The sequence below is a fragment of the Pseudomonas paraeruginosa genome, assembly GCF_003025345.2.
In the GTDB taxonomy this organism is placed as follows: Bacteria; Pseudomonadota; Gammaproteobacteria; order Pseudomonadales; family Pseudomonadaceae; genus Pseudomonas; species Pseudomonas paraeruginosa.
In genome coordinates this window covers 2,022,811-2,080,481 of the sequence record NZ_CP020560.1, presented here as the reverse complement: position 1 = coordinate 2,080,481, position 57,671 = coordinate 2,022,811, and the positions used below count along the sequence as shown (strand labels likewise).

Genomic DNA, 57,671 nt, shown 5'->3' with positions numbered 1-57,671 from the left:
TGGCCGGCGCCGAGCGGATCGAGGGCACCCTGTTCGGCAACGGCGAGCGGACCGGCAACGTCGACATCCTCAACCTGGCGATGAACCTCTACACCACCGGCGTCGACCCGGAACTGGACTTCTCCGACATCACCCGGGTCATGCGCGAGGTCGAATACTGCAACCAGTTGCCGATCCACCCGCGTCATCCCTATGCCGGCGAACTGGTGTTCACCGCTTTCTCCGGCTCGCACCAGGACGCCATCAAGAAAGGCTTCGCCGCGCGCCAGGAACGACCGGACGGCTTCTGGGAAGTGCCCTACCTGCCGATCGACCCGGCGGACCTGGGACGCAGCTACGAAGCGGTGATCCGGGTCAACAGCCAGTCCGGCAAGGGCGGCGTCTCCTACCTGCTGGAACAGAACGGCATCGTCCTGCCGCGCCGCCTGCAGATGGAATTCAGCCAGGTGGTGCAGCAGGTGGCCGACGCCACCGGCAAGGAAATCAGCAGCGAGATGATCCTCTCCTGCTTCGAAGAGGAATATCTCGACGAGCTGACCCCCTATGCCCTGCGCGCGCCTCGCCTGAACAGCCAGGGCGAGCAGACCAGGATCGACGCGGTGCTCGCCGGCCCCTACGGCGAGCAGCCGCTCGGCGGAACCGGCAACGGTCCGTTGGCCGCCCTGGTCGAGGCCTTCGCCGCGCGCGGCCTGAACTTCGACATCGCCGACTACCATGAGCACGCCATGCGCGGCGGCGCCGAGGCGGAAGCCTTCGCCTACGTCGAGATCCGCGTCGGCAACCGCCTGCTGTTCGGCGCCGGGCGCGACGGCAGCATCCTCACCGCGTCGCTGAAGGCACTGACCAGCGCGGTCAACCGGGCAACCCGCCTGGGCCTGCTGGCACCCCAGCAGCAACGCGCCTCCAACGGCTGACCATGAGCTGTGCAATGTCCCTCGAGGCGCTGGCCTGCGACCACCACGATGGCGAGGAGATCCTGCCGCACTGCCATGCGCAGGCGCAGCTGATCCACGCCATCTCGGGGGTGATGCTGGTCGGCGCCGCCCGCAGGAACTGGGTGGTGCCGGCCGGCCACGCCCTGTGGGTGCCGCCGAACACCGAACACCAGATCCGCATGTCCGGCAGCGTGCGCATGCGCACGCTGTTCATGCCCGCCGCCACCTGGCCGCGGGACGGTGAACAGTGCCAGGTGATCGCGGTCTCGCCGTTGCTGCGGGAACTGCTGGTGGCGGCCAGCGAGATGCACCTGGGCGACTCCAGCGCGCAGCGCCGGCGCTGCATCCACGAGCTGCTGCTGGTGGAACTGGACGCCGCGCAGACCATCGGCATCCACCTGGTCATGCCGCGCGACCCGCGCCTGCTGCGGTTGTGCAGCCAGGTCATCGGCACGCCGGCGGAAGAAACCCGCATGGAAGACTGGGCGCGACAGTTGAACATGAGCAGCCGGACCCTCGCCCGGCTGTTCCAGCGGGAGCTGGGGATGAGCTTCGGCGACTGGCGCACTCGCGCACGCATGGTCCTGAGCCTGCAACGCCTGAGCGCCGGCGCGTCGGTCCTCGAAGTAGCCCTGGAACACGGCTACCAGAGTCCGAGCGCCTTTTCCCAGACCTTCAAGCGCACCCTCGGCCACTCGCCCAGCCACTACCAGGCCCTGAGCGCCTGAACCGCGCCGGCCGTCCGCGGCCGGCACGCGCCAGGGAGGTTGTCGCTTTCGAGAGTGTCGTTGTCAGGATCGCGAGAGATGCGGGTAACGCGAATCCCTACCCTGCTCGAGTCTCCATCAGAATGACGACCCGCGATGCCCGTACCCACTTCCTACCCGCCACGCCCCCTGTTCGCGCTGGCCTGTGCCGTCCTGCTGCTGGTGGGCTGCTCGGCGGTGACCGAACACCCGGTCCCGTCCGTCCATCTGCCTCCCGCAGGCGCCTGGCAGGCGCTCGCCGCCGACACCAGCGCGCAGCCACCGCCCGACCAGTGGTGGCGCCTGTATCAGGATCCGCAGCTCGACCAGCTGGTGGGCCGCGCCCTGCGGCATAACCATGATCTCGAGGGCGCACTGGCCCACGTCGACGAGCTGCTCGCCCTGCTCGGCCAGGCCAGGGCCCAGCGCTGGCCCGGCACCAGCACCTCCTGGCAGACCTTCTACGGGCGCACCAGCGATGACCAGACCGAGGCCAAATCCACCGGAGAGCGGGCCCCGTCGCAGTGGAACCACGTACCGGCGTTCGCCCTCGACTACCAGATCGACCTGTGGGGCCAGGTACGCCATTCGATCCTCGCCGCCCAGGCCGGCGCCGAGGCCGCCCAGGCCGCCCACGACCAGTTGCGGGTGAACGTCGCCGCCGGCACCGCCCGCGCCTATGCCAGCGCCTGCGCCTATGCGGCACGCGCGGCGATCCAGCAACGCTCGGTGGAAACCGTGGAGCGCAGCCTGGACCTGACCCAGCGCCAACGCCGCTCCGGCCTGGTCACCGACCTGGAGGTGGAGCGGGTGCGCAGCCTGCTGGAGGAAACCCGCGCGCTGCTGCCGCGCCTGCTGGCCGAACGCCAGGCGGCGCTGGAAGAGCTGGGCGTGCTGATCGGCAGCGACCCGCAGCAATTGCCGGCCGCCGTCGGCGAATGCCGGCGCGTGCCACGACTCGCCCGGGAACTGCCGGTCGGCGACGGCTGGGCGTTGCTGCAGCGGCGTCCGGACATCCGCCAGGCCGAGCGCGAGCTCGAAGCCGCCAGCCACGAGGTCGGCGTGCGCCAGGCCGACTTCTACCCGAGTGTCTCGTTCGGCGCCTCGATCGCCGCCTCCAGCGATCGCCTGCACGACCTCGGCGACCACGAGGCGATCACCTATGCCATCGGCCCGCTGATCAGCTGGCGCTTCCCCAACATGCTGAGCACCAGGGTGCGCCTGGAGGGCGCCCGGGCGCACGAACGGCGGCAACTGGCACGCTTCCGCCAGCAGGCGCTGACCGCGCTCAAGGAAGTCCGCCAGAGCCTGGCTCGCTACAGCGGCGAGAGCAGCCGCCGCCAAGCGTTGCTCGGCGCCCTGGACAGCAGCCGCAAGGCGTACCGGCTGGCGCATCTCAACTACCAGGCCGGCGCCCTCGACTTCCTCGACGTGCTCGACAGCGAACGCGCGATGGTCCGCCTCGAGGCGGAAAAGGCCGAAGCCGACCGGCAACTGGTCGAGCGCCAGATCGATCTCTTTCATGCCCTGGGAGGGGGTTGGCAGGAACCGGCGGCGATGCCGGCCCGCTACGCCACCCGCTCCGCAACCGTCAGTGGAACACCCCGATGAACATAGCCGTCGACGAAAAACGCAACGCCCCCGCCGAAGAGCGGGCACACCCGGTCTCCCCGTGGAACCCGCGGAAAGGAAAAAGCGCCAGCGCCGCCTGATGTGGCTCGGCGGAGCACTCCTGGCCGTCGCCGCGGTCGGCTATGGCCTGTACTGGCTGAGCGTCGGCCGCTACCTGGAAGAAACCGACGACGCCTACGTACGCGCCGACTGGATCACCATCAGCGCGAAGGTTTCCGGCTACGTCGCCGAGGTCCTGGTGCAGGACAACCAGGCGGTCGCCGCCGGCGATCCGCTGGTGCGCATCCATGATCGCGACTACCAGGCGCGCCTGCTCCAGGCCAGGGCCCGGCAAGGCGAAAGCCGCGCCGCCGTCGCGGCACAGCAGGCCGCCCTGGTGACGCTGGACGCCCGGCTGAAGGAACAGCAGGCGCTGATCGACCAGGCCAGCGCCGACATCGAGAGCGCCAAGGCCGAACGTCACCGCGCGCAACTGGATTTCCAGCGCTACCGGGACCTGGTGGCGCAGCAGGCGGCCAGCAGCCAGCGCCTGGAAAGCGTCACCGCCGACTACGCGCGGGCACGCTCCGCGCTGAGCCGCGCCGAAGCCGCCGCGAGCCGCCAGCGCACGCGCATGGCGGTGCTCAAGGCCAGTCGCGAGCAGGCCGCGGCGCTGCTCGAACGGCAGAAGGCGCGCTCCGCCGAGGCCGATGCGAGCCTGGCGCTGGCCAGCAACGAACTGGAAGATACCCTGATCCGCGCGCCGATCGCCGGCGTGGTCGGCCAGCGCCGGGTGCGCCAGCGCCAGTACGTCACGCCCGGCCTGCCGCTGCTGGCCGTGGTGCCGGTGGAACAGTCCTACGTGGTGGCGAACTACAAGGAGACCCAGCTGCGCCGCATGCATCCCGGCCAGCCGGTGGAGATCCGCGTCGACAGCTTCCCCGATGCCGTCCTGCATGGCCGGGTCGACAGCTTCTCGCCCGGGTCGGGCGCGGTCTTCGCCCTGCTGCCGCCGGACAACGCCACCGGCAATTTCACCAAGATCGTGCAGCGCTTCCCGATCAAGGTCGTGCTCGACCCCGACGCCCGCCGGCAGGTGGCGATCCTGCCCGGCATGTCGGTGATCACCGAGGTCGACACCCGCCAGGAGAGCGAGGCCGCGCGGCATGGCCAATGAGCAGGAGAAGACTTCGCTGAAGGCCTGGGTGGCGGTCATCGGCGGCCTGTTCGGCTGCTTCATGGCCGGCATGAACGTCCATGTCACCAGCGCCGCGCTGCCGGAAATCGAGGGTTCCCTGGGCGCCACCTTCGAGGAGGGCTCCTGGATCTCCACCGCCTACCTGGTCGCGGAGATCGTCATGATCCCGCTCACCGCGTGGCTGGTGGAGGTCTTCTCGCTGCGCCGGGTGATGCTGGTGGGTTCCAGCGTATTCCTGGTCGCCTCGGTGGCCTGCTCCTTTTCGCCGAACCTCACCAGCATGATCATGATCCGGGTCGTCCAGGGCGCCGCCGGCGCCGTGCTGATCCCGCTCTCGTTCCAGTTGATCATCACCGAGCTACCGGCCTCGCGGGTGGCCATGGGGATGGCCCTGTTCAGCCTGTCCAACAGCGTCGCCCAGGCCGCCGGCCCCTCCATCGGCGGCTGGCTCACCGACGTCTACAGCTGGCGCTGGATCTTCTACCTGCAGCTGATCCCCGGCGTGCTCCTGATCGCCGCGATCGCCTGGGCCATCTCGCCGCAAGCCATGCAGCTGCAACGCCTGCGCCAGGGCGACTGGCTCGGCATCGCGAGCATGATCGTCGGCCTGGGAGCGATCCAGATCGTTCTCGAGGAAGGCGGTCGCAAGGACTGGTTCGGCTCCGACTTCATCGTCTGGACCCTGGTCCTGGGCGTAGCCGCCTTGCTCCTGTTCATCTACACCCAACTGTTCGGCCGACGCTCCTTCATCAACCTGCGCCTGCTGGCCGGCTACAACTTCGGCGTCGCCAGCGCGGCGATGTTCATCTTCGGCGGCGCGACCTTCGGCCTGGTATTCCTGGTGCCGAACTACCTGTCGCAACTGCACGGCTACAACGCCCGCGAGATCGGCGTCAGCCTGATCGCCTACGGCCTCGTGCAACTGCTGCTGGCGCCGGTGATGCCGCGCCTGATGCGCTGGCTGCCAGCCAAGCTGATGGTCGCCACGGGCTTCGCCATCATGGCCGCCGGCTGCTACATCGGCGCCTACCTGGACGCCGACAGCGCCGCCAACGTGATCATCCCGTCCACCGTGGTCCGCGGCATCGGCCAGCCCTTCATCATGGTCGCGCTGTCCGTGCTGGCGGTCTCCGGCCTGTCGAAGAGCGAGGCGGGCTCCGCCTCGGCGCTGTTCTCGATGCTGCGCAACCTGGGCGGCGCGGTCGGCACCGCGGTGCTGACCCAGGTCGTCTCGCAGCGCGAACGCTTCCACTCGGTCCGCATCGGGGAACAGGTGAATGCCTTCTCCCCGGGCCTGCAGGAGCGCCTCCAGGCCGATCTCGGCCAGGGCAGCGACTTCGCCATCAACGAATGGCTGCCGGCCCAGGCCGAGACCCTCGCCCGGCTGGGGGCACACATTCGCCACGAGTCGTTCCTGATGGCCTACGGCGACGCGTTCTACCTGTCGTTCATCGCACTGCTGGTCTGCGCGGCGGCGGCACTCGCCCTGCGTAGTGGGAAAAGCGCCGGATAGAAGGCGTATCCGCCACCCTGTTTTCAAGGAAAGACAAACAGAAGGAGTGATCTTCAGACAAGGAAGAAAAACAAATAAGAACGGCTTTATTCCATAGAGTCCGGGGGACTTCCATCCCTATACGACATCATTATTAAAAATGGTGTACGGACTCCCATTGCCTGGCGAAACATATATTTAATGTTTTGCCCGGCATTGTTCGTCCGCATATTCATGGTCTTGAAATTTTTTGAAAAACTTCTTGCCCATTCAACAAACACTCAACTAACTTCCCTCTCGCTCCGCTGCGTTCGAAAAGTGGAGCGCCCATCCAATCGATATATATCCGTGCAGCCGGAGGAGTTCGCTCGACCATTCGACGGGGAATAGCGAAAGGACCTCTCAGCCAACAAGAAGGGAAATCATCATGGAAAGTTTGAAGAACCTGTTGCAGCAAAAGAAAACCGAACTTGGTCTTCACCCGATCTTCTCAGAAATCGACTCCCTGGAAACCCTGCGAATTTTCATGGGAACGCATGTCTTCGCGGTCTGGGACTTCATGTCCCTGACCAAGCGCCTGCAGCAGGACCTGACCTGCACCAGCCTGCCCTGGCTGCCGCCCAGAGACCCGCAGGCGGCGCGCCTGATCAACGAGATCGTGCTCGGCGAAGAGTCCGACGAGAATCTTCAGGATGGCCACTTCAGCCACTTCGAACTCTATCTGCAGGCCATGCGCGAAGTGGGTGCAAGCACGGAAAAGATCGAAGCGTTCATAAACTATCTGGAACAGGGAAACAGCGTCGAAGAAGCCTTGAACCTGTGCAAGGCCGGACGTGCGGCCAGTCGTTTCGTCAAACAGACCATCCATACCGCGCTGAATGCTCGGACGCATTGTGTCGCCGCTTCTTTCATGCATGGGCGTGAAAGTGTAATACCGCACATGTTCCAGAAGATTCTCGATGACTGGAATATCTCCAGCGAACAGGCGCCGACCTTCCGTTATTACTTGCAGCGACATATCGAAGTCGATTCCGAGGATCACGGCCCAGCCGCCGAACAACTGCTCGAACGCCTGGTCAACGGCAACCAGCTGCACCAGCAGCAGGTCTACCAGTCCGCCATCGACGCGGTGGAAAGCCGGATCGCCCTCTGGGACGAATTGCGCGAAGCCATGCACGCCGAACTGACGGAGGCGCTGGCATGAACTTCCGCATCACCGACCTGGAAAACCTGCCCTGGGAAGTGGTGAGCAGCGAGCACGCCATCAGCCAGGCGATCTACCTGGACACCCTCGACCACCAGAAGCGTACCGGCATCCGTACCCGCCTGGTGCGCTTCCATCCGGGTGCCCGGACGCTCGACGTGTACACCCACGACTACCACGAGGAGGTGTACCTGATCGAAGGCGAGCAGACCGAGCACGGCCAGGCGCACCGTCCCGAAGCCACCTACGGCGAGGGCTGCCATTTCTACCGGGCGGCGAAGACCCTGCACGGGCCGTTCAGCTCGGAAAAAGGCTGTCTGCTGTTCGAAGTTCACTACTACTGATCGATCTATCGAAACGGATGACGATATGAACGCAGAAGACTATCAATCCTTCGCCGAATCCTGGGAGGGACGGGCCACGATCCGCACCCGCCCGCGGCGGATCGTCGAGAACGACGGCAAACTCATCTACCCGCTCAGCCGCCAGCCGCTGGTGCTGAGTGGCACCTTCCAGCGCGAATGCCCGCACCTGCAGGACTTCGCGCTGACCCAGAGCCTCTACAAGTTCATCAATGACGTGGTGATCTTCGAGACCGAGATCGTCGACAGGACCGCCCGCAGCATCGCCAAGGACCGTTTCCCGATCCGCTTCCCCTTCGCCTGCCGCTACGACGCCATGACCGTGGTGGTCGACGAGGACTACCACGCCCTGGTCGCCATGGATTACATGCAGCAGACAGTCGCCCTGACCGGCATCGAGCCGATCGCCCTGCCCCGCGAAATCGAGTTGAGCCGGGCCATCCCGGCGACGCTCGCGGCGGTGCCGGCGTCCCTGCACGGTGCCGTGGAGCTGATCTGCGTGTCCATCGCCGAGAACACCCTGACCAACGACGTCGCGGCCTTCGCCAAGGACGACAGCATCAAGCCCTCGGTCAAGGGGCTGATGGCCGACCACCTGGCCGACGAAGGACGCCACTCGGGCTTCTGGGCGCGACTGGCGCGCATCTACTGGAGCGCGGCCGGCGACAAGGAGCGCCAGGCGATCGCCGCGGCGATGCCGACTTTCCTCCGCGAGTACCTGACCAACGAGATCCAGAAGGATTTCGACTTCAGCCTGATCGACCACCTGGACGTCTCGCCCTCCGTGCGTTCCGCGCTGAAGGAGGAAGTTCTCGGCCTGGTCTATCCGATCAACCGCCAGCATCCCCTGCTCGGCAACATCCTGCGCTTTTTCCGCCACAGCGGAATGCTCGATAGCCCTTGCCTGCAGGACGCCCTTTCCGACTATCTGCCCTAGCGAGTGAGTGCAATGAAACGTCTGGAAATCCAACTACTGGGGCACAGTCGTGCCCTGCTGCGGCTAGCGGCCGAGCTGGAGGAGCACGGGCACTCGGTGACCCTCTCCGAGGTTGCGGCGGCAACGCCGGACCTGCTGATCGACGACGGCAGCCAGCCATCCGCCAGCGACTGCCCCGCCGCACGCCTGTCGCTGCGCTGGCGTGCGACGACTCAAGGCCTGCAACTGCTCTGCCTGGCCAGCGCACCCGGCGCCGCCAGCCGCTGCGTGGCCCGCGGCGGCACGACCGCCTCGGCGACCGGCAACGGCGCCGAGGAAACGCGGGAAGCCGTGGACACGCTGCTCGACCTGGTGCTCCCGGTCATCGGCCAGTACTCCCGCGACAGCGAGAGCCTGCTCCGCGAGGCTCCTTCCGCGTCCACGCCGGAGGATCTGCGCGACCTGTCCGAACTGGAGCGCCACGCTTTCGGCCACCGCCTCAACGAAACCCGCTGCCAGGCCCTGCTGGAGCAGGCCGGCGGCTCGTTCGTCGAACGTCTCTCGCAGAGCCTGTTGCGCCACGCCGAGCGCAGCGCCCTGCGCCATCGCGGCGCGAGCGTCAGCTATGCCGCCCTGCACGCCTACAGCCTGGCCATCCAGGAGCGCCTGGACAGCCTGCTGGAAGGCGCGGACACGGACAGCCCGCCGATCATCGGAATCTCGCTGGAAAAGGGGCTTGCGCTGTACGCCGGCATACTCGCCGTGCTCGGCTGCGGCGCGGTCTATCTGCCGCTCGACCCGAGCCACCCGCGCGAACGCCGCAGCGCCATCCTGAAAAGCGCGGGCGCCCGCCTGCTGCTGCACGACGGTTCGCCGAACACCTGCATCGACGAGCTGCCGGGGCTCGACATCAGCCGCCTGGAGTATCTCCACCACGGTGTCGATGGTCGTACCGGCACGGCGCTGGCGCCCTGCCAGCAGTTGCTGCGCCGGTCGCGGCCGGCGGAAGCGCCCTGCGTCGCGATCTACACCTCCGGCACCACCGGGCAACCCAAGGGCGTGCTCCTGGGCATCGGCAACCTCAGCCATTTCTGCGCCTGGTACGCCGCGCACGTCGAGGTCGACGAGGACGCGCGGGTCCTGCAGTTCTCCACGATCAGCTTCGATGCCTCGATGCTCGACCTGTTCCCGACCCTGATCCAGGGCGCCGAGCTGGTGGTTCCCGACGAAGACGACCGCCGCGATCCGCAAAGGCTCGCCAACCTGATCGGCGAACAGCGCGTCAGCCATGCGTTCCTCCCGCCGGCATTGCTGAGCATCATGCCGCTGGACACGCTCAAGGGCATGCGCCACCTGGTCACCGGCGGCGACGTCTGCGAACCGCACGTGATCGACGAGCTTGCCGGATACTGCGCGCTGCACAACATCTACGGACCGACCGAAACCACGGTGCTGGCGACCACCCGGCGCTTCCGCGCGGGCGACGACAACCGCAACCTCGGCGCGCCGATCGCCAACACGCGGATCCTGATCCTGGACGAACACGACGACCCGGTGCTCGACGGCGAGACCGGCGAACTGTACATCGTCGGCCCCGGCGTCGGCCTCGGCTACCTCAACGCGCCGGAGTTGACCGCCGAACGCTATCGCACGCTGGAGCTGCCCGGCGGCGAGCGCTGCCTGGCCTACCGCAGTGGCGACCTGTGCCGCTGGCAGGACGATGGCATCCGGATCGTCGGCCGGCGCGACAACCAGATCAAGATCCGCGGCTTCCGTGTCGAGCCCGAGGAGATCGAGAGTACCCTGCGCCAGGCCCAGCTGTTCCGCCAGGTCGCGGTGGTCATCGACGAACGCAAACGCATCCTCGCCTATCTCGCCCAACCGCTGGAGGCCGATGCCGACGGCGCCCGCGAGCGCCTGCGCGAGCACGCCCGCCAGCGGCTGCCCGACTACATGCAGCCCGGCGCCTGCGTCGTGCTCCCGCGGTTGCCGGCAACCGCCAACGGCAAGATCGATCGCAACGCCCTGCGCAACCTGCCGCCACCGCAAGTCGAACAGGCCAGGCGGCTGGCTCCGCGCACGGAAGAGGAACGGCGCCTGCTGGCGCTCTGGGGCGAGCTGCTGGAACTGGGCGAAAGCGAGATATCCATCGACGAGAGTTTCTTCAACCTCGGCGGCCATTCGATCCTGCTGTCACGCATGCTGCTCGGCCTGCGCCAGCGCTTCGGCAGGAGCGTGCCGATCAATCGCTTCGTCGAGTCGCCGACCATCCAGACCCTCGCCCACCTGCTGGCCGACGGCGACGGCGCCAGCGGCGTCGACCCGCAGGCGCTGCGCGACGCCGAGCGCCCGTTGCAACTGGACGTGCTGCCGCTGAACCGCATGGGCGATGTGCACAAGGTGGTACTGACCGGCGCCAACAGCTTCCTCGGCGTGCACCTGGTGGAAGCGCTGCTCGACTGGGGCGCCAGCGAGATCGCCTGCCTGGTCCGCGCGAAGGATGACGAGGCGGCCCGGCAGCGCTTCATCGCCGCGCTGGCGGACAACCGCCTGGAAGGTCTCGACCTGGAGCGGGTCAGGGTCTACGCCGCCGACATCACCCAGCCGCGCCTGGGCCTGTCGGAAGCGGTATACACGGATCTCGACCTGCGCTATGGCGCCATGATCCACAATGCCGCCAACGTCAACCATGTCCTCGACTACGCCGCGCTGGCAAGGGACAACGTCGAGCCGATCTTCGAGTGCCTGCGTTTCTGCGAAGGGCGCAGCAAGAAGATCCTCAATTTCGTATCCACCCTTTCGGCCTCGAGCAGCGTCGACGAGAACGGCCGCGTGCTCGAGCGTCCACCGGCGCACACCCCGCCGATCTATATCCGCAACGGCTACAACCTGACCAAGTGGGTGGCCGAGCGGATTCTCTGGAGCGCCAGCGAGCAGGGGGTGCAGGTCAACCTCTACCGTCCCGGCAACATCACTTTCAATACCCGCACCGGCGTCTGCCAGCCGCATCGCAACCGCCTGATGCTGATGCTCAAGGGTTCGCTGCAACTGCGCAAGGTTCCCGAGCTTTCACTCAACTTCGACCTGATGCCGGTGGATTTCCTCGCCCGCTTCATCGCCTTCCACGCCAGTCGCTGCCATCCGGCGCGGGCGGTATTCAACCTGCACAACCCGGAGCCACTGAGCTGGGAAGGCTACCTGGAGGCCTTCCGCGAGATCGGCCATCGCTTCGACATGGTCCCGGTGCCCCAGTGGCAGCAACTCCTCGGACAGATCGACCGGGACAACGCGCTGTTCGAAGTGCTCGGTTTCTACCTGGACGGTTTCGAGGAGGACATCGGCGATATCTCCCTCATCGAATACCGCAATGCCCTGTCGGGAATCCTCAACATGGGCGAGCGCTACCCGGCGAAAAGCAGTTCGCTGTTGCGCAAGGGCTGCGAATACCTGCGCGAGATCGACTTCATCTGAACCCAACCCCTGAACCAACCACAAGGAAGACAGCATGAAAACCTTCGAACCCGATACCCTGATCCGCAATCCGGTAGGCCATCCGGTCGTCGCGGCGGTCGACATCCCCGCGGCCGCCGCGGAAGTCTGGAACATCGTCGGCAACTTCGCCGGCTTCCCGGTCTTCATCCCCGCGCTGTCGCACATCGAGATGATCGGCAACGGCGTACGCTCCGTGCGCAAGAAGCTGTTCAAGGACGGCAACGTGGTCATCGAACAGCTCAACTCGCGCGACGACCAGGCCATGTACATGACCTGGTCGCTGCTCTATACCAGCCTGAACATCGGCAACCTGTGGGCTTCGATGACGGTGGAAAGCACCGCTCCGAAACGCTCCACGGCCACCTGGACGATCATCGGCGAACCCTTCCAGGGCGACGACCTGGAAGGGTTCCAGGCATTCCTGCAGGGCTTCGCCGACGGCGCCATGCAGAACGTCAAGGCGCTGTTCCCGGCCGCCTGAACCGGACCCGCCGCCGCCCACCGCGGCGGCGGGCCCTTACAGGGCACGCAGGTAAGCCACCAGGTCAGACTTCTCCTGGGCGTTCAGCTTGCGTGCCAGCACCAGGTTGAAGAATTCCACCGTGTCCTCCAGGGTCAGCAGGCGGTCGTCGTGCAGGTAGGGTGGCGAGTCCTTGATCCCGCGCAAGGGGAAGGTCTTGATCGGTCCATCGGCGGCAGCCATCACCCCGTTGACCAGCTTCGGATCGTAGAAGCGCTCCAGCTTCAGGTTGTGCATCAGATTGTCGGTGAAATATGGCGGCGCATGGCAACCGGCGCAGGCCGCCTTGCCGTAGAACAGCTTCTCGCCACGCAGCTCCTGCTCGCTGGCCCTGCGTGGGTCGAGGCGGCCCTCCACGTCCAGCTTCGGCGCCGGCGGGAAGTCCAGCAGCGCCTGGAATTCGCCCATGAAATGGACCTGGCTGCCGCGCTCCAGGACATTCACGCCCTTCTTGGTGGCGATCACCGGATCGCCGTCGAAATAGGCCGCCCGCTGTTCGAACTCGGTGAAGTCCTCGACGGTCTTCAGCGCCCGCTGCGAGCCGAACAGGCGCTGGATGTTGACCCCGCGCAATGTCGGCGTATCGATGCGATGGCGGAACGGCTGCGGACGCGCGTCGCCGGCCAGGTGGGTAGCGGCGTTGGTGTGGCCGTTGGCGTGGCAGTCGAAGCAGGCCACGCCGCGGCTCGGGTGTTCGCTGCGGCGATCGTCGGTGAGGTTGAACTGCTGCTGCGGGAAGGCCGTGAGCAGCAGGCGCAGGCCTTCCAGCTGCTTGGGATTGAGAATCCCGTTGAACAGTTCGAAGTAGTTGTCGATGGTCACCAGCCTGCCCCTGGATACATCGCCCAGGTCCGGCCGCGTGGTGAGGAACATCGGAGCCGGGAATTCGGGCAGGAAATGGTCCGGCAGGTCGAAGTCCAGGTCGAAGCGGGTAAGGTCGCGGTTTTCCTGGCGCTTGACCTCGTCGATGAGGAATTTCGGAAAGACCATCCCGCCTTCGGCGTGGTTGGGATGCGGCAGCGGCAGGAAGCCGCCGGGGAACAGGCCCTGCTTGCGGATTTCCTCCGGGGTCAGGCGGGCCAGCTCGTCCCAGTCGGTGCCGGCCGGCAGTTTCACCCGCACGCCTTCCTGCAGCGGCTTGCCACGGGTCATGCTGGCCTCCCTGGCCGGCCGGTCGCTGAGGTCGTAGCGCTGTTCGAGCAGGGTCTTGTGGGTCTGCTCGATCGACGGCTTGTTCGCCGTCATGCGCTTCATGATGGCGGCGAAATCCTCGTTTATCACCACCGGCATGTAGCTGGAGGTCTTGCTTGGCTGCTCCTCCGCGGCGGCGGAGACCGGCAACCCCAGGACGAGCGGCATGGCCCACAGGGCATGGCGCTTCCAGGCAGGCATATTCATCAGGCGTCCTCTCTCTCATGAGGAAACGCCGAGCCTCGTCTTCCCGACCCCACACCCCGGCAGCCCGCCGCGGCGAGCCGATCGACCTGCGACGCGTCCTGCGCCACGCGGGTTCCCGGCTGTTTCCAGTCAGTCCTGAAGGAAACTCAGGGTTTATCCATCGCCTTCAGGCCTAGCCGAGCGCAGCCGCGCCAGCAAATAGGCTCAGTCTATGAAAACCATTGGCAAACGCCTATGCATCGCTTCGCCAGCATGGTCGACGCCAGGCGCGCCGCCGGCTACGGGAAAAGAAGGGGATACCGGCCGGTTTGCGCATAGAACGCGGGGTTACCAAAAGCGCTTCGATTAGCGCGAATGAGTCCGGCCTCAATGAGCGAGGAAGGCGGCCACCTGCTCGGCCTCGAATGGCCAGTTCAGCTCGGCGCCGTTGTCGCACCGGCGCAGCACGGGGATCCGCAAGCCGTACTGCGCGACCCAGGTCTCGCTGTCGGCGATGTCCACCAGCTCGACCAGCAGGCCGTGCTCGACGAAGGGCATCAGCACCCCCTCCGCGACTTCACAGAGATGGCAACCGAGGGTTCCGAAGAGCTGGCATTCAGGGAGCATTGAACGAACCTGCAGGTATTCGCCGCGAATGGTAGCACCGGCGCTCAGGCGCCGGCGACCTGCAGCAGGCTTTCGGCCGCCTGTCGCGCTTCCTGCGCCTGTTCGCCGGGGCCGTGGATATGCGCCATCACCAGCGCGCCTTCCATCAGATATTGCAGTTGCCGCGCCAGCGGCGCCGGCTGTGCCACGCCCAGGCGCTCCAGCTGGCGCAGGAAATAGGCCTCGGTGAAGGCCTTCTGTTCGGCCGCCTGGCGGTGGATCGGGTGCGAGCGTTCGTGGAATTCGGCAGCGGCATGGATGAAGGCGCAGCCCCGAAAGGCTTCGTCCTGGAGGAACGCCTGCAGGCCGTCGAAGACCGCCAGGATCGCCGCGCGCGGCTCGAGCAGCGCCTCGGCCTCGAGCATGCGTTCGGCCATGCGCTGCCGGCGGACTTCCAGGGCGGCCATGATCAGTTCGTCCTTCGACCGGAAGTGCTTGTACAGGGTCATCTTCGCCACCCCGGACTCGGCCAGGATGCGGTCGATACCGGTGGCGTGGTAGCCCTCGCGATAGAACAGGTCGACGGCGGTGCTGAGCAGTTGCTCGCGTTTGCGGGATGTCATGGAAAGCCTCCTGAGCGGTCCATTATGCGCGAGCCTGCCGCCCCCTTGAACCGCTCTGCATCGCTCTCGCCTCGAATACCGGCAGGAAAAGGTGAAAAGGTGGCTTGAAATATACAGACCTGTCTGTCTAATATCCAGCAGACACCGCCCACACACTGGAACCCTCCGATGAAACTTTATGACCTGGATCTCTCCGGCAACGCCTACAAGGTCCGCCTTTTTCTCGCCCTGATCGGTCGCGAGGTGAGCCTGCTCACGGTCGACATCGCCAACCGCGAACACAAGACCCCGGCCTTCCTGCGCATGAATCCCCGTGGCCAGATCCCGGTGCTGGAGGATGGCGACCTGCAACTGGGCGACTCCCAGGCCATCCTGGTCTATCTGGCACGCCGCTACGCCAGCCCCGAGTGGTATCCGCTCGACCCCGCCAGCCAGGGCCGCATCGCCCACTGGCTCAGCTATGCGGCCAACGAGGTGCAGAACGGTCCGGCCAGCGCGCGCCTGATCGCCCGCTTCAACCTGCCCCTGGATGGGGAGCTGGCCCGGCGCCGGGGGCTGGAGGTGCTGCAACTGGTGGATCGCCACCTCTCCGGGCATCGCTGGCTGGCCCAGGGCGAGCTGCCGAGCATCGCCGACGTAGCGCTCTATCCCTACCTGGCGCTGGCCCCCGAAGGCGGCCTGGCGCTGGACGACTACCCGGCGCTGAACGCCTGGCTCGCGCGCATTCGCGCCCTGCCCGGCTACATTCCGATGCCCGGCCTGTAGACGACAGGAGGCCGCATGAACGAGGAGCGAGGCCCCTTTCATCCCGGCGAACTGGCGATCCAGCAACGCGCCGGGGTCCGCGAGCAGGTCGCCGGCTTCGGCAGCCGGGCGATTCGCGCCTTCATGCCGGAGCAGCACCGGGAATTCTTCGCTCAGCTGCCGATGTTGCTGGTCGGCAGTCTCGACTCCACCGGCCAGCCCAGCGCCTCGCTGCTCTGGGGCGATCCCGGCTTCGTCCATTCGCCGCAACCGACGCGCCTGCGCATCGACGGCCTGCCGGAAGCGGACGACCCGTTGGCGCCCCATCTCGAAGCCGGCGCTCGGCTCGGCATCCTCGGCCTGGAGCTGCCGACCCGTCGCCGCAACCGCATGAACGGCCGGGTCCTGGCGCGTGACGCAGAGGGCTTCACGGTTGGCGTCGAACAGTCCTTCGGCAACTGCCCGAAGTACATCCAGGCTCGTAGCTACCAGCCCGGCCCGAGAGCCCCGGGCCCCATGCTGGAAGGTAAAGGTCCCGACCCAGGCTGGCTGGCCCTGGTCGCGCGCAGCGACACGCTGTTCATCGCCAGCCAGCACGCCGATCCGCTGCGAGGCGGCGTCGACGTCTCCCATCGCGGCGGACCGCCGGGCTTTCTCCGGCTCGGCGCGGATGGCCGCCTGTGGTTGCCCGACTACGCCGGCAACCGCCTGTTCAATACCCTCGGCAACCTGCTCCAGGAGCCTCGCTGCGGCCTGCTGTTCATCGACTTCGACAACGGCGACCTGCTGCACCTGCACGCCGAGGCCGAGCTGTTCTGGCCGGGTTCGCAACCATCAATCCCCTGGCCCGCCGGCGCCGAGCGCCTGCTGGCGCTGCGCCCCGCGGCCTGGCGCTGGCGGCGCGGTCGCCTGCCGCTGGCGTTCGGCGAGCCCCAGCCATCCCCTTTTCTTCCTTCCGGTGAATATTGATGCCTTTCCTGTATCGCCTTGCCTCGTTGTTGATTGCCCTTCTCGTCCTGCCGGTGCAGGCGGCGGAAATGCGCGTCGCCCTGCTGCGCACCTCGGGAGTGGAGACCCTCGATGCGCTCACCGTCGACGGCGGCTCCTGGGTGCGCCGGGTACCGCTCAGCCATACGGCGGTTCTGATCGAGCACCACGCCGCCACCCTGCTCTTCGATACTGGCCTGGGGCGCGACATCGACGCCCAGTTCCGCACCGACATGCCCTGGTGGGCGGCGCCACTGTTCGCTTACCAGAAAGTCGTCCCGGCGCGCGACCAGTTGGACGCCGCCGGTATCCGCGTCGATCGCATCCTGCTGTCCCACGCGCACTGGGACCATGCCTCGGGCCTGGTCGACTTCCCCGAGGTACCGGTCTGGGCACCCTACGAGGAGATCGCCTTCAGCCGCATCGCCACCCCGCCGGCCGCCTTCCCCAGCCAGTTCCGCCATGGCGTGCGCTGGCGGCCTTACAGCTTCGATCCGACGCCGTTCATGGGCTTCGACAAAAGCCTCGACCTGTTTGGCGACGGCCGCCTGGTGCTGGTCCCCCTGCCCGGCCATACGCCCGGCTCGGTCGGTCTGTTCGTCACCCTCGACAGCGGGCGCCGGCTGTTCTTCAGCGGCGACACCAGTTGGCGACTCGAAGGCGTCGAAGGCCCGCGGCAGAAGTTCTTCGCCGGGCGCGCCCTGGTCGACCGCGACCCCGAGCGCACTCTCGCGCAGTTGGCGAAGATCCGCCTGCTGCTGCGCAGCGACCCGCGGCTGAGCGTGATTCCGGCGCACGACGCGCGGGTCCAGGCCGCCCTGGGCTATTTCCCGACCTGGCTGGAGTAGCCGCAAAGCCCGTCCTAGACAGGGTTCGTGCCAACCGCGGCGGACCCTCGACTAATGTCTAACAGTGGCGGCCTTCCCGTAGTGATTAAGTAGCCGGGCTGTCACAGGCCGACACGGTGTCACGCCGCCGTCATCGGCCTGCCCCAAGCGCTCGAGGAGACAATAACAATGAGCATGACCCCGATCGCCCGTGCCGTGGCTTTTGCCGCGCTGGGTTCCAGCGTTACCGTCCCATCCCTGGCCCATGCCGAGTTCATCAAGGACAGCAAGGCCAGCATCGAACTCCGCAATTTCTACTTCAACCGGGACTTCCGCCAGGAAGGCGCCAGCCAGTCCAAGGCCGAGGAATGGGCCCAGGGCTTCCTCCTGCGCTACGAGTCCGGCTATACCGAAGGCACCATCGGTTTCGGCGTCGACGCCATCGGCCTGCTGGGGGTGAAACTCGACTCCAGCCCTGACCGCAGCGGCACCGGCCTGCTCAAGCGCGACCGCGAGAGCGGCCGCGCCCAGGACGACTACGGCGAAGCCGGGATCACCGCCAAGTTGCGGGCGTCGAAGAGCACCCTGAAGATCGGCACCCTGACCCCCAAGCTGCCGGTGATCATGCCCAACGACAGCCGCCTGCTGCCGCAGACCTTCCAGGGCGGCGCGCTGAACTCCATGGAGATCGACGGCCTGACCCTGGATGCCGGGCGCCTGAAAAAGGTCAACCAGCGCGACTCCTCGGACAACGAGGACATGACCATCACCGGCGGCGGCAAGCGCAACATCGTGGTCCGTTCCGGGCTGACCTCGGACAAGTTCGACTTCGCCGGCGGCAGCTACAAGTGGACCGACAACCTCAGCACCAGCTACCACTTCGGCAAGCTCGACAACTTCTACAAGCAGCACTACCTGGGCCTGGTGCACACCCTGCCGATCGCCGACAAGCAGTCGCTGAAGTCCGATATCCGCTGGGCGCGCTCCACCGACGACGGCTCCAGCAACGTCGACAACAAGGCGCTCAACGCCATGTTCACCTACAGCCTGGGCTACCACGCCTTCGGCGTCGGCTACCAGAAGATGAGCGGCGACACCGGCTTCGCCTACATCAACGGCGCCGACCCCTACCTGGTGAACTTCATCCAGATCGGCGACTTCGCCAACAAGGACGAGAAATCCTGGCAGGCACGCTACGACTACAACTTCGCCGGCATCGGGATTCCCGGCCTGACCTTCATGACCCGCTACGTCAAGGGCGACAACATCGACCTGCTGACCACCTCGGGCGAAGGCAAGGAATGGGAGCGCGACATGGACATCGCCTACGTGTTCCAGAGCGGCCCGTTGAAGAACCTCGGGGTGAAGTGGCGTAACGCGACGATGCGCACCAACTACACCAACGACTACGACGAGAACCGCCTGATCGTCAGCTACACGCTGCCGCTCTGGTAACGGCGGGCCCGGGGGTTGGCCGCGCCGCGGTCATCCGCCCTGCGCCATAACGAAGAGGCCACCCCCGGGTGGCCTTTTTTCATGGCTACCGGAACGCCTCGTCCCGCGCCGCGCAGGGCGGTTAATGCCTCAGGTCCGGCGGAGCCGCTCCTCTCATTCGTGACTGACCGCACCGATCCTGTGGATCGACAGGTCCGCGCCGTAGTACTCCTCCTCCTGGCTCAGGCGGATACCCAGCAGCGCCTTCATCGCCCCATAGACCAGCAGGCCGCCGACGAACGCCACCGCTACCCCCAGCAGGCTGCCGATCGCCTGGCTGGCCAGGCTCACCCCGCCGAGCCCGCCCAGCGCGTGCTGGCCGAAGATCCCGCAGGCGATCCCGCCCCAGACTCCGCAGAGGCCATGCAGTGGCCAGACGCCGAGGACGTCGTCGATCTTCCAGCGCACCTGGGTCGCGGTGAACGCCCAGACGAACAGTCCGCCAGCTACCAGGCCGGTGGCCAGGGCGCCGATCGGATGCATCAGGTCGGAGCCGGCGCACACCGCCACCAGCCCGGCCAGCGGACCGTTGTGCAGGAAACCCGGGTCGTTGCGGCCGATCAGCAGCGAAGCCATGGTGCCGCCGACCATCGCCAGCAGCGAGTTGACCGCCACCAGCCCGCTGACACCGGCCAGGGTCTGGGCGCTCATCACGTTGAAGCCGAACCAGCCGATGATCAGGATCCACGAACCCAGCGCCAGGAACGGGATGCTCGACGGCGCCATCGCCACCAGCTTGCCGTCGCGATAGCGGCCGTTGCGGCTGCCCAGCAGCAGGACCGCCGCCAGCGCCAGCCAGCCGCCCACGGCATGGACTACCACGGAGCCGGCGAAATCGTGGAAAGCCGCGCCGAACTCGAGCTTCAGCCATTCCTGCAGGCCGAAATTGCCGTTCCAGATCAGGCCTTCGAAGAACGGATAGACGAAGGCCACGATCAGCGCCGTGGCGCACAGCTGCGGACCGAAACGGGCGCGCTCGGCGATGCCGCCGGAAATGATGGCCGGGATCGCCGCGGCGAAGGTCAGCAGGAAGAAGAACTTCACCAGCGCGTAACCGTTGTCCAGCGTCAGCGCCGCCGCCGGATGGAAGAACGTCACGCCGTAGGCGATCCAGTAACCGACGAAGAAATAGGCCAGCGCCGAAATGGCGAAGTCGGAGAGGATCTTCGACAGGGCGTTGACCTGGTTCTTCAGGCGCACGGTGCCGACCTCGAGGAAGGCGAAGCCGGCGTGCATCGCCAGCACCATCACCGCCCCGAGCAGGATGAACAGGGTATTGGAGCCGTGGATCAGGACTTGCACCGCGCTATTCAGGTTATCCATGGAGGGAGGCAGCCTTCAGGTGGAACGGAAGCACCACAAATGCCCATTGCCGTCTCGTCACGCACCATGACGAAGCAGAAACCCTCGTCGGATCCATCGAGGGTTGCCCGAGGCCGCTGTTCAGGTTTCCGCGGGAGGCATGGAAAAATTCGGTACTTTCCTTGGTTTTCATTGGGTTGGGCGTCCTGCCGGGGTACCCTCCGGCTTCGCCTGGCGCCCCCGGACGGGGCGCCCCAGCCGGGGACCGCACCAGGGGATTGCAAGCGCTGTACCAGCTCGCGCCCCGTCGCGAGGCATTGCCACGGGCGTCATCTCGCCGCAGCCGCGCCGACAACCCCGGCATGGCAGTCTTTAATGAAGGCAACGATGCGCGACGCCGGCGCCGGCGCCCACCCGGAAATCAGCGAGCGGTTGAACCTTCCGCCCCGCGCCTGGCTCGAAAAAACACACCCCATGACCTGAGGAGCTCGTCATGCCCCGCAAGACCACTGCAAACGCTGCAAAGGATGAACTGTTGGCCGAATTCCAGGCATTGGTCGCCGACACCGAGAAACTCCTGCAAAGCACCGCCGACGTGGCGGGCGATCAGGCGGAAGAGATTCGCGGCAAGATCCACGACAGCCTCAAGCGCGCCCGCGATACCCTGCGCGACACCAAGGACTCGCTGAAGGACAACGTCCGCGAGCGCAGTCAGGCCGCCGTCGATGCCACCGAGGTCTACGTCGGCGAACATCCGTGGCAGAGCATCGGCATCGCCGCCGGCGTCGGCTTCCTGCTCGGCCTGCTGGTCAGCCGGCGCTGAGCCATGAGCGAAGGAAAGGATCCGGCCGACGGCCGCCCCTCCCTGCGGCGCTTCGGCGCCGCCTTCCTCGGCCTGTTGCACGGCCATGTCGAGCTGTTCGGCATCGAGCTGCAGGAACAGAAGGCCAACACCCTGCGCCTGCTGCTGTTCGCCGGGCTGGCCCTGGTGTTCGCCCTGCTCCTGCTGGTCGGCCTGTCGCTGCTGGTGCTTATCCTGTTCTGGGACACCAACCGCCTCGCCGCGGCGCTCGGCCTGTGCCTGTTCTACGTGAGCGGCTCGCTGTTCTGCGGCTGGCGCCTGTACCAGTCGATCAACGACGAAAGCTCGCCGTTCAGCGCCACCCTGGAAGAACTGGCCAACGACCGCGAACGACTGCTGCCATGACGAGGAGACGCGCATGAGCCAACTACCGGTGAACGCGACGGGCCTGTCCCGTCGCGAATTGCGCAAGGCGGTGATTCGCCTGCGCCTGGAGATGCAGCGCCAGCAATTGCGTCGCGAAGGCCAGTTGCTGGTGCAGCCCTTCCGCCAGGCCCAGGGCCTCGGCCACAACCTCGGCCAGCAGTTGTTCGGCGGCGGCAACGCGGCGCTGTGGGGTGCCGGCGGAGCCGCCCTGCTCGGCCTGTTGCTGGGCAAGGGCGGACGCTGGCAGCGCCTGCTGCGCCTGGGCGTCACCCTGGCCCCGCTATTGCTCGGCCTGCGCAAGCAGAAAGGCCGTTGAGGGTCGCGCCGACCGGTAGCGGTCGGCGCCTTCCCACAGCCGCCCCACGCGACGATTGAGCTTGCCGGGGCAAACCGTTAGCGTGTCCGCATCGCCTCAGCGCATTCCTGGAATTCCCGATGGACTGGCAGACCCTGCTCACCCGCGAACGGCTCGGAAAGCCGGTACACAGCAACGATGAACTGGGCCGCAGCGCCTTCCACAAGGATCACGACCGGATCATCTTCTCCGGCGCGTTCCGTCGCCTGGGACGCAAGACCCAGGTCCACCCGGTCTCCAGCAACGACCATATCCATACCCGCCTGACCCACTCGCTGGAAGTCGCCTGCGTCGGCCGTTCGCTGGGCATGCGGGTCGGCGAGATCCTCCGCGACGAACTGCCCGAGTGGTGCGACCCCAGTGATCTCGGGGTGATCGTGCAGTCAGCCTGCCTGGCCCACGACATCGGCAACCCGCCGTTCGGCCATTCCGGCGAGGACGCCATCCGCAACTGGTTCCAGCAGGCCGCCGGACGCGGCTGGCTGGACGAGATGAGCGATGCCGAACGTTCCGACTTCCTCCATTTCGAGGGCAACGCCCAGGGTTTCCGGGTCCTCACCCAGCTCGAATACCACCAGTTCGACGGCGGCACCCGCTTGACCTACGCCACCCTCGGCACCTACCTGAAGTACCCCTGGACCTCGCGCCACGCCGAATCGCTGGGCTACAAGAAGCACAAGTTCGGCTGCTACCAGAGCGAGTTGCCGCTGCTCGAACAGATCACCCAGAAGCTCGGCATGCCGCAACTCGACGATGAACAATGGGCACGCCATCCGCTGGTCTACCTGATGGAGGCGGCGGACGACATCTGCTACGGCCTGATCGACCTCGAGGACGGCCTGGAGATGGAACTGCTGGAATACAGCGAGGTCGAGGCGCTGCTGCTCGGGCTGGTCGGCGACGACCTGCCCGACACCTATCGCCAGCTCGGCCCCCGGGATTCTCGGCGGCGCAAGCTGGCGATCCTTCGTGGCAAGGCCATCGAGCACCTGACCAACGCCGCCGCCCGCGCCTTCGTCGACCAGCAGCAGGCCCTGCTCGCCGGGCGCCTCGGCGGCGACCTGGTGGAGCACATGCACGGGCCGGCCAAGCTCTGCGTGCAGCGGGCCAAGGCCATCGCCCGGGAAAAGATCTTCCAGGACAAGCGCAAGACCCTTCACGAGATCGGCGCCTACACCACCCTGGAAATCCTCCTCAACGCCTTCTGCGGCGCGGCGCTGGAGCAATACGGCGGGCATACGCCGTCGTTCAAGAGCCGACGCATCCTCGACCTGCTCGGTCGCAACGCACCCGATCCGCAGTGGCCGTTGTACCGCGCCTTCCTCCAGGTGATCGACTTCATCGCCGGGATGACCGACAGCTACGCCACGGAAATGGCCCGGGAGATGACCGGACGCTCGAGCCCGGTCTGAGCCTCACACCACCGAAGCCGCCAGTTGCTCCTGGAGCTCCTCCTGCAACGCCTCGAGGGCCAGCCGGAGCTTCTCGGCGAGTCCCCGCAGGCGCTCATCGCCTTCGCCCTGGCGGCAGGCCTGCTCCAGCGCCACACAGGCCTCCAGCAGCACGCGCGCCTCGATCATCCGCGCGGCGCCCTTGATCCGGTGCGCGTGATCGGCGAGCCCGGCCCTGTCGGCCCCGTCGAGCAATGCCGCGAGCAGTTGCAGATCGTGCCGGTTGCTGTCGAGCAGGGTTTCCAGCAGTTCCCGGACCCGCTCCGCACGCCCGCCACCGAGCGCATGGAGGGTGCTGGCGTCGTAGAGCCCCTGGGCTGGCGCGGCGACCTGGGCGAAGGAAGCCGCGAGATAGTTGCGCAGCGTTTCCAGGCCAAGCGGCTTGAACAGGCAATCGTCCATGCCCGCTTCGCGACAGCGCTGCACTTCGTCCGGCTCGGCGTCGGCGGTGTAGCCGAGGATCAGGATCGGCGCCCGACGTTCGCGCCGCTCCTGCTCGCGGACGTCGCGCGCCAACTGGTAGCCGTTCAGGCGCGGCATGTTGCAGTCGGTGATCAGCACGTCGAAATGATCGTCGCTCCACAATTCCAGCGCCACCTGCCCATCCTCCGCCTCTTCCACCCGGTGGCCGAGGAACTCCAGCTGCTGGCGCAGCAGTACCCGGTTGGGCGGATAGTCGTCGGCGATGAGGACATGCAAGCGGCGCGGCGGCTCGCTGGAAAGAATCAGCGACTCGTGGCCGGGTTCCGGCGTTTTCGCTCCGCACCGGCGCAACAGCAGGTCCAGCGAGACCAGCGTCCCCTTTCCCGGCTCGCTGTGCATCTCGATGTCGCCCCCCATCAGGTCCACCAGCTTGCGGCAGATCGCCAGGCCGAGGCCGGTCCCGCCCTGTACCGTGCGCCCCTTGGCCACCTGGATGAAAGGCTGGAACAGGCGCGCCTGGTCGGCCGGCGCGATGCCGATGCCGGTGTCCTCGACCGCCAGCCGGACGACCGCCCGCCCCTCGTCCAGGTTCTTCTCCTGGAGACGGATCGTCACCTGTCCCTGCTCGGTGAACTTGATCGCGTTGCTCACCAGGTTCGACAGCACCTGCTTGAAGCGCAAGGGGTCGATCAGCACGTCACATCCGGGGGTGTCGCCCAGTTCCACGCCAAGCCGCAGCCCCTTCTGCCTGGCCAGGCCTTCGAACATGCGGCGCACCGACTCCACCACTTCGCGCAGGCGAACCCGTTCGGGCGTGAGGATCAGGTGGCCCGACTCGATCTTGGCGACGTCGAGAATATCGCCGATCAGCAACTGCAGGGAACCGGCCGCCTCGTAGGCGACTTCCAGCGAGGCGCGCTCGGGTTGCCCGGGCGCCAGGCGCTGCAATACCAGCTCGAGGATGCCGATGACCGCGTTCATCGGCGTACGGATCTCGTGGCTCATGGTCGCCAGGAACACGCTCTTGGCCCGGTTCGCCTCGTCCGCCTGGCGCATCGCTTCGCGCAACTGGCGAGCCAGGCGTTCGCGCTCGGTGATGTCGATCCAGCCGTTCATCAGGCCGAGCACCCGTCCCTGGCGGTCCCGGTAGGGCGTGACCCAGTGGTGGATTTCCAGCAGCTGGCCACCGATGCGCACGGTCATGTCGGTGAAACTCGCCGTCCCGCCCCGCGCCACCGCCAGGCATTGCCGGTGCATGAGCCGGGCCTTGCCGCCCTCGACCCAGTCGGAATCGGTCAGCAGGGTGCCGCGCGCCTGCTCGCGGGTCATGCGCAGGCTGTCCAGGTAATTCCGGTTGCAGGCCAGCAGCCGTCCGTCGAGCGTGCGGATGCTCACCGGATAGGGAATCCCGTCGACCAGCGCCTGCTTCAGTGCCAGGCGATCGCTAAGATCGGCCTCGGTGCGCTGCCAGCGCCTGAGCCTGAGCTGCAGCACGGTATTCCAGGCCAGGCAGGCGACGCTGGCCAGGCAGGCCACCAGCAGGCCGAGCATCAGGCTGGACGGGGTTGGCGAACGCAAGCCGTCGACGGGGAGGCGTGCCGGGGTTTCGGCGGATAACTGCCATGCCCGCGAAACCGAAGCGGCGCCGAGCGCGCGCCCCGGTTCGGGGACGGGAGGAACGGTAGCGGAAACCGCCGGTGGGTATCCGGGACTTTCCGCCTTCGACGGTAGGACATGTCCCGCCATGAAGACGAACACGAGAAACAGGCTCAGGCACGCGGCGCGCTTGTGGAACTTCATTCGCCCCGGCCCTTATATGAGCGCATTGCGTTTGGCGAACTCGATAAGATCCACCAGAGAACCGGCGTTCAACTTCAACAACAGGCGCGCCTTGTAAGTACTGACCGTCTTGTTGCTGATGAACATCTGCTCGGATATCTGCTTGTTCGAATAGCCCTGGCTCAGATACTGCAATACCGATACTTCCCGATCGGACAGACGTCCGAGCAACTCCACGTCGTCCGAATAGGCGCCCTGCTGCACCGGGCGCATGGCCGAACTGGGGAAGTAGCTGTAGCCCGAGGCCACCGCGTTGACCGCCGTTACCAGCTCGGCCAGCCCGCCCTGCTTGCAGACGAAGCCCGCGGCCCCCGCCTGCATGCTGCGCAAGGCGAACAGCGAGGCGCTCTGGCCGGTGAGGACGAGGATCTTCACCGGCAGGCCCAGGACCGTCAGGCGGCTGATGACCTCCAGGCCGTCCAGCCGGGGGATACCGATGTCGAGGATGACCAGATCCGGTTTCAACTCGCGCCCCAGGCTGATGGCGTCAACGCCATTGTCGGTATCGCCGACGATCTGGTGTCCCTCGGCTTCCAGCAACATCTTCATGGCCATGCGAATCACGGGATGATCGTCGACTATCAGAATACGGCTCATTGTCTGATTTCCTTGCCAATTAAAAATTCAGAAAAAATCCTCCTGAGCAAGATATAGACAGGAGCCATATTGTCGAGATATCCGATGGCGACTTATATACTTTAAGGAATATTCTCACGGGAACTTAATTTATTTCTTACGGCCAATTCAAAACAACATATATTGCCAAGCAGTTAGCCTAGTTATCCAACAAGAACATGAGCGCTTATATACATGCTCTCCCGGATCGTTATCTGCCAGGGCCTGTTGAATAGTTCGTCAGAGCGTCGGATTAATGCTATCCGTCTGCCCGCGCGGTGTCGGATAGGCGGGAACGGGAAAAAGGCAGGAGGGCGGCGGTCGGAAGTCCGGCCGCTGAGCGCGGGTACGGGGGAGGAAGACGCTGCCGCCACCCGCGACGGGATGGCGGCGTGGTCGCTTAGGGCTTCGGCAGCACCGACTGCTCGGGATACCAGGCATCCACCAGCGCGCCGACCTCGACGCTGGCCAGTTCCGGTTGCTGCTTCAACCAGGCCTCGATCAGGGCCCGCTGCTCTTCATTGACCGAGCCACGGCGCGCCAGGCAGACGAAACCGAATTCGTCACAGCCGCCATAGGTCAGTTCGTTGGCTTCGATCGCCTGATCGATGAAGCGCAACATGAAAGCGTTCACCGCATCGGCATCCACGCCTTCCTTGTAGTGGAAGTTCAATTCGAAACCCAGCTCCTGGAATTCATCGACGCACAATTTCTTGCGCAGGCGGCGGGAACGATTAGTAGCCATGGCGGCATCTCCTGGATTGACGCTCCATTGGCGGAGCCTCGCATTACAGACAGTAGCCGACGCCGCTGGAACCGCGGGCGAACCCCGGCAAGCTCCGCGCGGCGCGGCCGGATTGCCGGCGCACTCTACCAGTTCCGACCATTCGGCGATATGACGGCGAACGCCGCGAAACTCCAGCGCATCGTTATCCGCCTTGCGGCATAATGAGCAAGACGGCCTCTTCGCGTGATGCCCGTCTCTTTTTTCAGGTTCGCTTCGTTTTTCATCTTCATTTCATTTTCTACCCTCCGTCTTCAAGGGTTCTTCATTAATGTTCAAGTCGCTGCGTACTCTTGCCTTCGCCACGCTCCTGCCTTTCGCCCTTCCCACCCTCGCCCAGGTCAACGCCAGCCTGCCGGCCAACGTGCAGAAAGCCCTGCAGACCAACAAGCTGACCGGCAACGACCTGTCGCTGGTGCTGATTCCGCTCGACGGCCCGGGCAATCCCACCTACTACAACGCCGACGTCTCGGTGAACCCGGCCTCGACCATGAAGCTGTTCACCACCTATGCCGCCCTGGAAATGCTCGGCCCGACCTACCAGTGGAAGACCGAGTTCTACACCGACGGCCAGCTGAAGAACGGGGTGCTCAACGGCAACCTCTACCTCAAGGGCGGCGGCGACCCGAAACTGAACATGGAGAAGCTCTGGCTGCTGATGCGCGACCTGCGCGCCAATGGCGTGACCAAGGTCACCGGCGACCTGGTGCTCGACCGCGGCTACTTCAACATCCCCCAGCTGCCGGTATTCAACGACGACGGCGGCGACGACACCAAGCCGTTCCTGGTCGGCCCGGATTCGCTGCTGGTCAACCTTAAGAGCGTGCGCATGGTGGTGCGTACCGACGGCAACAAGGTCAGCGTGCAGATGGACCCGCCTCTGGCCAACGTACGCATCGACAACCAGGTGAAGATGACCGGCGCCGCCACCTGCCCGGCCTGGCCGAAGCTGCGTTTCAGCCCGGTGACCCAGTTCGACGGCACCACCCTGCTGGCCACCGGGCAGATTCCCCAGGGCTGCAGCGCGCAGACCTACATGTCGCTGCTCGACCATCCCGGCTACACCGCCGGCGCGGTGCGCGGCATCTGGCAGGAACTGGGCGGCAGCATCCTCGGCAAGGATCGCCAGGGTAGCGTGCCGCGCAACGCCACGCTGATCGCCAAGGCCTTCTCGCCAGACCTGGTGGAGATCATTCGCGACATCAACAAGTACAGCAACAACACCATGGCCCGGCAGCTGTTCCTTTCCATCGGCGCGCAGTTCCGCAACAGCGCCGATGGCGACGACGCCCAGGCCGCGCAGCGGGTGGTGCGGCAGTGGCTGGCGCGCAAGGGCATCACCGCGCCGCGCCTGGTGATGGAGAACGGCTCCGGGCTGTCGCGCCAGGAACGGGTCAGCGCGCGCGAAATGGCGGCCATGCTGCAGGCCGCCTGGCACAGCCCCTACGCGGCGGAATTCATTTCCTCGCTGCCGCTGGCCGGCCTCGACGGCACCATGCGCAAGCGCCTGCGGCGCACCGCTCTGGTCGGCGAGGCGCACGTGAAGACCGGCACCCTCAATACGGTACGCGCCCTCGCCGGCTTCAGCCGCGACGCCAGCGGGCACAACTGGGTGGTGGTGGCGATCCTCAACAGCCCGCGCCCGTGGGGCGCCTCGGCGATCCTCGACCAGGTGCTGCTGAGCCTGCACGCGCGGAAATAAGGCACAGTACGAAAAAAGGCCGCCAGCGGTTTCCCGCTGGCGGCCTTTTTCATGAATACCGCTCGCCTCAGCGAACGGTGATTCTCCAGGCCCGATGGATCTTCGGATTCCGCGCGAAATCCGGATCGAGGGTTTCGCCCGTGATCTCCTCGACCGCATAGCGGGCCTGCACGCTCTCGTCCAGTTCGAACTTGCGGAAGTTGTTGGAGAAATACAGCACCCCACCCGGCGCCAGCCGCGCCATGGCCAGGTCGAGCAGCTCGACCTGGTCGCGCTGCACGTCGAACACGCCTTCCATGCGCTTGGAGTTGGAGAAGGTCGGCGGGTCGATGAAGATCAGTTCGTACTGGCCATCGTCCTCCCGCAGCCATTCCATCACGTCGCTGTGCACCAGGCGCTGCCTGTCGGAGAACCCGTTGAGCGACAGGTTGCGCCGCGCCCAGTCCAGGTAGGTCTTCGACAGGTCGACGCTGGTGGTGCTGCGCGCGCCACCCCGGGCCGCATGCACGGTGGCCGTGGCGGTGTAGCAGAACAGGTTGAGGAAGCGCTTGCCGGCCGCTTCCTTCTGGATACGCAGGCGCATCGGCCGGTGGTCGAGGAACAGGCCGGTGTCCAGATAGTCGGTCAGATTCACCAGCAGGCGCACGCCGCCCTCGCCGACCTCGAGGAACTTGCCCTCGCTGCTCTGCCGTTCGTACTGCTTCTTGCCGGCCTGGCGCTCGCGGCGCTTGACCACCACCCGCTCCTGGGCCACGCTCAGCGCCTGCGGGATCGCCGCCAGGGCATCGAACAGGCGCGCCTGGGCCTTGGCCGGATCGACCGACTTGGGCGCGGCATACTCCTGCACATGCACCCAGTCGCCGTAGATATCCACCGCCAGCGCGTACTCCGGCATGTCGGCATCGTACAGGCGATAGCACTCGACCTTGTCGCGGCGCGCCCACTTGCCCAGTTGCCGGAGGTTCTTCTGCAGGCGGTTGGCGAACATCTGCCCGCCCTCGCTCAGCCGCGCCGGCTCGCTCGGCGCCCGCGCCTGGCCATCGTCATTGCGCTCGCCGCGCTCGCCGGTGACGAACTGGCGCGGCTCGACCTGGATCATCAGCAGCTTGCAGGCCAGCGCGCCGTTCCAGAACGCGTACTGCTTGTGGCTACGGATACCCATGCGCTTGCCCAGCTCCGGCGCCCCGGTGAATACCCCTGCGCTCCAGCCGATGCAACTCTGGCGCAGGCGCTCGCCGAGGTTCTGGTAGAGATAGAGCAGGCTGGCTTCGTCGCCGAGGCGCTCGCCATAGGGCGGGTTGCAGATCACCAGGCCGGCCTGGCCCTTGTCCGGGCGCGGCTCGAAAGTCGCCAGTTCGCCCTGGTAGATCTTCACCCAGTCGGCCACCCCGGCACGCTCGATATTGTTGCGCGCCGGCTGGATCAGGCGCGGGTCGGCCTCGTAGCCGCGAATCCACAACGGCGCCCTGGCCAGGCCGGCCGCCGCGCGCTGCTGCGCTTCCTCGTGGAGCTTGCGCCACAGCGCCGGCACATGCCCCAGCCAGTTGCTGAAGCCCCAGCGCTCGCGCCTGAGGTTCGGCGCGATGTCGGCGGCCATCAGCGCCGCCTCGACCAGGAAGGTGCCGACGCCGCACATCGGGTCGGCCAGGGCGCCACCTTCGGCGGCGATCTTCGGCCAGCCGGCACGGATCAGGACGGCCGCCGCCAGGTTCTCCTTCAGCGGCGCGGCGCCCTGCTGCAACCGGTAGCCGCGCTGGTGCAGGCTGTGCCCGGAGAGATCGAGGGAAAGCGTCGCCTGGCCACGATCCAGGTGCAGGTGCACGCGCACGTCGGGGTTGACCTTGTCTACCGAAGGCCGCCGGCCGGAACGCTCGCGCAGGTTGTCGACGATCGCGTCCTTGACCTTCAACGCACCGAAGTGAGTGTTGTCGATTCCCGAGCCCTTGCCGCTGAACTCCACCGCGAGGGTGCCGCCGGCATCCAGGTGGTCTTCCCAGTTCACCGCGTGGACCGCCAGGTACATGGACTCGGCGTTCTCCACCGGGAACCGCGCCAGCACCAGCAACACCCGGTTGGCCAGGCGCGACCACAGGCACAGGCGATAGGCCACTTCCAGGCTGCCCTGCCCGCGCACCGCCGACACCTGCGCGCGCGCCTCGCTCAGGCCGAGTTCCTGCGCCTCTTCCAGGAGCAGGCTCTCGAGACCCTTGGGGCAAGTCAGAAACAATTCGTAAACATCAGCCATATCGCCTTCCCGGGCCGCAGCCCTTGTCAGTGGAAGCACCCTCATGGGCACTTCTTCGGCACCTGGGTGCCATGCTTCGATTGCCGGGCGACCCCGGCGTTGCTCGCTGCGACCCCGAGTCGCAGTCTGGGCGACCCTTCGTCGGAATGCGAGGAAATCTCAATTGGTAGGGAAGCAACTTGTTATAAGGAGCAACCCCGCGCCCCTGCGGCGTTAGCGCCGGAATCCAGGCGTCATGACCCTGCAACATATGGCCCTATCGACGAAAGCGTTAAGTCTTTATGACAAATCGGTCATTCACACGCCTGAACGCTTTGGTTAGAACTCCAGTTAATCCGCCACCGCAACGGTGTCGGGCGAGGGTCGTCACGCCGGCAACGACCCCTTTCGGCGAAAGCTTCGCCAGGCCTCCCCTGGGGGCCAACGGGACATAACAGTCAACAAGTGAGGGCAACACCCTATGAGAAGACTTAAGCGTGATCCGTTGGAAAGAGCCTTCTTGCGTGGTTATCAGAACGGCATAACCGGTAAATCTCGTGATCTTTGTCCGTTCACCCATCCTACGACGCGGCAGTCCTGGCTCAACGGCTGGCGCGAGGGCCGCGGCGACAACTGGGACGGTCTCACTGGCACGGCCGGCTTACAGCGTCTCAATCAACTCCAGCACGTGTAAGCGACAACACGGATAGCACCGATTTCCCCAAGGCACGCCCCATCCGGGCGGCGGGCGCAAGCCCAAGGGCTCCGCAAGGAGCCCTTTTCAATTCCGCCGCGGCAATGCGGCGATGGCGTCGACCGCCTCGCGGATCAGCGCCGGCCCCTTGTAGATGAAACCCGAATAGATCTGCACCAGGCTCGCCCCGGCGGCGATCTTCTCCGCCGCGTGCGCACCCTCGGTGATGCCGCCGGCGGCGATGATCGGCAGGCGTCCGCCCAGTTCGCCGGCCAGTACCTTCACCGTATGCGTGCTTTTTTCCCGCACCGGCGCGCCGGACAGGCCTCCCGCCTCGTCACCATGCGGCAGGCCTTCCACGCCCTCGCGGCCGAGGGTGGTGTTGGTCGCGATCACCGCGTCCATCCCCGCCTCGACCAGCGCCGCGGCGACCAGCGCGGTTTCCTCGTCGCTCATGTCCGGGGCGATCTTGATCGCCAGCGGTACCCGCCGGCCATGCCGCAGCGCCAGGTCTTCCTGGCGCTGGCGCAGGGCCTCCAGCAACTGCTTGAGCGAGTCGCCGAATTGCAGGCTGCGCAGCCCGGGGGTGTTCGGCGAGCTGACGTTGACGGTGACGTAGCTGGCGTCGGCGTAGACCTTGTCCAGGCAGGTCAGGTAGTCGTCCACCGCACGCTCCACCGGGGTATCGAAGTTCTTGCCGATGTTGATTCCCAGCACGCCGCGATACTTCGCCGCGCGCACCCGCGCCAGCAGATGGTCGACGCCGTGGTTGTTGAAACCCATGCGGTTGATGATCGCGCTGGCCTGCGGCAGGCGGAACAGGCGCGGCTTGGGATTGCCCGGCTGCGGACGCGGAGTGACGGTGCCGATCTCGATGAAACCGAAACCGAGCTGGCCGAAGCCGTCGATGGCGTCGCCGTTCTTGTCCAGGCCCGCAGCCAGCCCCACCGGGTTGGGAAACTCCAGGCCCAGCACAGATACCGGCAGGCTCGCCGGCCTGGGCGCCAGCAGGCGGTTCAGGCCCAGGCGACCGCCGGCCCCGATCAGGTCGATGGACAGCTCGTGGGAGGTTTCCGGGGACAGTTTGAACAGCAGCTGGCGGGCCAGGGTGTACATGGTCGGGCATCGGTCGGCAGAATGAAGGGTGCCGATTATAGCCGTCGAGCGCCCGCTCAGGCGAGGCGTTGCAGCGCCAGCAAGCGGCCATCCTCGCTGAAATCCAGGCGGAACGTGCCGTGCACGCCATCGTGGCCGATGAACGGCCGCAGGTGATGGGCCGGCAGGTTGACCCGGCGGCCGTCGCGACTGCGCAGCAGGACCCGATTGGCCCTTCCGCCGTAGATGGCCCGCAGGCGTTCGCCGGACAGGGCGATATCCATGATGAGACTGGGCATGGAGGCCCTCGCTTGAATGAACCCCGCTAGCTTGCCACAAACCACGCGGTTGAATTCCACGCCCGAACCTGTGCTTCAATGGACGGACCGTCGCCATCCCCCTTCCGCGTCTTTCCGCGTCGGTAGCCGAGCCCGAGGAGCCCACCGCCGATCATGAGTTCCAACTCGCGTAGCCACAGCACCTTCACCGGCCGCCTGTCCGCGCTCGCCAGTCGCCTGCGCCTGGGCGCCGCGCGCAGCGACACCCGCGAGCTACGCGAACGGGCCGCCGCCCTCGACCTGCCCTTCCAGGCCTTGCGGCGTCCGGAACCGAGCATCTGGTGGCAGGCGGGGCCGCCCCTGCACACCCTGGCCGAGCTGCCGCGCGGCGCGCTGTCCGGCCCGGTCCAGGAAGACAAGGCGGAGGCCCACGCGATCCTCCGGCGCCTCGTGCGGGTCCGCCAGAGCACCCTGGAAGCGCTCGACCTGAAGACCGTCGAGGGCGTGTGCAGCCGCGAGATCCTCGTCGAGACGCCCTGCCCGCGCCTGGAAGACCTGGCCGCCGCCGACGTCTGCCGCGGCGTGCGGATCATCAGCTACAAGGATTTCGTCAAGGCCATGAGCCTGGCCCTGCCGCGCTTCACCAGCGGCGAACGCATCCGCCTGCGCCAGGCTGCCTGGCACGGCGAACGCCTGTTCTGGGCTGGCGAGCGGCAGGCCTGCGCCTTCGCCGCGGCGATCGTCTATGCCCGGCGTCGCGAGCTGGAGCTGAAGCTGCCGGCACAACTGGAGCGCTACGACCTGGAGCCCGGCGCGCTGGACGAACTGGAGCAGCGCTACCACATGCTGCGGATCCCGGCCCAGGCCTGGTCCGAGCCGACCTTCATGAGCCTGCTGCTGGACACCGGCCTGCCCTATGCGCGGCTCGCCCTGTTCACCCCGGAAACCCCGGAATGCCTGCTGCTGCCGCGCGGCGACGAACGCGCGGACTCCTTCGGCGAGGGGCTGCGGGCAGCCGGCGCGGCAGACGTGGTGAAGTATCTGAAACAACTGTAGGCAGCCGGCCAGGGCTGGCCAGCAGGCGCCCCGCCGTGCATCCTCGTGCGGACCCACACAGGAGCGTCCGCATGACCCTATCCCGCCTCAGCCTCTGCCTCGCCCTCGCTTGCGGCCCCGCGCTGGCCAGCCAGGCGCCGGTCTACGGCGAACGCCTGGAAGGCTTCGACTACGCCTACCCGGTGCGCTACCTCGACTTCACCTCCCAGGGCCAACCGCTGAGCATGGCCTATCTCGACGTCGCGCCGAAGCGGCCCAACGGCCGCACCATCGTGCTCATGCACGGCAAGAACTTCTGCGCCGGCACCTGGGAACGCACCATCGACGTACTCGCCGATGCCGGCTACCGGGTGATCGCCGCCGATCAGGTCGGTTTCTGCAAGTCGAGCAAGCCGGCCCATTACCAGTACAGCTTCCAGCAACTGGCGGCCAACACCCGGGGCCTGCTGGAACATCTCGGCATCACCCGGGCCAGCGTGATCGGCCACTCCATGGGCGGCATGCTCGCTACCCGCTACGCCCTGCTCTATCCGCGACAGGTCGAGCGGCTGGTACTGGTCAACCCCATCGGCCTGGAGGACTGGAAAGCTCTGGGCGTGCCCTGGCGCAGCGTCGACGACTGGTACAGGCGCGACCTGCAGACCAGCGCCGAAGGCATTCGCCAATACCAGCAGGCCACCTATTACGCCGGGGAGTGGCGCCCCGAGTTCGAGCGCTGGGTGCAGATGCAGGCCGGCATGTACCGCGGCAAGGGGCGCGAGGCGGTGGCCTGGAACTCGGCGCTGACCTACGACATGATCTTCACCCAGCCGGTGGTCTACGAGCTGGATCGGTTGCAGGTGCCGACCCTGCTGCTGATCGGCGAAAAGGACAACACCGCCATCGGCAAGGACGCCGCGCCGGCGGAGCTGAAGGCCAGGCTGGGCAACTACGCGCAGCTCGGCAAGGAAGCCGCGCGACGGATTCCCCGGGCGACCCTGGTGGAGTTCCCCGACCTCGGCCATACCCCGCAGATCCAGGCGCCGCAACGCTTCCACCAGGCGCTGCTGAAAGGCCTGGAAGACCAGCCCTGAGGCTCTCCCGGCGGCGCCACCTCGCTGGTTTCCGGCCCCCTCGCCTATCCTTGTCCGGCGTCAATACCGGCGCCCGCCCGCGGCGCTTCACTGGAGGCGCCGCGCGGGCCAGACCGCCGGCGCCCTCATCCACATGGAGGTTCATCGTGTTCCGTCGCCATTCCCGTTCGCTGTTCGCCAGCCTGCTGCTGGCCGGCGCCCTGCCCGTCCACGCCGAACTGCCCCGCGCGCCCGGCTATATCGATGACAGCGACTACCCGGCCGCCGCCCGCCAGCGCATCCTGCCAGCGATGTTCGAGCAGGAACTGGGCAGCCTGCGCTACCTTGCCAAGCCGGACGATCCGCTGATCACCCAGGCCGAGAGCAGCGACTTCCAGCGCACCAGCGACTATCGCGAGACGCGCGCCTACCTGGAGAAACTGGTGGCCGCCTCCTCCGGCCGCCTCGCCCTGCGCGAGCTGCCCGAACCCAGCGCCGAAGGCCACCCCATGCTGCTGGTGACCGCCTCCAGCGAGTCCGACAAGTCCCCTGCCGGCCTGCGACGCTCCGCCAAGCCGACCCTGCTGGTGCAGGCCGGGATCCACCCCGGCGAAGCCAATGGCAAGGATGCGATGTTCATGCTGCTGCGCGACATGAGCGCCGCCGACCGTCCGCTCGCCGGCCTGCTGGAAAGGATCAACCTGCTGTTCATCCCGGTGGTCAACGTCGATGGCGACCTGCGCCGCAGCGCCTACGGGCGGATCAACCAGAACGGCCCGCAGCAGACCGGCTGGCGGGTCAATGGCCGCAACCTCAACCTCAATCGCGACTTCACCAAGCTCGACAGCGCGGAGATCCGCAACGTCGCCTGGGTGTTCAACCAGTACGAGCTGAGCTTCTTCGCCGACACCCACTCCACCGACGGCGCCATGTATCCCTACGACAGTTCCTACTGCCACAACGGCAACGGCTGGTCGCCGGCGAGCAGCGCCTGGATGGACAAGGTCATGCGCACGCCGGTGTACCGGGCACTGGAAAGCCAGGGGCACGTGGTCCACGAATGCATCAGCCTGAACGACAACCAGGATCCGACCAAGGGCTACTATCCGTACCGCACCGACCTCGCGCGCTTCTCCAACCAGTACGGCGACATCCGCAACGTGCCGTCGATCCTCATAGAGCAGCACGCGTTGCATCCGTACAAGACCCAGGTGCTGGGCAACTACGTGATGCTCAAGGCCATGTTCGAGGTGATCGGCGAGCAGGCCGCCAGTCTGCGCCAGGCCATCGCCAAGGACCGCGAGCGCCTGCTGCGGCAGAAAGACGTGATCCTTACCTGGAAGCCCGGCAAGGCCGCCGAGACGCCGTTCGTGGTCGGCGCCTACCGCTACGAGCAATCGCCGATCACCGGGGCCCGGACCATCGTCTGGAGCAACCGGCCGAAGACGCTGAGGGTACCGGTGACCGACAACGGCGTGCCCGACCTGGTGGTGCCCAGGCCCAAGCGCTTCATCGTGCCCGCGCAATGGCACGAGGTGATCGCCCGGATCAAGGCCCATGGCATCCGCTACACCACCCTGGAGCAACCGACCGAGGTCGCGGTGACCCTCTATCGCATGGACGACATCAAGCTGGCCGACGGCTTCGAGCCGGATCGCGCCCAGGGCAAGCGGATCCCCGGCTACGAAGGCCACCTGCTGGTCAGCGCCACGCCGAAGCCGTTCCAGCGCCTGCAGACCTTCCCCGCCGGCTCGCTGGCGATAGACACCGACCAGCCGCTCGGGGTTCTGGCGATCGACCTGCTGCAACCGCAGAGTCCGGATTCGTTCTGGTCCTGGGGCTTCTTCAACGCGACCCTGGTGGCCGCCGAGGAACCGGAGGAATACGTGATGGAGCCGATGGCGCGCAAGATGCTGGCCGAAGACCCGGCGTTGAAGGCCGCCTTCGACAAGCGCCTGCGCGAGGACAAGGCCTTCGCCGCCGACCCGCAGGCGCGCCTGCAGTGGTTCTACCAGCGCACGCCGTTCCATGACGTCAACGCCTTCGTCTATCCGGTGGGGCTGGTGTTCTAGACCAGTTCCGGCCGGGTGGCGGACAGCCTCCGGCGGCGCTTCTCCAACCCGCCTCGGCGCCCCGTGCCGAACGGGCCCTGGCCGGCTTGCCGGCCCCCACTGCCCTGGCCACGGGGTGTCCGCCCGATGGCGTCGGGCAGGCATTCACGGCGGATAACCCTTCGGGTTGTTCGCCCTGCCGGCAACGTCCCGCCTCGGCGCAACCCGCCGCACGGGCTCGAACCGACGTACCGGGACATACCCGCGACACGCTGGCCCAACCCTCTTCCGTACGGGAGAGGTTTGGAGCGAGGGTGGGTCAGCGCAGGCGGAGCTGTTTCAGGCTTCCTCGTTCGACGCGGATGCTTTTTCATTCGAGGCGGGTGTTTTCCTCGCCTTGCGTTGCCGCTTGCGCCTGGGCTTCACCGGCTCGTCCTCCGGCGGCGCCAACTCCCGCTTGCGTACCTTTTCCAGGATTTCCTGGTGCTGCTCGCGCCAGGTCGGCATGTCCAGCCCCTGCAACTCGAGCAGTTCGGGATTGCGCTCCACCAGATAGACCGCCGCCTCCTGCGCGGCCTCGGCGACCCTCCAGGCGGCCGAGTGGGTTTCGATCTCGCCCTCGTAGGCGATCCAGTCGCTGAACTCCGGGAAGGTCCCGCAAACCTTCTCGAAGTCCTGGTCGTGCATGCGCTGCTGGCCGCTCTCGATATTCTCCAGGCGCTTGGGATCCATGCCGACGATCTCGGCGAACTGCGGCCGGTTCAGGCCCATCAGCGTGCGCAGGCCGAACATGCGCTCGCCGGCGCGGAACAGGCAACGCTTCCTCACTACATAGTCCATGCAGATGCTTCCCCTTCGTTGTTCCCCAATGGTGCTCAGTCGCCCTTGCCGCTGGCGGGCGTCCCGTTCTTTTTCCTTCGTCGTCGCGCGGGCTTCGTCGACGGCTCCTCCGGCGCCGCCTGCGCGGCCTGTTCCGCCGCGCGCAAGGCGTCGCGCACCTGCTGGTGGCGCTCGCGCCAGGCGTCCATGTCGATGCCGTGCCGCTCCAGCAGCGCCGGGTTGCGCTCCACCAGGTAGACCGCGGCTTCCTGCGCCGAGTCGGCGATCTTCCAGGCGATCGACTGCGGCTCGATCGGGCCCTCGTAGGCGATCCAGCGGCTGAATTCCTCGAAGGTCCCGCAGACCTTCTCGAAATCCTCGTCGTGCATGCGCTGCAGGCCGTTCTCGATGTTCTCCAGGCGCTTGGCCTTCATTCCCACCAGCGCGGCGAACCTGGGGCGGCTCAAGCCCATCAGTTCGCGCAGGCCGCGCAGACGCTCCCCAGCAGTGAACAAACGTCGATTCTTTACCATTTGTAGTCCACGTCTGATGGTTCCTAACGGACATTGATTCACTAACTGTTAGTAGATCAATATGAGGCCACGCCCTCTAGAACGAGGGTTCCCCTCAACATCGGACCATGGTGCAGGACGCCTGATGAAAGTGGAAGAACTCCCCCAAGAGGGTTTCGACGAGTGCCCCCGCTATATAACCCTGATGCGCTTCGCCTTCCTCACCGGCCTCAGCGACCGGCCGGATCTGCTCTACGCCTGGATAGAGAGCGGCGACCTGCCGATGCGGACCTTCGGCACGCAACGCCTGGTGGACATGCAGAAACTGCAGAAACGCATCCAGGACGCCAAAAAAGGGGCCGATTCAACCAGGTGAATCGGCCCTTTCTGAAAGACGCTACCGCCGCCAGCCCCATCAGCGATTGAGCATGAAGGTCTCGTACTCCAGGTCGTCCAGCGCGGTGGTCAGGCGATACAGCCCGACCAGCACGCAAACCAGCAGCGACAGGGTGAAGCCATAGCCGAAGAAGCTCGGTCCGAGCAGCAGGCTGACGAAGGTCAGGGCGCCGTTGACGATCACGAACAGCACGCAAAGCTCCAGGACGATGCGCCGCTTGTCGAGATAGAAAAAGACGTTGAGCAGCGCCATGAACACCACCTGGATGCTCACTCCGATCAGGTCTATGTAGAACAGCGGCAGGTAGTAGCGGGAGATGCCCAGCCAGGCCAGCAGCTGCGGGGCCAGGAGGAACAGCAGCACCACCGCCAGGCCCTGCACCTTGCAGATCTCCAGCAGGCCCTGGCGGATGGAGAGGATCATCTGCTCCTTTAGCAGGCCGATGTGCTGCAGCGTCTCGCCACCGCGGATGGCCTCGTAGACCCGCTCGTACCATTCGGCGAAGTCGGTTTCGATGCGCACCAGGAACACCGCCATGCCGGGGATGATCGACAGGTAGGCGAGAAAGATCGGCAGGTCGTAGAGGATCGAGGCGCGCAGCGGACCGATCACCACGTCGGAAGTGGCGGGGTTGAACCAGAAGATGAACTTGTCGATCCAGATTCCCAGGTTGTAGCAGAAGCCGGTCACCAGCAGGCTGACGAAGACCTGCCGGCGGTCGAGGAAGTCGAAGGCCACCATGCGCCTGGCCGGATATTCGCGGAGGATGTCGTAGAGGAAGATGAACAGCAGGCTGGCATGGCCGATCAGCAGGGCCAGCAGCAAACCGTCCATCTGCATGAAGCGCAGCAGATAGGAGCAGGCGACCATCAGCGCGTAGCCGATGAACATCACCACCAGGATACGCTTGTAGGCCTTCATCCCCGACAGGAAGATGATCACCAGCCACAAGTCGCAAAGCACCACGAAGTTGGCCATCACCAACAGGCGGTAGGCGAACGGCTGGTCGAACAGGGTGCCCAGCAGTACCGCCGAGAGCAGCCCCGCCGCCACCGTCACCAGCAACAGCACGCCCACCAGGTTGGGCAGGATCGCCTCGTGCTTGCGTTCGAACAGCCGGTCGGAAATGAACCGGGTGAAGAACAGTTGCAGGCCGCCGGTAAAGATCAGCGACAGCGCCATCAGATAGGTCACCGTGATCAGGAACTGCCGGATCAATACGTCCGGCACCACCACGCCGAGGCTGAGCACGCCGATCAGCATCACGCTGATGATCGACAGTACCCAGGGGCCGGAGCTGATCAGCCCGGCGTAGAGATAGGCGCGCAGGGTCGCCGTGTAGGAGTCGCGGGAAAGGATCTTCCTCAGCTCGAAGCCGATACCGGCCATGTCATGCAGTCTCCGTGGCTTCGCGGTACAGCCCGCGATAACGTCCGAGCATCAGCGCCTCGGTGTAGTAGCGCTCGACCCGCTGCTGGCCGACCGCCTGGGCGGCCCGCCAGCGCTGCGGATTGCGCAGCAGGGCGAGGATCGCCCGCGAGGTGGCCTGCGGGTCGGCGATCGCCACCACTTCCCCCGCCGGCCCCAGGGCGCGGTCCTCGACACCGGCGCCCTCGATCAGTTCGCGGCAGGAACCGACGTCGCTGCTCACCACCGGCACTCCGGCCGCCCAGGCCTCGAGGATCACCAGCGGCTGGGCCTCGCTGATCGAAGTCAGGACCATCAGGCCGAGCTGCGGCAGAATCTCGTCGATGCGCCGGAAACCGAGGAACTTCACCTTGTCCTGCAGGCCGAGGCTGGCCACCAGGCTGCGGCATTCGCTGGCGTAGTCGGGATCCTCCTCTTCCGGGCCGACGATCCAGCCCTCCGCCTCCGGCATCGCGCTGACCACGCCGCGCATGGCGCGGATGAAGGTTTTCACATCCTTGATCGGCACCACCCGGCCAACCAGCCCGACCACCGGCGGGATTCCCGGCGGTCGCCGCTCCAGGGCGCCGGCCCAGGCGTCGAGGGCGATGCCATTGGGGATCACACGGGTGCGCAATGGGTCGGCGCCATCGAGTACCTGGCGCTGGCGGTTGCCTTCGTAGAGGGCGATGATCGGGTCCGCCGAACGATAGGTGAGCAGGCCGACCCGCTCGAAGAAACGAATCCACAGGCGCCGGATGTAGCTGACCTCGGCGTCCAGGCCGGTGCTCAGTTGCTCGTCGGGGTTCTCCGCGATCCAGCTGGCCTGGGCCAGGTCGATCTTGCGCTCCTTGGTATAGATGCCATGTTCGCTGAGCAGGTAGCGGCACCCCCAGAGGCGCTGCAGGATGCTGCCCAGCAGGCCGGCGTAGCCGGTGGAGATCGAATGCAGCATGCGTGCCCGCGGCATCCGCCGCGCCGCCTCGGCGAGCATGAACACCGGCGACTGCATCGAGCGCAGGGTCCAGAAGTAGTTGACGAAGGAGGGGTCGGTGCAATAGCGCTCGTAGCCTTCCGTGATCACCTCCCAACTGGCCTTGCCGTGGAGGAAGTCCTCGCGCTCGATGCGGCCTTCGGCAAGCAGGTCGAGCAGCGCGCCGCCCTCCTCCCCGGTGGGCGTCTCGGGATAGTGGAAGAACCGGTGCAGGTCGCGCAGGGCCTGCGCGATGTCGGCGTCGGCGCGGCGCGCTCGCGGGTCCGACGAGGTCCAGGCGGTCTCCAGGAAATGCTCCTCGATATGCACCACGTTGCTCGGAATAGCGTAGTGGCGCTTGCCGTAGGCTTCCTTCTGACCGCCGATGAAGAACACCGAGAAGGTCAGCTCGGGGAGGCCGAGGATCAACTGGTTGACCCAGCTGGAGACGCCACCGCGCACATAGGGCCAGGTGCCCTCCAGTAACAGGCAGATATCGGCGACGGGAGCCATCGGAGTGGTGTGTTCGGTCATGTCCAGTATCTCGCGAGGGCCGCGAACGGCGGCCGCTGCAACATGTCTTCGGGCATCTCGGCGAGGAGCCGGGGAATGTCCCCGTAGCGCCGCTGGAAGAACGCGATCTCGGCACGGAACGAGGCCAGCTGGGCGGCTTCGATGCCGGCCTGCTCGGCAGCCTGGAGGGCCTCCGCAGCGGCGTCCAGGCGGCCCTGCTCGAGGGCGATGCGTCCGGCCAGCAGGTGCAGGTCGGCCGAAGGGCTGCCGCGCAGCGCCTGGTCGGCATGCTCCCGGGCCTGTTCGAGGACGTGCTCGAGCACGCTGCCCTGGGCCAGGCCCAGGTAGGCCAGTTCCCAGTACCAGCGCGCCAGAGTGCCATGCAGCGCGCCGCGCCGCGCCGGACTGGCGCCGGCCAGGTTGCCCAGGGCGCTCTCGATACGCTGGTTGATCCGGCTTTCCTTCTGGTCGAGCATCGAGTAGGCCAGCAGACGGACGTCGTCCGCCGGGTCGCGCAGGGCCAGCTTGAGGATCGGGATCGCCTCCCTGCCGGGCATCCGCCGGGTGGCGAAGATCGCCGTGAGGCGCTGGTTCGGGTCCGGTGCGTGGCGCAGCACATCCTGCAGGCCGCCGTCGCTGAACATCATGTCCAGGCGCTTCTCCTTGGGCCGGAACGGCAGCTCGGGCACGCCCATCGCCTGCCAGGCCTGCTCGTCGCGCTTGCGCGGCAGGTACAGCGCCGGAAATACCGCCGCGGCCACGCCGATGGCGCCGATCAGCGGCACGAAGAACGCCAGGCTGAAGATGAACAGCGGACTCCACGGTAGCGGGAACTTGTAGCGCCGCGGCAGCAGCAGCCAGACCCCGCCGCACAGCAGCAGGCTGCCGAGGCCGTGGGCGCCCAGGTAGAGCGGCAGCGCCTGGGCGACCGGCAGGCCGGCGAAGACACTGGCCCAACTGCCCAGCTCGAACAGGAAGGCGCCGCTAAATAGCCACTTGCTGATCATTCAGGCCGCACTCGTTGTAGAGGAAATGCCCCAGCGCCTGGCGCTCGTTGCCGGCATCCAGCTCGTAGCCATGGATGCGCACGCCGAGCGACTCCAGTTCGCTGGCCTGGCCGAAACGCTCGGCGAAGAGAATCCGCAGGCGCTGCAGGTAGCCCTGGGACCCTTCGGTGGAAGTCAGCGGCAGCAGCACCAGCAACACGCGCCGTCCCTCGGCGTTGCGCAGCCGCAGTTGCACGTCGAGGCCACGCTGGCTGCTCTCCAGCAGGCGCTGCACCTCCTCTCCGTAGCGCTCGTCGGTCAACTCGAAGGCGTACAGGCAGGCCGGCAGCGAATGGTCGCAAGCGTCCAGCAAGGAGCGCTTGAGATACTGGGAAAAGCGCTGGGCGTCGACATCAGCCAGTCGCAGCGCGCGAGGATCGCTCTGCAGCAGGTCGGCCACATGGCCGGCGAGGATCGCCAGCAGGCTGAAGGTGCGATCGTTGAAGACGAAGAACGGCATCTGCGCCACCGCCAGCAGGGCGAGAACGCGACCTTCGGTGTCGATCAGCGGCACGCACGCCTGCAGCGCGCTATGCGCGCGCTGCTCGCCACGCTCCAGCAGGTCCTGGCGCACGCTGACCAGCTCGCCACGCTCCAGGCAGGTGCGCACCAGCAGGTCGTCGCCATCCAGCGCCGGCATCTCGCCCAGGGTCGCCAGCGGCCGAGGGTCGGCAGCGCGGTCCTGGCGCACCCGGTACAGACCGGCGATGCGCAGCGAGCCGTACTGGGCGAGCAGCGCGAGAACCGTTTCCGCCAGGGCCACCAGCGGTTCCTCGTCGTCCGGCAGCTCGCGCAGCGACTGGCGCAGGCCGAGCAGCGAACTGCGCAGGCTCTGGTCATTGCCGGCGACCCGCTGCTCCAGGCGGTCGTGGGAGATCCGCAGGATATGGTGGGCGCGGGTGAACTCGTCGAGGCGCAGCTGACGATACTCGTTGGCCAGTTCCAGGCGTTCCAGGCGACGCTCCCAGATATCGCGGAATTCGCCGACCAGCATGGCGCAGAGCAGCACGCCGACGATGAATGCCGCCGGTACCTGGGCATAGGCCTCCAGCCCCCGGGCGCGGAAGGCGAACAGCGCGGCGACCAGCAGCGCCGCGCTGGCCAGCCCACGGACGAACCCGTAGCGCATGCCCAGCAGCAACGGCGCGAGAATCACCCAGGGGAAGCTGGCCTGCACCAGCAACGGATCGCTCGGCTCGAACCACCAGCCCAGGCCCAGGGCGAGCGCAGTGATGAGCACGGTCTCGATCCAGGAGACGCTGCCACTGGCGCGTGGCGCGAGGGTGAAATCCTTGTGCGCGGACATGGACGTCACTCGAGCCGCAGGTCGCCGACCAGCTCGCGCAGGACTTTCTGCGCCGCCCCCGACAGGCTTTCGCGGGACCAGCCGGCACGCGCCCCGCTGGTGCTCCAGAGCACCCGTCCGGAAGCCGGTTCCAGCACCTGCAGGCTGACACCCACCGCCGGCTCGCCGTCCAGGCCGTTCTTGTACTGCCACTCCTCGACGCTGCCGGTGACCACATAGGCCAGCTTCTGTTGGCGCGCCCAGTCCAGCGCGCGCTGCTGACGCTCGCGGTCATCGACCAGTTGCAGATCGTCTTGCGGCTGTGCCGGGTACAGGCGCGGCCGCACGCCCTCCTCGGCCAGCACGCTGAGCAGGATCTGCTCGGCGCGTTCGCCGGCCTGCGGCGCCTGGGAATAGTTGAGCAGCGGCGCCAGGCCCCACTGCGCGCCGCGCGCCAGCGGCGTGGCGCTTTCGCTGGTGAAGCTGGAGCAGCCCGCCATGAACAGGGCGACGACCACGAAGGTCAGGCAGCGGATGGATTGCATGTTGTGTTCCTCCTGTTGAATTCCATGCCTGGCCGCATTCAGCGGCCGAAACGCGTGCTGTAGGTCACCCCGAGCGTGCCGCCGGCTTCGCCGTCGCCGCCCTGCGGAGCCGACTGGTAGCCGAAGGTGAACGCCAGTTCGTCATCGCCCAGCAGTTCCACGCCGACACCGAGGTTGAGGCCGTAATTGAACTCCTTCTCGGTCCACTGCCAGCCAGCCAGGGTGTCGACGATCCAGGTGTATTGCGGACGGCTGCGGTTCAGCGCGCCAGGAAAGCCACGGCGCCAGGTGCTGCCGAAGTAGAGCTGGCCGTAGCGGTCCTGCAGCAGGTCCTGGCTGCGTGCGCCGTCGAGCACCAGGGCCCCGCCATGGGAAGCCAGCAGGTCGTCCGGCAGGCGGTTCTCCAGGCGATTGCGCTGGTAGTCGATGCCGCTGCGCAGTTGCCAGGCCGGGCCGTCGAAGAACAGCGTGTGGGCCCACTCCAGCGACAAGGCCTCGCCATTGCCGAGGTCGTCGCCCTGGCGGGTGGAGAAGCGGTTGTGCGCCAGCGACCAGCTCAACTGGTCGCGCCCGCTGAGGTTGTGGCGGCCGCCGAGCCGCAGGCTGTCGCGCATGCCGAGGGCACGCATCAGGCCGGTCTCGTCGGTCTCGCGGTGCCAGTCGAGGCCCGCTTCGAGTTCGTCGCGCGAGCTCAGCCGCCAGTTGCGCAGCAGCCCCAGGCCGTGGCGATCCTCGTCGTCGCGCCAGCTGCCGTCGAACACCGCCGCGGCGAAGCCGTCGGCCAGTTCGCGCTGCAGTGTCAGCCTGGCGTTGCGTTCGCTACCGAGGACCGAGCTGTCCAGCGCGTCGCCGTGATAGCGGCCGCTAGCCAGTTCGAGATCGGCATGCCAGTCATCGCCGAGATGGCGCGCCGCGCGCAGCGTCGGCCCCTTGAAATCGAGACCGCCGAAGTCGCGGCTGTTCCAACCCAGTTGCAGGCCCTGGGGGGTGCGTTCGAGGATTTCCGCCGCCTGCCGCCGCAGCTGCTCGCGGTTGTCCCGCGACTGGCCATCGCCCAGCGCGCCCAGGGCCTCGCCCAGCGCTTCGCCACCATGGCCGAGACGCATCAGGGCTTCGACCCGCTGCGCCGGATCCAGCTCGCCGCGCGCCAGCAGGCGCTGCAAGGCCGCGCGGCTCTGGCTGCGCAGCGCGGCCTGGATCTCTTCGTGGCGGCCGATCTTCAGGCCGCGCTCGCGCGCCCAGGCCAGCCAGCCATCCTTGAGCGCGTCCTGGTTGGTCGCGGCGAGCTGGTCGAGAAACTGTTCGAACCAGAGCTGCAGCATCGCCGGCTCGCCATTCCAGGCCCGCCGCGCTTCTTCCTGGGCCAGCAGCGGGCCCTGGGCCACGGCGAGCAGGCGCAGGTAGGCGGCGAAGCTGTCGGGCGTGGCCCTGACCGTCCCGCGCTCGATCCGCCCGAGCAGGTATCGGCGCAGGCGCAGGGCCCTGTCCCGGTAACCACTGGCGTCCAGCGCGTCGGCGTAGGCCGCCTGCGCCAGCCAGTCGTTGGGATTGGACTTGAGATACAGGCGGAACCAGGCCAGCGCCTGGTCGTTGCGTTCGAGCAGCAGGTTGGCGCTGGCGAACGGCAGCCACAGCGTGCTGTCCCGCCGCGCCAGCCCTCGCCACTGCGTCAGCAGCGGCGCCAGGGCGTCGCGGCGGCCACGCTCGACGTAGAACCAGAGCAGGCGTTCGCGCACCAGATTCTCGCCGGGGAAGCGCGCCAGGGCTTGCCTGTACAGGCGCTCGGCGTCTTCGCCGCGTCCTTCCTGTTCCGCCAGGCGCGCCCTGGCCACCCAGTAGTAGGGACTGCCCTGCGCCTGGGGCACGCCCTCGGCCTCGGCCAGGAGGCTCCTGAGGGTCGGCCAGTCGTGCAGGTTCTCCGCCAGTTGCAGGGCGCTGGCCAGGCGCCGCGGATCGCGGCTGCGCTGCCAACTGCCGATGAGGATTCGCAGGGCCTTCTTCGGGTCGCTGTCGCGGTACAGGGTGATCAGCTGGTCTTCGTCGCTGCTGTTCAGGCGGATCCCCAGCGCCAGCATGCGTTCGTAGGCGGCGCGAGCATCGTCGTCCCGCTCCAGGGCCCAGGCCAGCGCCGCGCGCAGGCGCCAGAACTCCGCCTCGCGGATGGCATGCTCATCCGCAGCGTCGAGGACCTTCCAGGCCTGCCGTGGATCGAACAGGTTCCAATGGGTTTCCGCCCATTGCATGCGCTCCTTGATGGACAGCGGGAAATGCCTGGCCATCCGCGCCCAGACCTCGGTCTCCTCCTGCAATTGCTGGGTGTGCTCGAGGATCTGCTGCAGGCGCTGCCAGGCCAGGCGCTGCTTCGGATAGCGCTCGAGGTAGGTGCGCAGCCATGCCTCGCCCTCCTCCGGGGTGCCGCGGGTTTCATGGCTGTAGACCAGCGTGTCGAGTTCCTCGTCGCTCATCTGGCGCTGCGCGCCGATCGGCGTGAGCAGTTCGATGGCACTGTCGAAGTCGAACATCTGCAGCGACAGGCGCCAGGCATGCTCGCGCAAGGCCGGATCGTCGTTGCCGGCCAGCAGTTGCATCCAGAATCCCAGCGCCTCCCGGGTATTGCCGGTCCACTCGCCGAGCCGGGCGAGATCGGCCAGCAGCGTCCGCTCGTCCGGGCGCAGGGCCAGCAGTTCCTGGCCGATCGTCCAGGCCCGCTCGATGCGCCCGGAAGCCATGTTCAGGCGCAGGTCGGCCGCCACCGCGTCACTGTCGCCGGGACGCAAGGTACGCCAGCGTTCGACGAAGCGTTCGGCCAGGTCATAGCGCTGGTTGCCTTCCGCGGCGCGCACCCCCTCGGCGAGCCAGGCCAGGCTGCGCGTATCGTCCGGCAGTTCGCCGAGGTGTTCGGCCAGCAGCAGCGCCGCCTGCTCGCCCCGCTCGCCGGCGAGCAGGCCGGCGAAGGCCTGCCGCAGATAGTCCAGGCGCCTCGCCGGGTCAGCCTCCGTCTCGGCCAGTTGTCGGTAGATATCCGCCGCCCGCCCCGGCTGGGCAGAAGCCAGGAACCAGCGCGCCGCCTCGTCCAGCCAGCGTTGCCGGTGCCGCGGGTCGCGACCGGCCAGTTCGGCGAACGCCGCTGCCGCCAGCGCCGGGGCATCCAGGGCCAGGGCGTGACGGGCGAATCGTTCGAGCATGGCGTTGTTCAGCGATGCGTGATCGATCTTGCGCAGTCGCTCCACCAGCGCCAGCGTCTGCGCCTCGTCCAGGCCCTCGGGCTTGGCCAGGGCGGTGAGGATGTCCAGCTCGGTCTCGTAGAACGGCGCCGCCAGGCGATCCTTGCCACGCAAGCCGGCCAGGTGGTGACGTGCCCGCTCGAAGTCGCCGAGCTTGATCAGCAGGTCGACCAGGGTCAGGCGCAGCGCATCGTTCTCCGGATGCGCCTTGAGCAGCAGCTCGGCGTAGTTCACCGAGACCGCGTCCGGTTCGCCGTCTCCGCTGGGCATGAACACTTCCTCGCTGTTGAAGGTCAGCCACAGCACCAGGACCACCGCCAGGGCGATGAACAGCAGCGCCCAGGGATTCAGCAGGCGCGCCCGCGGCTGCTTCCTAGCGGCAGACGAGTTGGCCATCGCGCACCTGCTCCATCGGCAACTCGAACATCCACAGGCCCCTGCCGGCCTTGCCCGGGTAGGCCGTGCCGGCCACGCTCAGCCGACATTCGCCCGCCGCGCGCACCACCAGGCGCAGCGGCAGGTGCCCGGCAAAGGCGAACTCGACGCGGCCATCGTCGCGGTAGCGCCAGCGCTCCAGGGGCAGGTTGGCCTCCTCCAGCGCCGGTCTCGGATCGCGGCTGTCGCGCAGGACCAGGCGCGCATTCGCCGCGCTCAGGTGCACATAACGCCCCTGCGGCAGGTCGCGTACACCGGCCACCCCCTCGGAGCGCCCGAGGTCCGGCCAACCCAGCGCCGGATCCAGGCGCAGGGTACGCAGGGCGGCGAAGCCACGCAGCTGCCAACTGCCGTCGGCGCGCCGGGCCAGGCTGGCGCGATGCAAACCCTCCAGGCGCGGGATGTAGTCGCTCATCCACAGCGACAGCGGGTGCTCCGCCTGCATCGCCGTGTAGATCTGGTGCATGGTGCGGATCGAGGCCTGCTTGGTCCCCGAATAGAAGTGGTAGTACAGGTGCAGGCCGCGCAGGCGGCGCGGGCTGTCGGTGAGGGCGAAGGTGTCGATGACGCCGCGGAAACCGTAGTACGGCCCCTGCCAGAGGTTGGTGTAGACGTTCTCGTTGATGATCGGCGCGTAATACTGCACGCCACCGCTGGTAGGGCGGATCAGCGGATAAAGTCCGGTCAGCGAGGGAAAGGCCCGGGTCAGCGCGGTATTGCCGCCGTTGACGTTCATCAGCCCGGCGTCGTAGGCGAGCTTGATGGTGGCGGCGTCGGGCAGCGCGTCGCCGGACCAGAAGATCATCTTCACCGGCTTGCGCGGGGTGGTCAGGCGTTGGTCGATGTAGTCGCGGGCACCGATCACCTCGCGCACGAAGTCGACCTTGTCGTAGCCGGGGATGGCCATCTTGTAGCCGTACTGCGCCTCGAAGTTCTCGCCCCGCTCGGCCAGTTGCGGTTGCCAGAAGAACGGGTGGCTGAAGGTGTGGCTGGCGACCTCGACCTTGTCGTCGGCGAAGATGCGTCGGGCGATCGGCTCCAGTTCCCTGGCCAGGTGCGGGTACATGCCCTTCGGCCCGACCTCGCCCTCGATCACCGAGACCGACGTGAGGAACGGATAGGGCCTGATGAAGTCCTCCAGCACCTGCTGCCCGGCGTAGGGACTGCCGGGCACCTCGGCGCGGGAGACGAAGCCATCGCCGTCGATGTGCACGGTGGCGATGCGCCGGCCGTTCTCGGTGGTGGCGTCGGGACTCGGCAACGGCGCCAGGCGCAACGCCTTGCGCAGGAAGGCGAAGGGATCGAGGATCCAGCGCCGGTGCTCGCTGGCCTCCTCCAGCACATAGGGCGCCAGGGCGAAGCCACCCCAGTCGGCGGTCGCCACCGGCACGTATTCCTTGCCGTCGCCCTTGAGACGGAGCGCCGGAACCACCCGCGCCGGATCGAGCACGGTGAGCGCCGGCAGGTCGCGGATGCGGATCACCAGCGGCGCCTCGAAGGAGCCCAGCAGCGCCTGGTCGTGGGTCTCGGTGCTCGGCTTGACCCTGAGCTTCTGCGACAGCCGGCGGATACCCAGGCGCTGCAGCAGGCCGTCGTTCTCGGTGGGCAGGCCGGCGAGGAAGGCCACCGGCACCTTCTCGTCGAGACGCGCGCCGATCCAGTTGTCGAAGGCGTCGCTGGCGACCGGCGGGCCGCTGGTCATCCAGGTCACCACCCCGGCGTAGAGACCGGCCAGCGGACGTTCGGGCAGCGGCTGGTCGGTGGGCAGGTAGTCGACCCGGTAGCCGAGGTATTCGAGCAGGCCGCCGAGGTAGACGTGACCGGGGCTCAGGGTCAGGTCGCCCTCGCGCGGATCGTAGAGCAGCGCGATGCGTCGCGGCTGCACCTCGATGTTGCTCACCCCCAGATAGTCCAGCGCCGGAGTGCTGACGAACGGCACGTAGCCCTCGCCACGCAGACGCGCGGCGAGCTTGCGCGCCTCGTCACGCCGCTCCGGCGGCAGGTAGTCGATGGCTATGATCGGCGTGCCCCGGGCGCGCAGCTTGTCCAGGTGGCCCCGCAGCCAGTCGCGATCCTCCTGGGGCACCTCGCGGTACTGCCCGGCGGCGGCGTCCCAGCCGGCATGGATCGATTCCACGGCCACCGCCGATGCTACGCCGGGCAGTTCCGGCAGCACTTCGAAACCACGGTTGAAGAACAGCTTGAGTCCGGGCTCCTGGCGGTGCAGTTGGGCGAGGAAGCTGGCCAGGGCCTGGCGCTGGCCCTCGCGGCGCTCCTCGGCCTGTAGCTGGAAACTGTCCAGGGTGTCGAGGAACAGGCCGGCGTAGCCCTGCTTGCGCAACTCCGCGGCACGCCTGAGCAGGTGTGCCCGCCAGCTCGGCGCCGCGAGGTCCATCACCTGGCTGTTCCAGGCCTCGTTGCGTACCGCGCTCTTGCCCTGGACCAGACCGCTGTCGGCGATGGCGGCGGCGTCGCCATCGAACTCGCCGACCGAGAGATAGGCGAAAGGCGTACTGCCTTGTTCCCTCAGGTAACGGACATCGGCCGGCTGCAGGTGCGCCGCCTCGAGCACCACCCAGTCGAACTGGGACAGCTCGGCCAGTGGCGGCCGCTCGGCGTACCAGAACGCCACGCTGGATGGCGCGCCGGCGGCCGCCCCGGCGGACAGCGCCAGGACGAAACCGGCGAAGCGGGAAAGGAAGCTGACAAAGGGACGGACGATCTTGCGCGAGGAAGACACGGTGATTCCTTTCTTGCTGGACCGCACGCCCTCTCCCGCCTGGCGGGCTATCCCGGCCCGGTTGGCAGATCGGAAGCAGGGATGCGGTTTCCGGTTCCAACGTCGAGTCCCTGACTCTCTGGGTATAGCCGAAGGGATTCCAGGCGACCAACGTCAATCTAATGACTACATATGCTAATTGGTAAATTTTCAACCGGATACTGTCAATTTTTGGACGCAGCATACCCGAATGAAATCCCCGAAACCCTGCCGAACGGCCGCCCCTCCCACAGGCGTTTCGCCAAATGACGAAACAGGCCTGCCAACCCGGCTTCCATGCGCCTCAGCGACCAACGCCAAAGCCTTGGAGAACAGACCAGACATTATTTCTTATAAAGAAAGAACATAATTATATATTTTTATATAACCGAATTATTTTCAGCTATGTGAATCAAGTTGATTTTTCGTATCGAGACCAAGCGCCGGGCATTTGTCGCCTACCCGCTCGGATGGCATGCGCGCGGTCAGCCATGCCGAAATAAAAGAGCCCCGCACGAAGCGGGGCTCGGGTGCTACCGGGATCGACGTCAGGGAATGCAGACGCCGTGCTGGTTGCTCTGCGCCAGGTCCATCAATTCACGGTTGGCCACCGCGTACATGGCATAGTCGGTGCCCGCCGCGGCGCGCAGCTCGACCAGCATCGCCCGCCAGCGCTCGACCAGCGGCAGGTGCTGCTCCAGCCACAGGCCGACGCGCGCCTCGACCTCCTTCGGACCGTCCTGCATCTGCAGCACCGAGACGGTGATCGCCCGCTGCTGCCAGTCGAGATCGTCGCGGAATGCCTCGCGGGCCAGCGCCTGCCAATTGTTCTCCACCGGCAGGTTGGTGATCTGCTGCAGGTACCAGGTCAGGTCCAGCGCGCTGCCCACGGCGAAGTAGGCCTTGGCCACTTCCGCGGTGTCCTGGCCGGTGACGTCGGACGCTTCGATGATCGGCAGCAGGGTGTACAGGTGGCTGGTACCGGCGACCATGCGCGCCAGCAGCTCCGGCACGCCGGCATCGACGTAGTTCTGGTAGCGCGCCTGCCACAGTTCGCGGGTCGGACCTTCGAGCAGCTCGTTGAGCTTCAGGCCGAGGGCGGCGATGCGCGGCCCGAAGTGGGCCACGTCGCGCGCCGCGTCCAGCTCGTTGCGGCGGCTGCGGAGGAACCAGCGGGTGGCGCGGCGACCGAGACGCATGAGTTCGTCCATCAGGGTCAGCTGGATGTCCGCCGGCACCTGGTAGTCGAGGTTCTCGATCTGGCGGAACCAGTGCGGCAGGTGGAACACGTCGCGGACGATCACGTAGGCTCCGGCGACGTTGGCCGCGCTCATGCCGGTGGACTCCTTCAGGCGCTGCACGAAGGTGATGCCCATGTGGTTGACCAGGTCGTTGGCGATCTGCGTGCTGACGATCTCGCGCTTCAGGCGATGGCGGCGCATGGCGTCGCCGAACTTCTCCGCCAGCAATGCCGGGAAGGCGGTCTCCATGTCGCGGGTCAGGTAGTCGTCGTCCGGCACCAGCGACTTCAGCAGCGACTCCTTGAGGTCGATCTTGCTGTAGGAGATCAGCACCGACAGCTCGGCGCGGGTCAGCCCCTGGCCGGCGCTGATGCGCTCCGCCAGTTCCTCGTCGGAAGGCAGGAACTCCAGGGCGCGATCGAGCTTGCCGCGCGCCTCGAGGTCACCCATCAGCCGCCTGTACTCGGCGATCCGCTCGCGGGCGCGGCGTTGCGCCAGGGACAGCGCCTGGGTCTGCTTGTAGTTGTTGCCCAGCACCAGGGCGCCGACCGCATCGGTCATCTTCACCAGCAGCGCGTTGCGCTGCTTCTCGGTCATGTCGCCGGCCTGCACCACTTCGTTGAGCAGGATCTTGATGTTGACCTCGTGGTCGGAGCAGTCCACGCCACCGGCGTTGTCGATGAAGTCGGTGTTGTTGGCGCCGCCGTGCAGGCCGAACTCGACCCGCGCCAGCTGGGTCATGCCCAGGTTGCCGCCCTCGCCCACCACCTTCGCGCGCAGCTCGCGGCCGTCGACGCGCAGGCCGTCGTTGGCCTTGTCGCCGACATCGGCGTGGGTTTCCTTGCTCGACTTCACGTAGGTGCCGATGCCGCCGTTCCAGAGCAGGTCGACCGGTGCCTTGAGCAGCGCGTGGATCAGCTCGGTGGGCGCCAGCCTGTCGGCCTGGATGTCGAAGCGCGCCTTCATCTCCGGGGTGATGGCGATGCTCTTGGCGCTGCGCAGGAAGATCCCGCCGCCGGCGGAGATCAGCTTGGTGTCGTAGTCGGCCCAGCTCGAACGCGGCAGATTGAACAGGCGCTGGCGCTCGACGAAGCTGCTGGCGGCGTCCGGGTTCGGGTCGATGAAGATATGCATGTGGTTGAAGGCGGCCACCAGTTGCAGCTTGTCCGACATCAGCAGGCCATTGCCGAACACGTCGCCGGCCATGTCGCCGATGCCGATGACGCTGATGTTGTCCTTCTGCACGTCGATGCCGCGCTCGCGGAAGTGCCGCTGCACGCTGACCCAGGCGCCCTTGGCGGTAATCCCCATGCCCTTGTGGTCGTAGCCGGCGGAACCACCGGAGGCGAAGGCGTCGCCGAGCCAGAAGCCGTACTCGGCGGCGATGCCGTTGGCGATGTCGGAGAAAGTCGCGGTGCCCTTGTCCGCGGCGACCACCAGGTAGGGATCGTCCTCGTCGTGGCGGACCACGTTGGCCGGCGGCACCACTTCGCCTTCCTTGAGGTTGTCGGTGATATCGAGCAGGCCGGAAATGAAGATCCGGTAGCAGGCGATCGCCTCGGCCTGAATCTCGTCGCGGCTACCGCCCAGCGGCAGGCGGCGCGGGACGAAGCCGCCCTTGGCGCCGACCGGCACGATCACGGCGTTCTTCACCTGCTGGGCCTTGACCAGGCCGAGCACCTCGGTGCGGAAGTCTTCCTCGCGGTCCGACCAGCGCAAACCGCCGCGAGCCACCTTGCCGCCGCGCAGGTGCACGCCCTCGACGCGCGGCGAGTAGACGAAGATCTCGTACTTGGGCACCGGCCTGGGCAGTTCCGGGATGGCCTTCGGGTTGAACTTGAAGCTGAAATAGCTCTTGTTCTGGCCGTTGCCGTCGGGCTGGTAGAAGTTGGTGCGCAGGGTCGCCTTGATCAGGTCGAGATAGCGCCGCAGGATGCGGTCTTCGTTGAGCACCTGGACTTCGTCGAGGGCGCCGAGGATCGCCTGCTCGAGCTTCTGCTGCTTGTCTTCCAGGTCTTCCGCGGTGAGCTTGCGCGCCAGGTAGAAGCGGGTCTTGAACAGCCGCACCAGCTCGCGGGCAATGTCGGTGTGGGCGTTCAGCGCGCTGGCGATGTAGCCGAGGTCGAAGCCCAGGCGGATCTGCTTCAGGTAGCGCGCATAGGCGCGCAGCAGGGCGACGTCGCGCCACGGCAGGTTGGCGGTCAGCACCAGGCGGTTGAAGGCATCGTTCTCGGCGTCGCCGCTGACGATGTGGACGAAGGCGTCCTGGAGGATCTCGTTGAGCTGCTGGATGTCCACGTCCAGGCCTTCGGCATAGGTGAAGGCGAAGTCGTGGATCCAGTACTCGCGGCCGTTCTGGTGGCGCAGGCGATAGGGGAATTCGCCGAGCACGCGCAGTCCGAGGTTCTCCAGGATCGGCAGGACGTCGGACAGGGCCAGCGGGGTGTCGGCGTGGTACAGCTTGCAGTGCAGCTGCTGCTCGCCCTGCGCCAGCGGCTGGTAGAAGCTCATCACCAGCGGACGCTGTTCGGACAGACTGAGCAGGTGCTGCAGGTCGACCACCGCGAAGTGCGGGGCGAAGCGCTCGCGGTAGCCGGCCGGGAAGCCTTTCGGGAAGTCGGCCAGCACGCTGGTGCCCTTGGCCTCGCCGAGGTTCTCCACCACCAGGCCGGCATAGTCGTCCTGCCAGGAACGGCAGGCCTGGATCACTTCTTCCTCCAGGCGCGCCGGGTCGATGTCGATACGCACCTTCGGATCGACGCGGAGGATGAACTGCACGCGCGCCAGCACCGACTCGGAGAAGAAGGTCCAGAACTCGCAGTCGCTGGCCTGCAGGCGTTCCATCAGGACCTGCTGGATCTTCAGCCGCGTCTCGGTGGAGTAGACGTCACGCGGCACATAGGCCAGGCAGTAGCAGAAGCGTCCGTAGGGATCCTTGCGCAGGAACACGCGGATCTTGTTGCGTTCCTGGATCCGCACGATCGCCATGGCGGTGCTGAACAGCTCGTCCACCGGGGTCTGGAACAGGTCGTCGCGCGGCAGTACCTCCAGCACCTGGGCCAGTTCCTTGCCGAGGTGGGCCTTGGTGTCGAAGCCGGAACGGCGCACCACTTCGGCGACCTTGCCGCGGATGAAGGGAATGTCGTTGACGCTCTCGTTGTACACCGAGGAAGTGAACAGGCCCATGAAGCGACATTCGCGGATCACCCGACCCTTGCCGTCCAGTTCGCGGATCGACACGTAGTCCGGGTAGGCCGGACGGTGCACGCGGCTCGGATGGGCGGCCTTGGCGAAGGACAGCAGCAGCGGTTCGCGCAGGTAGGCGACGGCGTAGTCCTCGATGTGCAGGTCGTCCTTGCTCAGCCCGGCGCGCAGCAGGCGGGTCAGGCCGAGGAAGGACTTCTCGTCGTAGACCATGCGACCGCCGCCGCCCTCGTCGGCGACGGTGAACTCCTCGTAGCCGAGGAAGGTGAAGTGGTTGTCCAGCAGCCATTCCAGGTAGCTGCGTACTTCCTTCAGCTCCTCCGCCGGCACCTTCAGCTTCGCCTTGCCCAGCCAGGCCAGCAATTCGCGGGCCTTGGCCTTCATCGGCTCGAAGTCGGCGACGGTGACCCGCACCTCGCCGAGCACCTCCAGGATGGCCTTCTCCAGCACGCGCAGTTCGCCGGCGTTGGCGCAACGGTCGATCTCCAGGTACATCAGCGATTCCTGGCTGACGTCCTTGCCCTGGGTACCCTTGGGCAGGACCTCCTTCAGCTCGCCCTTGGCCGAGCGGCGCACGCTGAGGACGTTGGTCTGCAGGGTGTGGATGCTGTAGCCGCGGCGGTTCAGCTCCATGCGTACCGAGTCGACCAGGAACGGCAGGTCCGGGTGCAGCACCTCCACCGCGGTGTGGGTGGATTGCCAGCCGTGCTTTTCATAATCGGGGTTGTAGACGCGGACTTCGGGCTGGTCGCGGTCGAAGCGCTCCAGCAGGCGCCAGGCGGACAGGGTGCAACCGACCAGGTCGGAGAGCCGCCGCTGGGTCAGTTCGTCGAGGGAGATCAGGCTGAAGAACTGTTCAGCGAACAGCGTGACTTGTGGTAACGCCTTGTCGCCGAGGTGCTGCGCCAGGGCCGACTGCAGTTGATGCTGGAAATCGGCTTTGCTGGCCGCGGTGAAGAACGCCATGGTTGTACTCCGCTTGGCTTGTCATTTCATGGAGGCGAGCGGTTCGCGGAAAGGACGCGAGCAACGCACCTTCGGACCGACCCTCGCTGCGTCCATGAAGTTCAGCAGAAGCTGAGCATTAATCCAGGCAGGCAGGCGCACAGCAAAGGCTGACCGGGAACCGCCCTTTCGCCGGGCGACCCGCCAGTCATATCCGACAGAGCTTAACGAGGCGGCCAGGCAAAACACTTACCAAGCTGCGACATATTCGTTCACCCCGGGAGCATCGTCTCACTGCACCGGCAGGAAATGCATGAACAGCAGGCCCTGGGCGTAGTTCACGCTGATCCGCCGGTAGCGTTCGCCGAGGACCTCGGCGAGCAGGTCCAGGCGCGCGACGATCTTGGCGAACTCGCGCGCGTAGCTGAGGTTGCTGGCGTCGTCGGTGAGCGCATTGGAAAGCAGCAGCGGCGCACCCTTGTCGTCCTTGCGGGTAGCCAGCATCCAGGTGGCGACCTCGACGTTGCGCGCGGCGTTGTAGACATATTGCGCGTCGATCCCCTGGTAGACGTAGAACTCGGTGCGCCCACCATGGGCGGTGATCAGCATGCTGGCCAGGGAATAGATGAAGGCGCCGACGCGGTCTCCCTTGAACGCCGGATCGAGGGAATAGGACAGCGCGGCGATGTCGCGGCGCCCGCCGAGGTCGCTGAGCTCGCGGTTCTGCTCGATGGCGCGGCGGATCGCCAGCTCGGCGTCGGCCTGGCTCGGCAGGCCGGTCTTCTTCCATTCGGCGGGATTGCGCTTGTACAGCTTCCAGAGCAACTGGTAGAGGCTTTGCAGGTTGTCGCGCATGGCCAGGGTGGCCATGCGATCGGCATCGGTCTGGAGAAATTCGCCGGCACGCATCGAGCCCTGGCTGGTGTCCTCGCCGGCGGCGTTGCGCGGCGCGTTCGAACATCCGCTGACGAGCGCGCCGAGCAGCAGCAACAGCCCGCCGATCCAGCGCCGCCACCCATGCCGGGCGCGGCCCTCCCCCTTGCGCCGGGCAATCCCCGGCAATGTCGCTCCTGACAAACGCTCT

The 57,671-nt window shown here is 66.7% G+C and carries 45 protein-coding genes (1 of these 45 running past the window's edge); 24 read left to right on the top strand and 21 right to left on the bottom strand.

The features are described 5' to 3' along the window. The 10 genes from leuA to B7D75_RS09915 form a co-directional block, all read left to right on the top strand. Positions 1–914: the 3' portion of a 2-isopropylmalate synthase gene (leuA, locus tag B7D75_RS09960; RefSeq protein WP_012075129.1), read on the top strand. 784 nt of this gene lie to the left of the window's left edge; 914 of the gene's 1,698 nt are visible here — the last part of the coding sequence; its start codon lies off the left edge, out of view; its stop codon occupies positions 912–914. 14 nt (positions 915–928) lie between these two features. Next, positions 929–1,663: an AraC family transcriptional regulator gene (locus B7D75_RS09955; protein WP_003157119.1), complete on the top strand. Its 735-nt coding sequence runs from the start codon at positions 929–931 to the stop codon at positions 1,661–1,663. A 135-nt stretch (positions 1,664–1,798) separates the two neighbouring features. Further along, a complete protein-coding gene (locus B7D75_RS09950; RefSeq protein ID WP_107113959.1) occupies positions 1,799–3,292 on the top strand; it encodes an efflux transporter outer membrane subunit in 1,494 nt (497 codons plus the stop codon). A 61-nt stretch (positions 3,293–3,353) separates the two neighbouring features. Next, positions 3,354–4,469: an HlyD family secretion protein gene (locus tag B7D75_RS09945; RefSeq protein ID WP_407692172.1), complete on the top strand. Its 1,116-nt coding sequence runs from the start codon at positions 3,354–3,356 to the stop codon at positions 4,467–4,469. Beyond that, positions 4,459–6,003, top strand: a complete 1,545-nt coding sequence (locus B7D75_RS09940) for an MDR family MFS transporter (RefSeq protein WP_034078434.1) — start codon at positions 4,459–4,461, stop codon at positions 6,001–6,003. The genes B7D75_RS09945 and B7D75_RS09940 overlap by 11 nt, the downstream gene beginning before the upstream one ends. Before the next feature lie 406 nt (positions 6,004–6,409). Next, the gene (locus B7D75_RS09935) at positions 6,410–7,186 is read left to right on the top strand and encodes a DUF3050 domain-containing protein (protein ID WP_012075126.1); all 777 of its coding nucleotides are present in this window, start codon (positions 6,410–6,412) and stop codon (positions 7,184–7,186) included. Continuing rightward, the gene (locus B7D75_RS09930) at positions 7,183–7,530 is read left to right on the top strand and encodes a cupin domain-containing protein (protein WP_053813693.1); all 348 of its coding nucleotides are present in this window, start codon (positions 7,183–7,185) and stop codon (positions 7,528–7,530) included. The genes B7D75_RS09935 and B7D75_RS09930 overlap by 4 nt, the downstream gene beginning before the upstream one ends. A 25-nt stretch (positions 7,531–7,555) precedes the next feature. After that, the gene (locus B7D75_RS09925) at positions 7,556–8,485 is read left to right on the top strand and encodes a diiron oxygenase (RefSeq protein ID WP_012075125.1); all 930 of its coding nucleotides are present in this window, start codon (positions 7,556–7,558) and stop codon (positions 8,483–8,485) included. 12 nt (positions 8,486–8,497) lie between these two features. Continuing rightward, positions 8,498–11,935 carry an amino acid adenylation domain-containing protein gene (locus B7D75_RS09920; protein ID WP_053813692.1) on the top strand — a complete coding sequence of 1,146 codons (3,438 nt, stop codon included), beginning with the start codon at positions 8,498–8,500 and terminating at the stop codon, positions 11,933–11,935. Positions 11,936–11,969: 34 nt separating this feature from the next. Continuing rightward, complete coding sequence (locus B7D75_RS09915) at positions 11,970–12,437, top strand: SRPBCC family protein (protein WP_012075123.1); 468 nt, start codon at positions 11,970–11,972, stop codon at positions 12,435–12,437. Between the two features lie 36 nt (positions 12,438–12,473). On the opposite strand, the gene B7D75_RS09910 is transcribed toward B7D75_RS09915, so the two are convergent. The 3 genes from B7D75_RS09910 to B7D75_RS09900 all read right to left on the bottom strand — a co-directional run bounded on the left by B7D75_RS09910 (position 12,474) and on the right by B7D75_RS09900 (position 15,082). After that, positions 12,474–13,874: a cytochrome B6 gene (locus tag B7D75_RS09910; RefSeq protein WP_107113958.1), complete on the bottom strand. Its 1,401-nt coding sequence runs from the start codon at positions 13,872–13,874 to the stop codon at positions 12,474–12,476. A 366-nt stretch (positions 13,875–14,240) separates the two neighbouring features. Then, on the bottom strand, positions 14,241–14,480 hold the full coding sequence (locus B7D75_RS09905) for a glutaredoxin family protein (RefSeq protein ID WP_003154221.1): 240 nt from the start codon (positions 14,478–14,480) through the stop codon (positions 14,241–14,243). Positions 14,481–14,524: 44 nt separating this feature from the next. Beyond that, positions 14,525–15,082 carry a TetR/AcrR family transcriptional regulator gene (locus B7D75_RS09900; RefSeq protein ID WP_034078431.1) on the bottom strand — a complete coding sequence of 186 codons (558 nt, stop codon included), beginning with the start codon at positions 15,080–15,082 and terminating at the stop codon, positions 14,525–14,527. Positions 15,083–15,250: 168 nt separating this feature from the next. On the opposite strand from B7D75_RS09900, the gene B7D75_RS09895 reads away from it, so the two are divergent. From B7D75_RS09895 to opdQ, 4 genes are all read left to right on the top strand, one after another. Beyond that, positions 15,251–15,847 carry a glutathione S-transferase family protein gene (locus tag B7D75_RS09895; protein WP_003154224.1) on the top strand — a complete coding sequence of 199 codons (597 nt, stop codon included), beginning with the start codon at positions 15,251–15,253 and terminating at the stop codon, positions 15,845–15,847. A gap of 15 nt (positions 15,848–15,862) precedes the next feature. Then, entirely contained in the window at positions 15,863–16,795 is a 933-nt protein-coding gene (locus B7D75_RS09890; RefSeq protein WP_058130142.1) for a pyridoxamine 5'-phosphate oxidase family protein, read from the top strand. Then, on the top strand, positions 16,795–17,661 hold the full coding sequence (locus B7D75_RS09885; protein ID WP_053816975.1) for an MBL fold metallo-hydrolase: 867 nt from the start codon (positions 16,795–16,797) through the stop codon (positions 17,659–17,661). Before B7D75_RS09890 ends, B7D75_RS09885 begins: the two co-directional genes overlap by 1 nt. Before the next feature lie 168 nt (positions 17,662–17,829). Continuing rightward, entirely contained in the window at positions 17,830–19,095 is a 1,266-nt protein-coding gene (gene opdQ, locus B7D75_RS09880) for a porin OpdQ (protein WP_034078427.1), read from the top strand. Positions 19,096–19,248: 153 nt separating this feature from the next. Here opdQ and B7D75_RS09875 read toward each other — a convergent pair whose 3' ends face one another. After that, positions 19,249–20,457: an ammonium transporter gene (locus tag B7D75_RS09875; RefSeq protein ID WP_053816974.1), complete on the bottom strand. Its 1,209-nt coding sequence runs from the start codon at positions 20,455–20,457 to the stop codon at positions 19,249–19,251. Between the two features lie 472 nt (positions 20,458–20,929). On the opposite strand from B7D75_RS09875, the gene B7D75_RS09865 reads away from it, so the two are divergent. From B7D75_RS09865 to B7D75_RS09850, 4 genes are all read left to right on the top strand, one after another. Further along, positions 20,930–21,259: a DUF883 family protein gene (locus B7D75_RS09865; RefSeq protein ID WP_003091262.1), complete on the top strand. Its 330-nt coding sequence runs from the start codon at positions 20,930–20,932 to the stop codon at positions 21,257–21,259. Positions 21,260–21,262: 3 nt separating this feature from the next. Continuing rightward, positions 21,263–21,643, top strand: a complete 381-nt coding sequence (locus tag B7D75_RS09860; protein ID WP_003152065.1) for a phage holin family protein — start codon at positions 21,263–21,265, stop codon at positions 21,641–21,643. A 13-nt stretch (positions 21,644–21,656) separates the two neighbouring features. Continuing rightward, complete coding sequence (locus B7D75_RS09855; protein ID WP_034078425.1) at positions 21,657–21,980, top strand: hypothetical protein; 324 nt, start codon at positions 21,657–21,659, stop codon at positions 21,978–21,980. A 119-nt stretch (positions 21,981–22,099) separates the two neighbouring features. Then, on the top strand, positions 22,100–23,431 hold the full coding sequence (locus tag B7D75_RS09850) for a deoxyguanosinetriphosphate triphosphohydrolase (protein WP_003152062.1): 1,332 nt from the start codon (positions 22,100–22,102) through the stop codon (positions 23,429–23,431). A gap of 3 nt (positions 23,432–23,434) precedes the next feature. Here the strand turns inward: B7D75_RS09850 and B7D75_RS09845 are convergent, their stop codons facing one another. From B7D75_RS09845 to B7D75_RS09835, 3 genes are all read right to left on the bottom strand, one after another. Next, positions 23,435–25,693, bottom strand: a complete 2,259-nt coding sequence (locus B7D75_RS09845; protein ID WP_053816973.1) for an ATP-binding protein — start codon at positions 25,691–25,693, stop codon at positions 23,435–23,437. Positions 25,694–25,705: 12 nt separating this feature from the next. Beyond that, positions 25,706–26,329 (bottom strand): response regulator transcription factor, encoded by a 624-nt coding sequence (locus B7D75_RS09840; RefSeq protein ID WP_003152058.1) that lies wholly within the window; start codon positions 26,327–26,329, stop codon positions 25,706–25,708. Positions 26,330–26,747: 418 nt separating this feature from the next. After that, positions 26,748–27,092, bottom strand: a complete 345-nt coding sequence (locus tag B7D75_RS09835) for a YggL 50S ribosome-binding family protein (RefSeq protein ID WP_107113957.1) — start codon at positions 27,090–27,092, stop codon at positions 26,748–26,750. 310 nt (positions 27,093–27,402) lie between these two features. Between B7D75_RS09835 and dacB the strand changes: the two genes are divergently transcribed. Next, on the top strand, positions 27,403–28,833 hold the full coding sequence (gene dacB, locus B7D75_RS09830; protein WP_003152053.1) for a D-alanyl-D-alanine carboxypeptidase/D-alanyl-D-alanine endopeptidase: 1,431 nt from the start codon (positions 27,403–27,405) through the stop codon (positions 28,831–28,833). 67 nt (positions 28,834–28,900) lie between these two features. On the opposite strand, the gene rlmKL is transcribed toward dacB, so the two are convergent. Then, complete coding sequence (rlmKL, locus tag B7D75_RS09825) at positions 28,901–31,078, bottom strand: bifunctional 23S rRNA (guanine(2069)-N(7))-methyltransferase RlmK/23S rRNA (guanine(2445)-N(2))-methyltransferase RlmL (RefSeq protein ID WP_034078423.1); 2,178 nt, start codon at positions 31,076–31,078, stop codon at positions 28,901–28,903. Between the two features lie 460 nt (positions 31,079–31,538). Here rlmKL and rmf point away from each other — a divergent pair, with 460 nt between their 5' ends. Then, positions 31,539–31,751: a ribosome modulation factor gene (gene rmf, locus B7D75_RS09815; protein ID WP_003103238.1), complete on the top strand. Its 213-nt coding sequence runs from the start codon at positions 31,539–31,541 to the stop codon at positions 31,749–31,751. 87 nt (positions 31,752–31,838) lie between these two features. Here the strand turns inward: rmf and B7D75_RS09810 are convergent, their stop codons facing one another. Both B7D75_RS09810 and B7D75_RS09805 read right to left on the bottom strand, forming a co-directional pair. After that, the gene (locus tag B7D75_RS09810; protein WP_003152051.1) at positions 31,839–32,867 is read right to left on the bottom strand and encodes a quinone-dependent dihydroorotate dehydrogenase; all 1,029 of its coding nucleotides are present in this window, start codon (positions 32,865–32,867) and stop codon (positions 31,839–31,841) included. A gap of 56 nt (positions 32,868–32,923) precedes the next feature. Next, a complete protein-coding gene (locus B7D75_RS09805) occupies positions 32,924–33,145 on the bottom strand; it encodes a DUF2835 domain-containing protein (protein WP_003152049.1) in 222 nt (73 codons plus the stop codon). A gap of 153 nt (positions 33,146–33,298) precedes the next feature. Between B7D75_RS09805 and B7D75_RS09800 the strand changes: the two genes are divergently transcribed. The 3 genes from B7D75_RS09800 to B7D75_RS09790 all read left to right on the top strand — a co-directional run bounded on the left by B7D75_RS09800 (position 33,299) and on the right by B7D75_RS09790 (position 37,304). Further along, complete coding sequence (locus B7D75_RS09800; protein WP_034078422.1) at positions 33,299–34,180, top strand: DUF6685 family protein; 882 nt, start codon at positions 33,299–33,301, stop codon at positions 34,178–34,180. A gap of 71 nt (positions 34,181–34,251) precedes the next feature. Then, a complete protein-coding gene (locus B7D75_RS09795) occupies positions 34,252–35,253 on the top strand; it encodes an alpha/beta fold hydrolase (protein ID WP_107113956.1) in 1,002 nt (333 codons plus the stop codon). 146 nt (positions 35,254–35,399) lie between these two features. Next, a complete protein-coding gene (locus B7D75_RS09790; RefSeq protein ID WP_043102252.1) occupies positions 35,400–37,304 on the top strand; it encodes a M14 family metallopeptidase in 1,905 nt (634 codons plus the stop codon). A 318-nt stretch (positions 37,305–37,622) separates the two neighbouring features. Here the strand turns inward: B7D75_RS09790 and B7D75_RS09785 are convergent, their stop codons facing one another. Together B7D75_RS09785 and B7D75_RS09780 are read right to left on the bottom strand one after the other, a co-directional pair. After that, entirely contained in the window at positions 37,623–38,123 is a 501-nt protein-coding gene (locus B7D75_RS09785) for a helix-turn-helix domain-containing protein (RefSeq protein ID WP_003152044.1), read from the bottom strand. 35 nt (positions 38,124–38,158) lie between these two features. After that, positions 38,159–38,635 (bottom strand): helix-turn-helix domain-containing protein, encoded by a 477-nt coding sequence (locus B7D75_RS09780; RefSeq protein WP_012075104.1) that lies wholly within the window; start codon positions 38,633–38,635, stop codon positions 38,159–38,161. A gap of 124 nt (positions 38,636–38,759) precedes the next feature. On the opposite strand from B7D75_RS09780, the gene B7D75_RS09775 reads away from it, so the two are divergent. Then, a complete protein-coding gene (locus tag B7D75_RS09775; RefSeq protein ID WP_003152041.1) occupies positions 38,760–38,990 on the top strand; it encodes a hypothetical protein in 231 nt (76 codons plus the stop codon). A 39-nt stretch (positions 38,991–39,029) separates the two neighbouring features. Here the strand turns inward: B7D75_RS09775 and pelG are convergent, their stop codons facing one another. The 9 genes from pelG to B7D75_RS09730 all read right to left on the bottom strand — a co-directional run bounded on the left by pelG (position 39,030) and on the right by B7D75_RS09730 (position 57,649). Continuing rightward, entirely contained in the window at positions 39,030–40,400 is a 1,371-nt protein-coding gene (pelG, locus tag B7D75_RS09770; RefSeq protein WP_003152039.1) for an exopolysaccharide Pel transporter PelG, read from the bottom strand. A 1-nt stretch (position 40,401) separates the two neighbouring features. Continuing rightward, positions 40,402–41,925 carry a GT4 family glycosyltransferase PelF gene (pelF, locus tag B7D75_RS09765; protein WP_053813682.1) on the bottom strand — a complete coding sequence of 508 codons (1,524 nt, stop codon included), beginning with the start codon at positions 41,923–41,925 and terminating at the stop codon, positions 40,402–40,404. Then, positions 41,922–42,911 carry a HEAT repeat domain-containing protein gene (locus tag B7D75_RS09760; RefSeq protein ID WP_003152036.1) on the bottom strand — a complete coding sequence of 330 codons (990 nt, stop codon included), beginning with the start codon at positions 42,909–42,911 and terminating at the stop codon, positions 41,922–41,924. Before B7D75_RS09760 ends, pelF begins: the two co-directional genes overlap by 4 nt. Beyond that, on the bottom strand, positions 42,889–44,256 hold the full coding sequence (locus B7D75_RS09755) for a PelD GGDEF domain-containing protein (protein WP_107113955.1): 1,368 nt from the start codon (positions 44,254–44,256) through the stop codon (positions 42,889–42,891). Before B7D75_RS09755 ends, B7D75_RS09760 begins: the two co-directional genes overlap by 23 nt. Positions 44,257–44,261: 5 nt before the next feature. Further along, positions 44,262–44,780, bottom strand: coding sequence for a hypothetical protein (locus B7D75_RS09750; RefSeq protein WP_012075101.1), 519 nt, complete (start codon positions 44,778–44,780; stop codon positions 44,262–44,264). A gap of 38 nt (positions 44,781–44,818) precedes the next feature. Continuing rightward, entirely contained in the window at positions 44,819–48,400 is a 3,582-nt protein-coding gene (locus B7D75_RS09745) for a tetratricopeptide repeat protein (protein ID WP_107113954.1), read from the bottom strand. Further along, positions 48,378–51,206: a bifunctional glycoside hydrolase 114/ polysaccharide deacetylase family protein gene (locus B7D75_RS09740; RefSeq protein WP_107113953.1), complete on the bottom strand. Its 2,829-nt coding sequence runs from the start codon at positions 51,204–51,206 to the stop codon at positions 48,378–48,380. The genes B7D75_RS09745 and B7D75_RS09740 overlap by 23 nt, the downstream gene beginning before the upstream one ends. 539 nt (positions 51,207–51,745) lie before the next feature. Beyond that, the gene (gene gdhB, locus B7D75_RS09735) at positions 51,746–56,608 is read right to left on the bottom strand and encodes an NAD-glutamate dehydrogenase GdhB (protein WP_107113952.1); all 4,863 of its coding nucleotides are present in this window, start codon (positions 56,606–56,608) and stop codon (positions 51,746–51,748) included. A gap of 270 nt (positions 56,609–56,878) precedes the next feature. Beyond that, positions 56,879–57,649 carry a hypothetical protein gene (locus B7D75_RS09730; protein ID WP_023442955.1) on the bottom strand — a complete coding sequence of 257 codons (771 nt, stop codon included), beginning with the start codon at positions 57,647–57,649 and terminating at the stop codon, positions 56,879–56,881. Between the last annotated feature and the right edge of the window lie 22 nt (positions 57,650–57,671).

What these genes read in the sequence shown, in the direction of transcription:
- B7D75_RS09955 (WP_003157119.1), top strand. Translation starts at nt 929, where the DNA reads ATGTCCCTCGAGGCGCTGGCCTGCGACCACCACGATGGCGAGGAGATC.
- gdhB (WP_107113952.1), bottom strand. Translation starts at nt 56,608, where the DNA reads ATGGCGTTCTTCACCGCGGCCAGCAAAGCCGATTTCCAGCATCAACTG.
- B7D75_RS09910 (WP_107113958.1), bottom strand. Translation starts at nt 13,874, where the DNA reads ATGAATATGCCTGCCTGGAAGCGCCATGCCCTGTGGGCCATGCCGCTC.
- pelG (WP_003152039.1), bottom strand. Translation starts at nt 40,400, where the DNA reads ATGGCCGGTATCGGCTTCGAGCTGAGGAAGATCCTTTCCCGCGACTCC.
- B7D75_RS09915 (WP_012075123.1), top strand. Translation starts at nt 11,970, where the DNA reads ATGAAAACCTTCGAACCCGATACCCTGATCCGCAATCCGGTAGGCCAT.
- B7D75_RS09920 (WP_053813692.1), top strand. Translation starts at nt 8,498, where the DNA reads ATGAAACGTCTGGAAATCCAACTACTGGGGCACAGTCGTGCCCTGCTG.
- B7D75_RS09805 (WP_003152049.1), bottom strand. Translation starts at nt 33,145, where the DNA reads ATGCCCAGTCTCATCATGGATATCGCCCTGTCCGGCGAACGCCTGCGG.
- B7D75_RS09875 (WP_053816974.1), bottom strand. Translation starts at nt 20,457, where the DNA reads ATGGATAACCTGAATAGCGCGGTGCAAGTCCTGATCCACGGCTCCAAT.
- B7D75_RS09810 (WP_003152051.1), bottom strand. Translation starts at nt 32,867, where the DNA reads ATGTACACCCTGGCCCGCCAGCTGCTGTTCAAACTGTCCCCGGAAACC.
- B7D75_RS09795 (WP_107113956.1), top strand. Translation starts at nt 34,252, where the DNA reads ATGACCCTATCCCGCCTCAGCCTCTGCCTCGCCCTCGCTTGCGGCCCC.
- B7D75_RS09800 (WP_034078422.1), top strand. Translation starts at nt 33,299, where the DNA reads ATGAGTTCCAACTCGCGTAGCCACAGCACCTTCACCGGCCGCCTGTCC.
- B7D75_RS09860 (WP_003152065.1), top strand. Translation starts at nt 21,263, where the DNA reads ATGAGCGAAGGAAAGGATCCGGCCGACGGCCGCCCCTCCCTGCGGCGC.
- pelF (WP_053813682.1), bottom strand. Translation starts at nt 41,925, where the DNA reads ATGACCGAACACACCACTCCGATGGCTCCCGTCGCCGATATCTGCCTG.
- B7D75_RS09840 (WP_003152058.1), bottom strand. Translation starts at nt 26,329, where the DNA reads ATGAGCCGTATTCTGATAGTCGACGATCATCCCGTGATTCGCATGGCC.
- B7D75_RS09905 (WP_003154221.1), bottom strand. Translation starts at nt 14,480, where the DNA reads ATGCTCCCTGAATGCCAGCTCTTCGGAACCCTCGGTTGCCATCTCTGT.
- B7D75_RS09940 (WP_034078434.1), top strand. Translation starts at nt 4,459, where the DNA reads ATGGCCAATGAGCAGGAGAAGACTTCGCTGAAGGCCTGGGTGGCGGTC.
- B7D75_RS09930 (WP_053813693.1), top strand. Translation starts at nt 7,183, where the DNA reads ATGAACTTCCGCATCACCGACCTGGAAAACCTGCCCTGGGAAGTGGTG.
- B7D75_RS09780 (WP_012075104.1), bottom strand. Translation starts at nt 38,635, where the DNA reads ATGGTAAAGAATCGACGTTTGTTCACTGCTGGGGAGCGTCTGCGCGGC.
- B7D75_RS09890 (WP_058130142.1), top strand. Translation starts at nt 15,863, where the DNA reads ATGAACGAGGAGCGAGGCCCCTTTCATCCCGGCGAACTGGCGATCCAG.
- rlmKL (WP_034078423.1), bottom strand. Translation starts at nt 31,078, where the DNA reads ATGGCTGATGTTTACGAATTGTTTCTGACTTGCCCCAAGGGTCTCGAG.
- B7D75_RS09865 (WP_003091262.1), top strand. Translation starts at nt 20,930, where the DNA reads ATGCCCCGCAAGACCACTGCAAACGCTGCAAAGGATGAACTGTTGGCC.
- B7D75_RS09755 (WP_107113955.1), bottom strand. Translation starts at nt 44,256, where the DNA reads ATGTCCGCGCACAAGGATTTCACCCTCGCGCCACGCGCCAGTGGCAGC.
- rmf (WP_003103238.1), top strand. Translation starts at nt 31,539, where the DNA reads ATGAGAAGACTTAAGCGTGATCCGTTGGAAAGAGCCTTCTTGCGTGGT.
- B7D75_RS09750 (WP_012075101.1), bottom strand. Translation starts at nt 44,780, where the DNA reads ATGCAATCCATCCGCTGCCTGACCTTCGTGGTCGTCGCCCTGTTCATG.
- B7D75_RS09900 (WP_034078431.1), bottom strand. Translation starts at nt 15,082, where the DNA reads ATGACATCCCGCAAACGCGAGCAACTGCTCAGCACCGCCGTCGACCTG.
- B7D75_RS09775 (WP_003152041.1), top strand. Translation starts at nt 38,760, where the DNA reads ATGAAAGTGGAAGAACTCCCCCAAGAGGGTTTCGACGAGTGCCCCCGC.
- B7D75_RS09885 (WP_053816975.1), top strand. Translation starts at nt 16,795, where the DNA reads ATGCCTTTCCTGTATCGCCTTGCCTCGTTGTTGATTGCCCTTCTCGTC.
- dacB (WP_003152053.1), top strand. Translation starts at nt 27,403, where the DNA reads ATGTTCAAGTCGCTGCGTACTCTTGCCTTCGCCACGCTCCTGCCTTTC.
- B7D75_RS09785 (WP_003152044.1), bottom strand. Translation starts at nt 38,123, where the DNA reads ATGGACTATGTAGTGAGGAAGCGTTGCCTGTTCCGCGCCGGCGAGCGC.
- opdQ (WP_034078427.1), top strand. Translation starts at nt 17,830, where the DNA reads ATGAGCATGACCCCGATCGCCCGTGCCGTGGCTTTTGCCGCGCTGGGT.
- B7D75_RS09935 (WP_012075126.1), top strand. Translation starts at nt 6,410, where the DNA reads ATGGAAAGTTTGAAGAACCTGTTGCAGCAAAAGAAAACCGAACTTGGT.
- B7D75_RS09850 (WP_003152062.1), top strand. Translation starts at nt 22,100, where the DNA reads ATGGACTGGCAGACCCTGCTCACCCGCGAACGGCTCGGAAAGCCGGTA.
- B7D75_RS09845 (WP_053816973.1), bottom strand. Translation starts at nt 25,693, where the DNA reads ATGAAGTTCCACAAGCGCGCCGCGTGCCTGAGCCTGTTTCTCGTGTTC.
- B7D75_RS09925 (WP_012075125.1), top strand. Translation starts at nt 7,556, where the DNA reads ATGAACGCAGAAGACTATCAATCCTTCGCCGAATCCTGGGAGGGACGG.
- B7D75_RS09760 (WP_003152036.1), bottom strand. Translation starts at nt 42,911, where the DNA reads ATGATCAGCAAGTGGCTATTTAGCGGCGCCTTCCTGTTCGAGCTGGGC.
- B7D75_RS09855 (WP_034078425.1), top strand. Translation starts at nt 21,657, where the DNA reads ATGAGCCAACTACCGGTGAACGCGACGGGCCTGTCCCGTCGCGAATTG.
- B7D75_RS09895 (WP_003154224.1), top strand. Translation starts at nt 15,251, where the DNA reads ATGAAACTTTATGACCTGGATCTCTCCGGCAACGCCTACAAGGTCCGC.
- B7D75_RS09835 (WP_107113957.1), bottom strand. Translation starts at nt 27,092, where the DNA reads ATGGCTACTAATCGTTCCCGCCGCCTGCGCAAGAAATTGTGCGTCGAT.
- B7D75_RS09745 (WP_107113954.1), bottom strand. Translation starts at nt 48,400, where the DNA reads ATGGCCAACTCGTCTGCCGCTAGGAAGCAGCCGCGGGCGCGCCTGCTG.
- B7D75_RS09950 (WP_107113959.1), top strand. Translation starts at nt 1,799, where the DNA reads ATGCCCGTACCCACTTCCTACCCGCCACGCCCCCTGTTCGCGCTGGCC.